Origin of the sequence: Pseudomonas sp. NPDC098747 (assembly GCF_044760045.1) — a bacterium.
Lineage (GTDB): Bacteria > Pseudomonadota > Gammaproteobacteria > Pseudomonadales > Pseudomonadaceae > Aquipseudomonas.
The window spans coordinates 1-54,241 of sequence record NZ_JBIWAL010000038.1; the positions used below are offsets into that span (position 1 = coordinate 1).

Sequence of the window (54,241 nt, forward strand, 5' to 3'; positions counted from 1 at the left end):
GGAGCGACCGCACCTGTCCTTAAAATACAAAACGCCCGACGCGGTGCATCGGGCGTTGGGGTGAAAAAGGTGTAAACCTATTTCAGGACTAGACATGAAACAAAAATATCTGAATGAAACACAAACCCTGTGGGAGCGGGCTTGCCCGCGATGGCGTCGGATCAGTCAACATTGATGTTGAATGTGCCGGCCTCATCGCTGGCAAGCCAGCTCCCACAGGTGTCCAAGTGTCAGTTGGAAATGGTATTCCAGCGTGCCAGGACGGCGGGAAGATCAGTCAGGCTGCGGATTTCAGCATCCGGCAAGCGCTCCGCTTCCCAGACTTTACCCGCCGGGTTGAACCACACCGCGCGCAACCCTGCCTCCTGCGCCCCGGCAATGTCATCGCCCGGATGATCGCCGATATGCACGGCGGTTTCGGCGGTGGCGCCACCGCGCTGCAACGCCTCATGAAACAGTCGCGCATCCGGTTTGGCGATACCGATGTCTTCGGCGCACAGGGCAAACTTGAAGTAATCCGCCAGCCCCAACCGGCGCACATCGGCGTTGCCATTGGTGACCACGCCGAGGGCGTAATGGTTGGCGAGAATTTCCAGTACCGGCTCGACTTCGGGGAATACTTCGATCTGATGCCGCGCATGCAAGAACACTTCAAAACTCTTGTCCGCCAGCTCCGACGCTTCGGCATGGGCGTAACCGGCCTCTTCCAGGGCATGAAACAACACCCGCCGGCGCAACGCGCTAATGCGGTGTTTGAGGCCCGGTTCATTGGCCAGCACCCGCTCGCGGATCGACCACAAATGCTCCACCGGCACTGCGCCCAGATTCGGCGCATGTTCGCTCAGCCATTCGCGCAATATCGCTTCGGCACTGACGATCACCGGGGCGGTGTGCCACAGGGTGTCGTCAAGGTCGAAGGTGATCAACTGGATGCTCATGAATCATCGCCTTTCATGCGTTTGGCCCGTGGATGGGCGCTGTCGTAGACCGCCGCCAGGTGCTGGAAGTCCAGATGGGTGTAGATCTGCGTGGTCTTGATGTCCGAGTGGCCGAGCAGTTCCTGCACCGCGCGCAGGTCCTGCGAGGATTCCAGCAAGTGGCTGGCGAAGGAATGCCTGAGCATGTGCGGGTGCAGGTTCTGCCCCAGTTCGCGCTCTCCGGCCAGTTTGACCCGCACCTGAATTGCTCGCGGGCCGAGGCGGCGGCCTTGCTGGCTGACGAATACGGCGTCGTCTGCCGGGTTGGTCATGGCCCGCAGCGGCAGCCAGTATTCGAGGGCTTCGCGGGCCTTTCTGCCAACTGGCAACAGGCGGGTTTTGCTGCCCTTGCCGAGCACCTGAACCATGCCGTCGGCAAGGTCGAGCTGATCGAGATTAAGCCCGGTCAGCTCCGACAAACGCAGGCCGGAGGAATAGAACAACTCCAGAATCGCCTGATCGCGACGTGCCAGGAAATCATCCTCGACCGCGCCTTCAAGCAATTGCAGTGCGCGGTCGGTGTCGAGGGTTTTCGGCAGGCGGCGTTCACCTTTTGGCGGCGCGAGGCCGGTGGCCGGATCGTGATCGCAGAGGCCTTCGCGATTCAGGTAGTGGTAGAGCCCGCGCACTGCCGAGAGCAAGCGGGCGAGGCTGCGCGAGGACTGGCCCTGGGCATGCAGGCGGGCAATAAGACTGCGCAATCGCTGGATGTCCAGCGCGGCCCAACTGCCGATGTTCTGTTTGACACACCAACCGAGGACTTTATCGAGGTCGCGACGATAGGCCGACAGCGTGTGCGGCGACACCTGTCGCTCACTGCGCAGGTGTTCGCAGTAAGCGTCCAGTTGTCGTTCCATGCTCAGCGTACCGAGCGCAGCGAGCTGTTGACCCGTGGCAGCACGCGGCCCATGACTTCGGCGATGTAGCTGAGGAACAGCGTACCGACCGAGCTCTTGTAGTGCTGCGGATCACGGCTGGCGATTGCCAGAATGCCGTGAATGCCCTGATGACTGATGGCGACCACGGCGGTTGAGCCGATCTGCTGGCGCTGTTCTTCGCCGAACAGAAAGTCCAGTTCATGTTCACGCAGCGTGCCGCTGACGCTTTTGCCTTCGGTTAGCAGGCCGCCGATAGCGACTTGTGCATCGGCGTGGCTGACCCACCGCCCGACTGGCGCCGGGTTGTCGCCGAGCAGGATCAGGCTGACGAAGGGCACCTGGAAATCCTGGCGCAGGCTGTCTTCGACGCTGATGACAACGTCTTCCAGGCTGGTGGCATCCATCAGGGCAAGGATCAGGCGGCGGGTCTTGTCGAATAGGCGATCGTTGTCGCGGGCGACATCCATCAACTGTGAGAGGCGATGACGCATCTCGATGTTGCGTTCGCGCAGAATGGTCATCTGCCGCTCGACCAGCGATATGGTGTCACCCCGCCGGTGGGGGATGCGCATGGCGGGCAGCAGTTCTTCGTTCTCGACGAAAAAGTCCGGATGAGCCTCCAGGTACGCGGCAACCGCTGCCGCCTCCAGGCTCTCGGACGCTGATTCGTCGGACTGTCGGGCGGGTACCTGAGGCTTATCGGTCATGGTTTCTGCTCACTCAAAGACGCACTTGTCCTTCGTATACACGCACTGCCGGACCGGTCATCAGCACCGGTTGGCCAGGGCCTGCCCATTCAATGGACAAACGCCCGCCGGGCAGGTCGATCAATAGCGGCGAATCCATCCACCCCTGACTGATTGCCGCGACGGCCGCCGCACAGGCGCCGGTACCGCAGGCCTGGGTTTCCCCGGCGCCACGTTCCCAGACGCGCAGTTGCGCGCGGTTACGGTCGATGATCTGGATAAAACCGACATTGACCCGCGCCGGGAAGCGCGGGTGGTGTTCGATTTTCGGCCCCAGTTCATGCACCGGTGCGCTGTTGATGTCCTGCACGCGCAGCACGGCGTGTGGGTTGCCCATCGACACGGCGGCCAGTTCGACCATGGTGCCGTCGACTTCCAGCTGATAACTCGTGGCCTGCTCCGGTGCTTCGAACGGAATGTCCGTCGGCACCAGGCGCGGGGGGCCCATGTTCACGCCGATCTGGCCGTCGTTACGCACGTCCAGTTCGATGATGCCGCCCTTGGTCTCGACGCGGATCTGCCGTTTGGCAGTCAGACGCTTGTCGAGCACGAAACGCGCGAAGCAGCGTGCGCCGTTGCCGCACTGCTCAACTTCCGAGCCGTCGGAGTTGAAGATCCGGTAGCGGAAATCGACGTCCGGGTTACTCGGCGCTTCGACGATCAGCAGTTGGTCAAAACCGATTCCCGTGTGTCGATCGCCCCATTGCTTGGCGTGCTTTGGCTGAATATGCGCGTGCTGGCTGACCAGGTCGAGAACCATGAAGTCATTGCCCAGGCCGTGCATTTTGGTAAAACGCAGCAGCATGGGTTACTCCGGCAGCAGGCTTTCGCCGGCAAACAGCTCAGCCACGGTTTCGCGGCGACGCACTTCAAACACTTGATCACCGTCCACCAGCACTTCGGCCGCACGGCCGCGAGTGTTGTAGTTGGAGCTCATGACGAAACCGTAGGCGCCGGCCGAATGCACAGCCAGCAGATCGCCTTCGGCGAGGGCCAGCTCGCGGTCCTTGGCGAGGAAGTCGCCGGTTTCGCAGATCGGGCCGACGACGTCGTACATGCGTGCGGCGGTGTCGCGCGGTTTGACCGCAGTGATGTCCATCCACGCCTGATACAGCGCTGGGCGAATCAGGTCGTTCATCGCCGCATCGACGATGGCGAAATCTTTGTGCTCGGTATGCTTGAGGTACTCGACCTGCGTCAGCAGCACGCCGGCGTTGGCGACGATGTAGCGGCCCGGCTCGAACACCAGCGCCAGATCACGACCGTCCAGACGTTCGCGCACGGCTTTGATGTAGTCGGCAGCCAATGGCGGCTCTTCATCGCGATAACGCACGCCCAAACCACCACCGAGATCGATGTGGCGCAGGTGGATGCCGCAATCGCCGAGACGGTCGACCAGATCCAGCAAGCGATCGAGCGCATCAAGGAACGGTGGCAGCGTGGTCAGTTGCGAACCGATGTGGCAGTCGACACCGACCACTTCCAGGTTTGGCAGATGCGCGGCACGCACATACACGTCTTCGGCGTCGGCGATGGCGATGCCGAACTTGTTTTCCTTGAGACCGGTGGAGATGTACGGGTGGGTGCCAGCATCGACGTCCGGGTTCACACGCAGCGAAACCGGTGCGCGAACACCCAGTTCGGCGGCGACAACTTGCAGGCGTTCCAGCTCGTCGGTGGACTCGACGTTGAAGCAGTGCACGCCGACTTCCAGCGCACGGCGCATGTCGTCACGGGTCTTGCCGACGCCGGAGAACACGATCTTGTCGGCGCTGCCGCCAGCGGCCAGTACGCGTTCCAGCTCGCCACGGGAAACGATGTCGAAACCGGCGCCGAGACGGGCCAGGACATTCAGGACGCCGAGGTTGGAGTTGGCTTTGACGGCATAGCAAACCAGGTGCGGCATGCCGGCCAGCGCATCGGCGTAGGCTAGATACTGGGCTTCGATGTGTGCGCGCGAGTAAACATAGGTTGGTGTGCCGAAACGGTCGGCGATGGCGGACAGCGCCACACCTTCCGCGAACAGCTCCCCGCCACGGTAGTTAAAAGCGTCCATGGCGATCCCTTAGTAAACGTCGTGCTTGTGTGCTTTGGAAGCAGGCTGCTTTTGCGACGACTGGGCTTGCTCGGCTGGGTCCTGAGCGTCATCCGGCAGGTACAACGGGCCTTTTTGACCACAGGCCGAAACGAGGCAGGCAACCGCGACGAGCGCAGCAAGGGAAGAGATCAGGCGCTTCATGGCGAAATCCTTGAAAATACGTTAATTGCGCCGGAGTATACCGGCCACCCGGCAGCTTGCCTATGCGACGGGCCTCCCGTCCGGCGGGGCTCACTGGATACACACAAACACCTGTGGGAGCGGGCTTGCCCGCGATAGCGGTGATTCAGTCGCCATCGATGTTGAATTTGTCGGCCTCATCGCTGGCAAGCCAGCTCCCACAGGGGCGGTGCAGGCAGTTGGTCGTTATCCTTTGCAATCAGCCAGAAGCGTCCGTATCTTGCGGCGCTTGAGCCTGATCAGACATTTTTTGAGGTTGCCACAATGAGTTTGTCCGAAGCCCGTTTCCACGATCTGGTCGATGACACCCAGGAAAAACTGGAAGACATCTTTGACGAAAGCGACCTGGATATCGATCTGGAAAGTTCGGCCGGTGTGCTGACCGTCAAGTTCGAAAACGGCTCGCAGCTGATCTTCAGCCGCCAGGAGCCGTTGCGTCAGCTTTGGCTGGCGGCAGTTTCGGGTGGTTTCCACTTCGACTACGACGAAGAAAGCGAGCGCTGGATGTGCGACAAGAGCGAAGAGCAGTTGGGCGAAATGCTCGAGCGCATCGTCAAGCAGCAGGCTGGCGCCGAATTCGATTTCGAAGGCCTGTGATTCCGTGACTGACACCGCTTCCGCGCGCCCACCCAAGCCGCTCTACAGCAACATCAGCCCGGCGGTGCCTTCACCGTGCAGCGGCGTGTGTCGGCTGGACGAACAAAAGGTCTGCCTCGGCTGTTTCCGGCATGTTGAGGATATTCGTGAGTGGCGCTCGGCCGATGATGAGCGGCGCCGAGTGATCGTCACCCAGGCCGCTGCACGCAAATCCCAAGCCTGACCCGATCCTGTGGTGAGGGGATTTATCCCCGTTCGACTGCGCAGCAGTCTTCAAGATTTTGGGGGCGCTGCGCGACCCAACGGGGATAAATCCCCTCGCCACAAGGGGGGCTCCTTGAAGGTGGGTGGCTTGTATATTTTTTGAGCTGTGATAGTGTCCGAACACGCCTCAACCCACCGAGGCTCGGTGAAAACCCCGTCTTTTTTTGGCGGGGTTTTGCTTTTTTTGCGCAGAAGAAAGGAGTCTGCCCGGATCATGACCGCACCTTCCATCACTCTTACCCGTCTGGACGTTCAACGTCTGGAGCGCCTGATCGACAGCCTGGATGACACGCTGCCGGGCGTGATTGCGTTGCAAACCGAACTGGACCGCGCCGATACGCTGGTCAGCCACGATGACGTGCCTGCCGATGTCGTGACGATGAATTCCCGCGTGCATTGCCGCGAAGAAGGCAGTGGTAAGGATTACCACCTGACGCTGGTCTATCCCAAGGATGCCAATGCCGATGAAGGCAAGATTTCGGTTCTGGCGCCAGTCGGCAGCGCACTGCTGGGTCTGAAAGTCGGGCAGCACATCGACTGGCCGGCACCGGGCGGCAAGACCCTCAAGCTGACCCTGCTGGAAGTCGAATCGCAACCGGCCAACGGTGGCGCGTTCCCCGAGTAAATTCACTCAGACCTGTTCGAGTGCCTCGTTCAGGGCGCGCTCCAGGTCGGCCTTGTACCGCAGATACAGATTGCTTGAACTTTGCCCATCACCGAGCAGGCCGGACAGGTCCAGATCGGTGATGTAGCAACGATAGCGCTCGGTCTCGCGGCGCTGCTCGACGATCTCCCGGGCGACCACGCTGAACAGCTGGTCGCCATGCTCCAACTCGCTGAACTCCCGTTGATTGCAATACAGCGTGACCTGCACTTCCCCCGGTGCGGCCTTGCCGATGATCGCCTGCACGTCGTAGAACGCTTTGTTGGCTGGCGTCTGCGGCATCGGCCGCGCTTCGACACGCCGCGCCCGTCCCGGGCCTGAAGGCAACAGCTGGTAATACAAAATATCGAGGCTGGTCGAGGGGGCAGCCTCCATCGGCAGCAGCGCTTCACGCCGATACTGGATCGATTGCAGGAAACGTTGTAGCGGCACCAGCAGACTTTGCTCGTCGTGATACGGCAAGTGCTGTTGCCACAGCGCATTGAATTCGTCCAGGACGTAGACCTCGGCGTGCTGCTCGATGATCCGGTAGAACACCTGAATGCACTCCGGTTGGCCCATCGGCAGGATCAGCGCAAGGTCGTGATCCTCCAGTGCCATCGGATCAAGGTGTAGCGGGCTGTAGCGCGCCTGCTCTTCGCTGAGGTAATCGAGCAGTGCTGGCAGGGTGGCTAGCGCGACATGGTTGACCTGTCCGGGCACCAGTTCCAGCACGTGATAGTGCTGTTGCACCTGTATCAGGTAGCGGTGATTCAAGGCGCTGAGCAGCAGGTTCTGCGCGGTATCGACGATTTCCTCCACGCGTCGGGCAATGAACTGCGCACGGTTATGACAGAAACAGCGCACCTTCAGCGACGGCTGTAGCGGCCCGCGCGGCAAGTTGTTGAGGTAATCGCGCAGGCAATCAAGCAAGGCGTGGGGCCCGTCGAAGCGGTTGACCAGTACTTCATTCCAGCTATTGAGCGTGACCTGATCGAGGGTCAGAACGAGGTTCTCACGGACGCCGGCATAGCTCAGCGAATCGGTGCGCTCGGTGGTCATCAGGATGTTGAGGTCGCGGTGATGCTTGAGTGGGTCGACACCGACGTTCACCAGAATCAGCACTTCGCTGGGTACGGCGGCGCGCAGCAGCGGTTCTTCGGCGACGGTGGGCAAGGGCAGGGCGATGCACTGTTGCAGGCTGCCGAGCAGGTTGAACAGCTCGAACTCGCTCAGGTCGCTGTTGCCAGGGTGCAGGGCCAGGCGGGTGCTGCTGTCGATCACGCCGTTGCGGTGGCACCAGGTCAGCAGTTCGAGCAATTCGCGGCTGCGTTTGATCGGCGCGAAATGTTCCCACTCATGCGCCGTGAGGCTGCCGTTGTACAGGCCCCACTGGGTTTGCCCCGGTTCCTTCTTGTTGCGCGATTGCACCAGGGTCAGGGTGTCTTCGGCCAGATCCGGGGCGATGCCGGGGTTGATGAACTCGACCTTGTCGGCCTTGCGCTCGAATGCGGCGTAGAGCCTGCGGCCCAGCACGTTGAGATCGCGTTTGTTGATCAGGCTGACGGTCTGCTCGGTGCGGGCGAACTGGGTCAGGAAGCGGTAGCTGTAATTCAGCTCGTTCACCAGTGCGCGACGCTCGGCGCTGACCTGGCGGACTTTCCACTGGCTGCGGCTATCGAGTAAGGCGAGTTGCCGCTGATCCCAATGCCATTCGTTGGCCAGTCGTTCCAGCAGCGAACGTTGCCAGCTCTGCGTGCGGCTATTGCCCGTGAGCTTGCGATTGACCTTGAGGTATAGCGCGCGGCGCACCAACTCCAGACGTTCCGGTTCGTTACGGGCGATGAGGTATTCCTCGATGCGCCGATACACGACCATATACGGGTCCAGTTCATCCAGATCGAGGTGGTTGGCGAACACGGCTTTTTTGAAGCGCAGGCTCAGGCACTGCACTTGCGGGTGTTCGCTGGCATAAACCTCGGTCAGCAGCAGTTTGAGCACCGACTTGTACGGCGACTCGATGCCCTTGAACAATTGCCAAAGCCCGGCGCCGATGAACTCCCCCGGCGGAATCGTCGCCAAATGCCCAAGGTCGACGGTTTCGTCGGCGCGGATGAAGCGTTTGGACAGCAGCGTGTGGGTGTAAATGTCGTAGGCCGTTTCTTCGTAAACCGGCACCAGCCACCAGATCGGCGTGCGACCGGCCAGCCAGATTGCGGTGCGATAGAACTCGTCGAGCAACAGATAGTGCTGAGTGCTGCCGCAGTTTTCGGAACTGAGCTGGGTGTCGCGCTCGCCTTTGACGAAACGCACCGGGTCGATCAGAAAGAAATGCGCCTCTGCGCCCTGACTCGCGGCCCAGGTTTCGAGCAGCCGGCATTTCTTGCCCAGTTCGGCCAGCTCGTTTTCGCTCAGGTCGGGCGAGTGACACACCCACACGTCCATGTCGCTTTGATCGGCCTGGGCCAGGGTGCCGAGACTGCCCATCAGGAACAGACCGTGAATCGGTCGCGACGGGTTGCTGCCGTGGCGCGGCTTGTAAGAGAACGACCGGGTCAGGCGCTGGGCTTCGGCGAGGGTATTGGCGTCCGGCTCGTAATTCGACAGGCCGGCCGGCGTACTGCCCGAGACATAGCCGGGCAGCAGCGGATGATTGACGTGGAAGAACAGCGGCAGCAGCGTCAGCACACTTTGCTGGCGCGTCGACAAACCTTCGAGAGCGCGGCCTAGACGGCCTTCATTGAGTTTGAGAAAACGCGCGCGCAGTTGGCTGAGCACCTTGCGGTCGATTCCTTCGTCCAGGTCGGGGCGGATTTCATGGGTGCGCGTCATGTCAGCTCAAACCGGCTCGCAGGCTCGGACGTAGAGGGTCTCGGATTGAGGGGCAGTTTAGCCTTTGCGCGGCGGGAGTTTTAAGCTGAATTTGTTTTTTTGACGTCAGATTTCAATCGCGAGGCGGCAGTCGACGTCCGGACGGGCCCGCGGAAATCCCGTGACAGGGGTTCCCGTGGGCGAAGTCAGGAAGGGTCAGGCTGTTTCTGGTTCTCTCAGGATCGTCAGGACGGTTTGCACATTTTGCGCGGCATCGCGCCCCAGGCTGGTCAGATATCCGCCATCGGGCTGGTCGGTCAGTTCTTTATCAAAGAGGCGTTGGGCAGCAGCGACGTGCTTCGGGGCAGCGGTTTGATGAATTTTCAAACCTTCCTGGGAACTGTCCAGGGGAAAGAGTGCAAGGACTTCCAGTTCGGCAACCAACTCAGGGGTAAGCGACATAAGGACTCCAGACTTTCTAGGAATTGGAACGCAGCGCCCCTAAGGTGAACCCGCTTTTGCGGCATGTCCAGTGCTCAGATCAGGGATTTTGTCTTGAGGCGGACTCCAGTGTAGTCGGGGTCCGAGAGAAGGTCGGATGGATGGGTGACAAATTGTGTGGGAGCGAGCCTGCTCGCGAATGCGGCGTGTCAGGCGCCGCATAATTCGAATGGTACGGCCTCTTCGCGAGCAGGCTCGCTCCCACAGGGAAAAGTGCGGTTAATGCTTTTCCGGTGGCAACTCAGGTAGCGCGCGCAGTGCTGCTTCGTACCATTCGGTATTGAACGGGCGATCTTCATCAAGCATCGCGTCAATCTCGAATGCCAGCACATGCGCCATCAGATTGAGGATTTCTTCGCGTTCAACGCCCACCAGAGTCAACGTGTTGAGCGTTGCCTTGGCCGCAGGCGGGTTGTCGCTTTCGATCTGGTTCTCGATCGCTTCGATCAGCGTGCTCTCAGTGAACTCTTCTTCGTCGTTATCGATGTCTGTCGGCTCGCTCATGGCAGGCTCCTCAAGGAAAGGCGCCAGTTTACCCGCATTCAGTGGCGTGATGCTGCTGGCGGGAATTCCCCGGGCGATCTATAAACAGGCACTGCCCACCCCGCACGGCCTGGAGGCTATTGATGCTTAAGCTCTACGGATTCTCTGTCAGCAACTACTACAACATGGTCAAACTGGCGCTGCTGGAAAAAGGCCTGCCGTTCGAAGAGGTCACGTTCTATCCCGCGCAGACCGCTGAGTCATTGGCCATCAGCCCGCGCGGCAAAGTGCCGGTGCTGGGCGTTGATGCGGGTTACATCAACGAAACGGCGATCATTCTCGAATACCTTGAACTGACTCAAAAAGGCACGCCGCTGCTGCCGAGCGATCCGTTCGAGCGGGCGCAGGTGTTGGCAATCGCCAAGGAAATCGAGCTGTACATCGAACTGCCGGGGCGTGCCTGCTACGGCGAAGCGTTCTTCGGCATGACCTTACCGGACGCCATCAAGGAAAAGACCAAGACAGAATTGCTGCTGGGTTTTGCCGCCCTTGGCCGGCACGGCAAGTTCGCCCCGTATGTGGCGGGCGACAGTCTGAGCATCGCGGACTTGTACTTTCTCTACAGCGTGCCGCTGGCGTGTGCGGTGGGGCATAAACTGTTCGGGATTGATTTGCTGAAAGAGATGCCGGAGGCAAAGGCGCTGTTGGAGCGGCTGGAGCAGAATCCGCATGTGCAAAAGATTGCTGCGGACAAGGAGGCGGCGATGCCAGCGTTTTTGGCGATGATCGCTGCCAAGAAGTAAGGTTTGTAGCGTTCTGAAGTCAGTAATCGCTGGCAAGCCAGCTCCCACAGGGTTCTGGGTTGAAACACAAATGCGTGTTCGACGCAGAACCTGTGGGAGCTGGCTTGCCAGCGATGCTTTTAGCGGCTGGCGATCAGGGCCTGACCGCGACCCACCGCTGCCTTGACCTGCGCCGGCGCAGTGCCGCCGATATGGTCACGGGCGTTCACCGAGCCTTCCAGGGTCAGCACGGCAAACACGTCCTGCTCGATCTGGTCGCTGAACTGGCGCAGTTCTTCCAGGCTCATCTCGGCCAGGTCCTTGCCAGTGTCGACGCCGTACTTCACTGCGTGGCCGACGATTTCGTGGCAGTCACGGAACGGCAGGCCGCGGCGTACCAGGTAGTCAGCCAGGTCAGTGGCGGTGGAGAAGCCACGCAGGGCCGCTTCACGCATGATCGCGTGTTTCGGCTTGATTGCCGGGATCATGTCGGCAAACGCACGCAGCGAATCGCGCAAGGTGTCGGCGGCGTCGAATAGCGGTTCCTTGTCTTCCTGATTGTCCTTGTTGTAGGCCAGTGGCTGGCCTTTCATCAGGGTCAGCAGGCCCATCAGCGCACCGAACACGCGGCCGGTCTTGCCGCGTACCAACTCCGGCACGTCCGGGTTTTTCTTTTGCGGCATGATTGAGCTGCCAGTGCAGAAGCGATCCGGCAGATCAATGAACTGGAACTGCGCGCTGGTCCACAGCACCAGTTCCTCGGAGAAGCGCGACAAGTGCATCATCGCGATGCTCGCGGCGGAGCAGAATTCGATGGCGAAATCGCGATCGGAAACGTTGTCCAGCGAGTTGCCGCCCACGGCGTCGAAGCCCAGCAGTTGCGCGGTGTATTCGCGGTCGATCGGGTAGGTGGTGCCGGCCAGCGCGGCGCTGCCCAGAGGCATGCGGTTGGTGCGCTTGCGGCAATCGACCAGACGCTCGTAGTCGCGGCTGAGCATTTCGAACCAGGCCAGCATGTGGTGCCCGAAGGTCACTGGCTGCGCGGTTTGCAGGTGAGTGAAACCGGGCATGATGCTGCCGGACTCGCGCTCGGCCTGCTCCAGCAGACCTTTTTGCAGGCGGGTGATTTCGGCGAGGATCAGGTCGATTTCGTCACGCAGCCACAGGCGGATGTCGGTGGCGACCTGGTCGTTGCGGCTACGGCCGGTGTGGAGTTTCTTGCCGGTCACGCCGATGCGGTCGGTCAGGCGCGCTTCGATGTTCATGTGCACGTCTTCGAGGTCGATGCGCCAGTCGAACTGGCCGGCCTCGATTTCGCCCTGAATGGTGTTCAGACCGTCGATGATGCTGTCGCGCTCGGCATCGGTCAGCACGCCGACCTTGGCCAACATGGTGGCGTGGGCGATTGAGCCCATGATGTCGTGGCGATACAGGCGCTGGTCGAAAGTGACGGAGGCGGTGAAGCGGGCGACGAAGGCGTCGACGGGTTCACTGAAGCGGCCGCCCCAGGACTGATTGGTCTTGTCAGTGCTCATGAATTCGCTCGTATCGGCTTGAAGAAAAAAAGGCGTGAAACGCTGGCGCGGATAATAACAGGGTTGCCAATCCTGTCGTTGACACCGGTCGATACGTTTTTTTCGCAACGTGTCATGCATAGTCGGCGTGCTGCGCCGGGAATTTGCGCAACGATATTTTTCGATTGAGCAATATCGGCCCGACGAGCGTCTACAGTAGGACATAAGGGTCGGCGCGACTGCGGATCGTGCAAAGGTCTGGCCGCCGACTATAAGAAGTGGAGGTGGGTGTATTGTCCTTCGGCAAACCCCGTGAGAAACGCAGGAAACAGCGGGCTTCGAGCAGTACGACCCGGACACTGGCAAATTTTGCTGGCCGACGTACGGCACTTTTTGGCGCTCGGGCTAGTCTTAGCGTGGATCGCGGTGACGGACGTCACTTCACCTGTCTACGCTATCCTTGTGCGAGACTCACGCAGGAATCCAGCGCAATATGAATGTCCTGATCGTTGATGACGAACCACTGGCTCGCGAGCGCCTCAGCCGAATGGTGAGCGAGCTCGAGGGTTATACAGTCCTGGAGCCCAACGCCACGAATGGCGAAGAGGCGTTGGCACTGATCGACAGCCACAAGCCGGATATCGTGCTGCTCGATATCCGCATGCCAGGCCTCGATGGCCTGCAGGTTGCTGCCCGTCTGTGCGAACGAGAAACGCCGCCCGCCGTGGTGTTTTTCACCAGTCCCGATGAATTTGCCGTGGAAGCCCTGCAGGCAAGCGCCGTGGGCTATGTGGTGAAACCCGTGCGAACCGAACATCTGCATGACGCCCTGAAACGGGCTGAACGTCCCAATCGGGCGCAACTCTCGGCCCTGACCCGCCCCGCTGCCGAAAGCGGCACTGGCCCGCGCAGTCACATCAGCGCCCGTACCCGCAAAGGCATCGAACTGATCCCGCTGGATCAGGTGGTCTATTTCATTGCTGACCACAAATACGTGACCTTGCGCCATGAAGGCGGCGAGGTGCTGCTGGACGAACCGCTCAAGGCCCTCGAAGACGAATTTGGCGAGCGTTTCGTGCGCATCCACCGCAACGCGCTAGTCGCCCGCGACCGCATCGAACGCTTGCAGCGTACGCCGCTGGGCCATTTTCAGCTGTTCCTCAAAGGCCTCAATGGTGATGCGCTGATTGTCAGCCGCCGACATGTGGCGGGTGTACGCAAAATGATGCAGGGCCTTTAACCCGGCCTTTCCGGGGGGCTCATTTTCTCGTTAGCGGGCATCGCAGGCCAGGGAGGCCGCGCCGTTTCTGATTCAAGTCAAAGTGGATTTGGCTGAGCTGTTATTATCCGCCGTATCTATTCAGTACGGATTGATCCATGTCCTCTCGCGAAATCCGCATCGCCACCCGTAAAAGTGCGCTCGCCCTGTGGCAGGCCGAATACGTCAAAGCCCGTCTGGAAGCGGCCCATCCCGGTTTGCTGGTGACACTGGTGCCCATGGTCAGTCGCGGCGACAAGCTGCTCGATTCGCCGCTGTCGAAAATCGGCGGCAAGGGCCTGTTCGTCAAGGAACTGGAAACCGCGCTGCTGGAAAACGAAGCCGACATCGCTGTCCACTCGATGAAAGACGTGCCGATGGACTTCCCTGAAGGCCTCGGTCTGTTCTGCATCTGCGAGCGCGAAGACCCGCGTGATGCCTTCGTTTCCAATACCTATTCAAGCCTTGAGGCGCTGCCTGCCGGTAGCGTCGTCGGCACGTCGAGCCTGCGCCGTCAGGCACAGCTGCTGACCCGTCGCCCGAACCTTGAAATTCGCTTCTTGCGCGGCAACGTCAACACCCGTCTGGCCAAGCTGGATGCAGGTGAGTACGACGCGATCATCCTCGCGGCGGCGGGTTTGATCCGCCTCGGTTTCGAGGAACGCATCACTTCGGCAATCAGCGTCGATGACAGCCTGCCAGCCGGTGGGCAGGGCGCGGTCGGTATCGAATGCCGTAGCGCCGACAGCGAAATCCATGCCTTGCTGGAACCGCTGCATCATGCCGATACCACTTCCCGCGTCACGGCTGAACGTGCCCTCAACAAACATTTGAATGGTGGCTGCCAGGTGCCGATCGCCTGCTACGCCGTGCTTGAAGGCGAGCAGTTGTGGTTGCGGGGTCTGGTGGGCGAGCCGAGTGGCGGCCGCCTGATCAGCGCCCAAGCCCGGGCCCCTCGCGCCGATGCCGAAGCATTGGGTGTGAAAGTCGCTGAAGATTTGCTCGCCCAAGGCGCCGAAGAGATTCTTAAAGCAGTCTACGGCGAGGCAGGCCACGAGTGACTGGTTGGCGCCTGCTGCTGACGCGCCCTGCGGATGACTGTGCGGCGCTCGCCGAGACGTTGGCCGGGCTGGGGGTTTTCAGCAGTTGCCTGCCGCTTTTGGAAATTGCCCCGCTGCCGGTCTCTGAGAAAATACGTCGAGCCATGGCGCGACTGCCCGGTTGCAGCGCAGTGATTGTGGTGAGCAAACCGGCGGCTCGTATTGCGCTGGAACTGCTCGATGCCCAGGGGCCGCAGTCGTTGACCATGCCTTGGTTCAGCGTCGGTGCGGCGACGGCGAAGATTCTTCAGGATCGCGGCCTCGACGCAAACTTCCCGGTCGATGGCGATGACAGCGAAGCATTGCTGCAATTGCCGCGTCTGCGTGATGCAGTCGCCCAACCGGGTTCGCAGGTGTTGATCCTGCGCGGCGAGGGCGGTCGCGAGCTGCTCGCCGAGCGCCTGCGCGAGCTTGGTGCTAGTGTCGAGTATCTGGAATTGTATCGACGCGAGCTGCCGGCCTACGGGCTTCAAGCATTACCGCAGCGGATCGCAGCGGAACGCTTGAACGGGCTGGTGGTCAGCAGTGGACAGGGTTTTGAGCACCTGCGCCAAATGGCCGGCGATGCTTGGCCGACGATTGCACAGTTGCCGTTGTTTGTTCCAAGCCCAAGAGTCGCCGAGCTGGCAAATGCCGCCGGGGCTCAAACAGTTGTGGATTGCCGCGGCGCGAGTGCCGCGGCTTTGCTGACGGCGTTGCGGGAGCATCCCGTACCCGTTTTCTAATGCAAAGGATGGATACGTGAGCGAAACAGCCTTGCCAAAAGATGACGTCCAACCTGTGATTGATGCACAGGTTGAAACTCCACCGCCGGCCCAAGAGCCGCGCCGAGGCAATGGCCTGGCCATCGTCGCCCTGTTGCTCGGTGCGGCCGGGGTCGCGATGGGTGGTTGGGGAGTCTGGCAGGTGCGACACCTGCAAACCAACACTCAGCAACAGTCGGGTCAGGTGCAGGCGTTGAACGATCAGGCGCAGGGTCTGAAGCTCAACGAGCAGCGTCTGACCGAGCGCCTCGCGCAATTGCCGGGGGCCGAAGAGCTTGCCGAACGCCAGCGTCTGGTGACGCAACTTCAGGGTGATCAACAGCGCCTCAATCAACGTCTGGAAACCGTCCTCGGCGCCAGCCGCAAGGACTGGCGCCTGGCTGAGGCTGAGCACTTGTTGCGTCTGGCCAGCCTGCGCCTTTCCGCGTTGCAGGACATCAGCAGCGCTCAGGCACTGGTGCAGGGTGCCGATGAAATCCTCCGTGAACAGAACGACCCCGGCTCCTTCGCTGCCCGCGAGCAAGTGGCAAAAACCCTGGTTGCGCTGCGCAGCACCGAGCAGCCGGATCGCACCGGATTGTTCCTGCGATTGGGGGCCCTGCGTGATCAGGTCATCGACCTCACAGAGCTGGCGCCGGAATACAAGGATCGGGGCGAATCGCTGCTCGGCCTGACCGCCGACGGTGACGGTGCCAGCCGCTGGGCGCAGTGGTGGGATCAGGTCTCGCACTACATCCGTATCGATTTCGACGCTGACAAGAATGTGAAGCCGCTGTTGGCCGGACAGAGTCTGAGCCAGGTGCGTCTGGCCCTGAGCCTGGCGCTGGAGCAGGCGCAATGGGCGGCCCTCAACGGTCAGGCGGCGGTTTACACTCAAGCACTGGCTGAGGCGCGCGACGTGCTCAAAGGCAACTTCAACCCGGACAATCCGCAAAGCAAAGTGATGCTGGAGCAGGTCGGCGAGTTGAGCAAAGAACCGGTCACGGTCAAGACGCCGGATCTGACCGGTACCCTGAGTGCGGTGCAGGCCTATCTCGAGCGGCGTAACGTCAACGCTGAAGAGTCGGTGAAACCCTTTGCCAAACCTGCCGCCAACACCGCGCAGGAGGCGACGCCATGAAGCGCCTCTATGTGATCGTGTTTCTGGTGATCGCGGCGACGGCGGCGCTGGGCCTGGCGATCGCCGAGCATTCCGGTTACGTGCTGGTCGCCTACAAATCCTTCCGTTACGAGTCGAGCCTGTGGGCAACCTTGGCGCTGATTGCGGTGTTGTGGTTGCTGATCTGGGGCATCAAGGCATTGGTCGAACTGGTCATGGCCTCCAGTGGCGTGGTCAATCCATGGTCGCGGCGCAACCGCAGCCGTCGGGTGCAGGTGGCGATTGAACACGGTCAGCTGGATCTGGCTGAAGGTCGTTGGGCCAGTGCTCAGCGTCATTTGTATCGGGCCGCTGAAGCCGAGCGCCAACCGCTGCTGTACTACCTCGGCGCTGCCCGTGCGGCGAACGAGCAGGGCAATTACGAGGAGTCCGATCGGTTGCTCGAACGTGCGTTGGAGCGCCAGCCTCAGGCAGAGCTGGCAATCGCGTTGAGCCACGCACAGTTGCAGACCGACCGTGGCGACACCGACGGCGCATTGGTGACCCTACAGGCGATGCACGAGCGCCATCCTCATAATGTGCAGACGCTGCGTCAGTTGCAGCGTTTGTATCAGCAACGCGGCGATTGGTCGGCGGTGATTCGTCTGCTGCCGGAGCTGCGCAAGGATAAAGTCCTGCCATCCGCCGAACTGGCTGAGCTTGAGCGTCGCGCCTGGGGTGAAAACCTTTCGCTGGCAGCGCAGCGAGAAGAGGACGGTTTGGTCGGTTTGCAGTCGCTCACTCGCGCCTGGCAACAGCTGACCTCGGCGCAACGTCAGGAGCCGCCACTGGTGCTGGCCTATGCCGAACAGCTGCGTCAGCTGGGCGCTCAGGTCGAGGCGGAAGAGGTGCTGCGCACGGCCCTCAAGCGCAAGTACGACAGCCATTTGGCGCGCCTGTATGGTCTGGTGCGCGGGAGTGATCCAGCGCGTCAGTTGCAAACCGCCGAGGGTTGGCTCAAGGATCATCCGAACGATCCGAGCCTGCTGCTGACCTTGGGTCGTCTGTGCCTGCAATCCAGTCTATGGGGCAAGGCCCGGGATTATCTGGAAAGCAGCCTGCGTGTGCAGCGCAATCCGGAAGCCTGTGCGGAACTGGCGCGCTTGCTCGCACAGCTTGGCGATACCGAACGCAGCAATCAGCTGTTCCAGGAAGGCCTCGGTCTGCTCGATGAGCGCCTGTTGGCCGCGCCACTGCCGGCCTTGTCTCGCGTCTGAAGTTGCGAGGGAGGTTGCTCCCTCGCACACCTTTGGCGAGCGAAAATTAAACTTCAGTGAGCCTTTAGGGCGAAGTCCTACAGCGTGCTACCCCGATTCCTCTTGAAGCTGTCGGGTTTTCCCTACACCTCTGGTGAACTGTCGGCAGGGCCTTGCCTTGAAAGGCTGACACGCTTTCCTCTACCGTAACCATCTGTCTCTACTGTTACGGAAAAGCCATGTCGTTGGCCTGCTCACGCTCCTTGTTCTTCATGGCTTTCACTGCGAGTGCCTTTGCTCTGGGAGCTTCCTATTATCTTGAATACGCGGTCGGCCTGACGCCATGCAGCTTGTGCCTGGTGCAGCGGCTGTTCCTCACGCTGCTGTGCGTGTGCTGTGGGCTGGCGGCGGTGCATGGCCCCACGCGTGTCGGGCTGTGGCTTTACTGGTTGTCTGCGCTGGGCGCGAGTCTGGGCGGCACCACGGCGGCTTGGCGGCAAGTACTGATCCAGAGTGATCCAGTGCTGCAATTGGTCCATTGTGCTTCCAGCTCCGAGGCGCTGTTCAGCGGAATGTCATGGATATGCGCGTTGCAAAAGATGTTTACCGGCGGAATCGACTGCGCGCAAATTTCCTGGACGTTGTTTGACCTGACTATCCCGGAATGGAGCCTGTTGTTCTTTGTTGCGGTATCGATTCTTGCCGTATATCAATTGTTGCGACTGGTCTGGAGTGCTCTGCAGCGACCGCTCAGCGGCGAAGCGTCGCACCTGGAACTGCTGCGGGATTAAACACTTGTATGAACTTTATCTCCTGCGTACCTTGAAGCCATAGGCGTGCGGGCATAATCTGGCCCGCACGTGTCATTGGATTTATGTTGCTCGATGACGCTCTGCCCGGCCGTCCCCCAAGCCAAAACCAAAAGCGGGACGCGGGTGTAGAGCAGCATGACCCACAAGGGAAGAGAGACCGCCATGCTCGAAAGTTGTCAGAATGCTCAGGAACGTTGGGGTGGAGTTCATCTGCTGATCGACCGCTGGCTCCAGGAGCGCAAGGAGCTGATCGATGCCTACGATAATCTCGGCGCGGAGCCTCAGACCCTGTCCGAAAGCCGCAAGCCCTTGCAGGAATTCTGCGGCGTGCTGGTTGATTACGTATCGGCGGGACACTTCGAAATCTACGAACAGCTGACGGGCGAAGCCAAGGCGTTCAATGACGAGCGGGGTCTGAAACTCGCCGAGACGCTCTACCCGCGCATCGACGTCATCACTGAAAAGCTCCTCGCGTTCAACGACCTTTGTGATGAAGGAAAATGCGTTGTCGAGAAATTCAAAGAGCTCGGCGGCCTGCTTCACGAGCGCTTCGAGCTGGAAGACTGCCTGATTGAAGTGCTGCATACGGCGCACAAGGAAGAAGATTCGGTTCAGGCCTGATTGGCTTTGTTCAATAAAAAACGGTGCGCCACAAGCGCACCGTTTTTTTATGCCTGATCAACTCGTCGCGCCGCGCAATTCGACTTCAAATACCAGCGGCGTGAATGGCGCGATCAAGTCCCCGGCACCATCGGCGCCATAAGCCTGATCCGATGGAATCACCAGTCGCCATTTCGCTCCCACCGGCATGTTTTGCAATGCAGTGCGCCAGCCAGCAATGACGCTGTCGAGGTTGAACCATTGCGGCTGACTGTTCTGATCGAACACGGTGCCGTCCGGCAAGCGACCGATATACAGCACCTGCACTTTTCCATCGGGTCCGGCCTTGGTGCCTGTACCAGGTGCAAGCTCGGTGAGCAGGATGCCGTCGGCTAGTTCCTTCACTCCCGGTTTGGCTTTTTCCGCGGTGAGGAAGCGTTGTTCGTTTTCCATCGCGGCATCGCTTGATGGCTGCACATTGTGCTCGGCATTTTGCGATTCGTGATCGGCCAGAATCTGTTCGATCCGCGCTTCGCTCAGGGCCAGCGGCTTGCCTTGATAAGCCTGCTGCAACCCGTCAACCAGTGCTTGAATCTGCAATTGCGGGACTTCTTGGCGCAGCCGTTCACCGAGGCTGGCACCCAGGCTGTAGGCCAGATCATGAGCGTCGTTCGCGGTGTTTTTTTCGTCGGCGTGGGCGCTGGAAAAAATCATGCAGAGGGATAAAAAAAGGTAGCGCGACATAGGCACTCTCCGTCCTGAGATGCGCTGGATTATGCCAGCGCGAACGTCTGCAACGGTGAACTGCTTTTGACTTCGTGCAGAACATTTTCACTTCGGTGCAACGCAACGCAATTGATACTGTCAAGATGACCTAGCGGCGGTAGCAGCAGAGGTCTAGTATGAGCCGCACTCACGTCAGCCAGGAGGTAAACCATGTCGGCCACCAAGAAGCCTGTAAATACTCCGTTGCACTTACTCCAACAACTCTCGGGCAGCTTGCTCGAGCATCTGGAAAACGCTTGCTCGCAAGCCTTGGCTGATGCTGAAAAACTGCTCGCCAAACTTGAAAAGCAACGCGGCAAGGCGCAAGAAAAACTGCACAAATCCCGCACCAAATTGCAGGATGCAGCTGCCGCCGGTAAAGCCAAGGCGCAGACCAAAGCCAAAGGCGCAGTGAAAGAACTGGAAGACCTGCTCGATGCCTTGAAGGATCGTCAGTCCGATACTCGCAGCTACATTCTGCAACTCAAGCGCGATGCCCAGGAAAGCCTGAAACTGGCCCAGGGTGTTGGCCGTGTGCAAGAAGCGGTGGGCAAAGTGTTGACCTCCCGTGCCGCTAAACCTGCTTCGGCAGCCGCGAAGAAAACCGCAGCCAAACCTGCTGTGGCCAAAGCACCGGCGAAAACCGCTGCTGCCAAACCCGCTGCGAAGGTTGCCGCTAAACCGGCTGCCAAAGCACCAGTGAAAGCCGCAGCAAAAACTGCTGCAAAACCTGCAGCGAAAAAACCGGCTGCGGCGAGCGCTGCGAAACCGGCCGCTAAAACCACCGCTGCGAAACCCGCTGCACGCAGAACTGCTGCTGCAAAACCAGCCGCAACCAAAGCTGCTCCAGCGAAAACCGCAGCAGCAAAACCGGCTGCCAAGCCAGCAGTAAAACCTGCTGCTAAAACTGCCGCTGCAAAACCTGCGGCTAAAGTTGCCGCCAAGCCAGCTGCGAAACCAGCCGCCAAACCGGCAGCCAAGCCAACCGCGAAATCAGCTGTCGCGGCAAAACCGGCAACTGCCGCTGCCAAACCTGTTGCCGCTAAACCTGCTGCCAAGCCAGCCGCAAAACCTGCTGTCAAAAAACCAGTGGCCACCAAGCCAGTTGCTAAACCGGCGACCGCTCCAGCTGCCAAGCCAGCCACACCGGCTTCGCCAGCTGCACTTGCCGCCGCCTCTACCTCGACCACTTCGGCTGCGCCATCGCCAGCCGCTGCGTCGAGCATCAGCAACAACCCGAGCAGCGCTTCCTAAGTGCTGATCGCCGCGACGCGCAGCACTTGCAGCGCGTCGCGGTTCAGGTTGGCCGCCGAGCCAGCCAGTGCCTCCAGCCAGCCGATTGATCCCGCTTCGTTTCGCCCCCACACTTGAGCAACACCCTCCAGCCGCGACAGCAATGCGCGCTCGGCTTCCAGTTCCAGTGCTTTGACTTGTTCGCGCATGCCCTTCAACACCGCATCATTCAAAGCCCGTGCCTTCCATTGCATGCGCAGGGTTCGCAGCGGTTGCACAACCTCGATATCCCAAGGTCCGGTCAGCGCTTGAAGCTGCCCCGCACGCTGTTCATCACAGGTAGCACCGCGTTGCTCCAGCCACAAACCGCACAACAACAGGCACACGTTGACCCCCGCCGTTTGCAGTTGCAGGCAGGCATCTTCCACCCCCGGGCGGGCGTAGGTTGCAAGGGCAAAGCTCCACAGGTCAGAGGACATCGTGCTACTCGCGCTAGTTGTGAGCGAAGCTGGTAGACTCCGCCGCCATTATGATCCGACTTCAGAACCTGACTTTACAGCGTGGCCCGCAACGTCTGCTAGAAGACGCCGAGCTGACCCTGCACGCCGGCCACAAAGCTGGCCTCATCGGTGCCAACGGCGCCGGCAAATCCAGCCTGTTTGCCTTGCTGCGCGGCGAATTGCACCCGGACTCGGGCGATTGCCTGCTGCCGGCCGATTGGCGGATCGCACACATGCGCCAGGAGGTCGACACTCTCGAACGCCTGGCGGTCGACTATGTGCTCGATGGCGACCTGCGTCTACGCGAGGTGCAGCGTGACCTCGCCGTGGCCGAGGAAGCGCATGACGGTGTTGCTCTGGCGCGCCTGCACGTCGAACTCGACAGCGCCGACGGTTACACCGCCGACGCCCGTGCCCGCAAGTTGCTGGCCGGTCTGGGATTCACCAACGAACAGATGGATCGTCAGGTCGCAGATTTCTCCGGTGGCTGGCGGATGCGTCTGAACCTTGCGCAGGCATTGATGTGCCCGTCGGACCTGTTGTTGCTCGACGAACCGACCAACCACTTGGACCTCGACGCCATCATTTGGCTTGAGGACTGGCTGAAAAGTTACGGCGGTACTTTGCTGCTGATTTCCCACGACCGCGATTTCCTCGACGAAGTCGTCGATCACGTGGCCCATGTCGATCAGCGCAAAATCACCCTGTATCGCGGCGGCTACACCGCGTTCGAACGTGCCCGTGCCGAGCGTCTGGCCCAGCAGCAACAGGCCTACGAGAAGCAGCAGGCGCAGCGTGCGCACATGGAAAGCTACATCGCCCGCTTCAAGGCGCAAGCGACCAAGGCTCGTCAGGCACAGAGCCGAATCAAGGCACTGGAACGCATGGAAGAGCTGTCGGCGGCTCACGTTGATTCGCCGTTCGACTTTGTGTTCCGCGAGTCGACCAAGATATCCAGCACGCTGATCGATCTGTCCGATGCGAACCTGGGCTATGGCGACCGAACCGTGCTGGAGAAGGTCAAGCTGCAACTGACCCCCGGCGCGCGGATCGGTCTGCTCGGCCCTAACGGTGCGGGTAAATCGACCCTGATCAAGAACCTCGCCGGCGAGCTCGAACCGCTGTCCGGGCGCTTGACCCGCGGCGAGAACACCGTGGTCGGCTACTTCGCCCAGCATCAACTCGACTCGCTGGACGCCAAGGCCAGCCCATTGCTGCACTTGCAGCGTCTGGCGCCCACCGAGCGTGAACAAGCATTGCGCGACTTCCTCGGCGGTTTCGACTTCCGTGGTGCGCGGCTCGATGAGCCTGTGCTGAATTTCTCCGGTGGCGAGAAGGCGCGTCTGGCCTTGGCGTTGATCGCCTGGGAGCGGCCGAACCTGTTGCTGCTCGACGAACCGACCAACCACCTCGACCTGGAAATGCGCCTGGCGCTGACCATGGCGTTGCAGGAGTTCAGCGGCGCGGTGCTGGTGGTGTCTCACGATCGTCACTTGCTCAAGAGCACCACCGACAACTTCTACCTGGTTGCCGATGGCAAGGTTGAAGAGTTCGATGGCGACCTCGAAGACTACGCGCGTTGGCTGGTGGAATACCGTCAGCGCAATGCGCCGGTCAGTAACACCCCGGTCAACCCGGACAAAACCGACAAGAAGGCTCAGCGTCAGGCTGCTGCTGCGTTGCGTCAGCAACTGGCGCCGCACAAGCGCGAGGCCGACAAGCTCGAAGCCGAGCTGGGCAAGCTCCACGAGAAGCTGGCCAAGGTTGACGCCAGCCTCGGCGACAGCGACATCTACGAGCCTGCGCGCAAGAACGAATTGCGTGATTTGCTGGCGGAACAAGCCAAGCTGAAAGTGCGCGAAGGCGAACTTGAGGAAGCGTGGATGGAAGCGCTGGAGACGCTGGAAAGCATGCAAGCGGAGCTGGAGGCGCTGTCCTGATGGATGCGTTCAAGCTGCCGCTGCCGGCGATGTGGGTCGAGCCGATCTGGCTCGGCGTGCAGATTCTGCTGATCCTGCTCGCCGGTTACATCGCCCAGCGCTTTGTCGCCAGATGCCTGACCCGCCTGGGTGAACGCTATCCGTTTCCGCCGCAACTGTTGATGCCTCTGCGTGGTGTGCTGCGCTGGCTGATCATGGGCAGCGCGGTGATCTTTGTGCTGCAGCGCCTGGGCGTGTCTGCCACCGTGTTGTGGACGGCGCTGTCGGGTTTCGTCGCAGTGGCGGCGGTGGCGTTCTTCGCGATGTGGAGCGTGCTGTCGAATCTGCTCTGCGCGATTCTGATTTTCACCGTCGGCCCGTTTCGATTGGGCGATGTGGTCGAACTGGTCGACACCACTGACAAGCCTGGCGTCAAAGGCCGGGTGGTGGCGATCAACCTGCTCTACACCACGTTGATCGAGGCTGAGGATTTGGGCACGGGGAGCGCGATGGTGCAGGTGCCGAACAGCTTGTTCTTCCAGCGTTCGGTGCGGCGTTGGCGGGGGAGTGATGTGCTCCCGTTGAGCGGGTTCGAGAAGTAGGCTTAAAGATCTTTTGCTTCCGGTATTGAGTAGTCGCCTTTTCCCACAAAAAATCGATAGTCACTGGCGCCAAGTCGCATTAGCTTAGACGTCTGTCACGAGTCAGAGTCGAGGTGTGCGATGGAGCTTGAAACATGGCTGGCATTCTTTGCTGCTTGCTGGTTGATCAGCCTTACGCCAGGCGCGGGGGCTATCGCGTCGATGTCCAGTGGTCTGCAATACGGTTTCTGGCGTGGTTACTGGAACGCGCTGGGGCTGCAATTGGGTCTGGCCCTGCAAATCGCGATTGTCGGCGCCGGCGTTGGCGCGATCCTCGCGGCTTCCGCTACCGCCTTCTATGCCATCAAATGGTTCGGCGTCGCCTATCTCGTCTACCTCGGGATCAAGCAATGGCGCGCACTGCCCAGCGACATGAGCGATGACTCGGCTATTCGCCCGATTGGCAAGCCGTCAGTCCTGATCTTCCGTGGTTTTCTGGTCAACATGAGCAACCCCAAGGCGCTGGTGTTCATGCTGGCGGTGCTGCCGCAGTTCATCAATCCCCATGCGCCGCTGCTGATCCAGTATCTGGTGATCGGCGCGACTATGGTGTTTGTCGACCTGATCGTCATGGCCGGTTACACCGGTCTGGCGTCCAAGGTCCTGCGCCTGCTGCGCACCCCCAAGCAGCAAAAACGCATGAACCGCACCTTTGCCGGGTTGTTCATCGGCGCCGCAGCGTTCATGGCGACGCTGCGTAAAGCGGCGGTCTAAAACCGCCAGACACAAAAAAGGCGACCCCATGAGGTCGCCTTTTTTTGTGCCTGGCACTAACCTGTGGCGAGGGGATTTATCCCCGTCGGGTCGCGAAGCGGCCCCGCTTTTTAACTAAAAAAGCAGGGGCCTGCTGCGCAGTCCAACGGGGATAAATCCCCTCGCCACAGGTCATCCCAAGGATCAGTTCAAAATCACCGGCGCCGTATCGCGCGGCAAATTGTTGCGCTGCTGCGGCTCGCGCGGCTGCTCGTAACCGCCACCGCCGAGCTGTTGGCTCAGTTGCCCGGCGACGTCTTCGCCCAGCGCCTTCGACACCTCGCGCACCACCCGTGGGCGATTTAGCGAGATCTTGATGTCGCGGCCGTTCACCAGTTTGGTGTCCTGCGCTTCACCCATCGCCGTGAAGGCCGAAGTGATTTCGAAGGTCTTGGTGTTGATCAGGCTGAAATCCGCCACCAGCGTTAGGCCCAGTACTGCCGAATAGCTGTCGGTGTGCGCCAGCTCGTTCATGTCCTGGGTGAAGTCGATGTCCGACACGGTGCCGAACAGCACGTAGTCTGCACCCTTGAAGTTGCCGGCCTTGATCCGCTTGATCACGTCGTAGATGTCACCCTTGGACAACGCGGTGTAAGGCGTGCCCTGCACCAGCTGGAACATGCCGGTACGCAGGATTTCACCCTTGATGTCGCCGGTGAATTTGCGCAGCTCGGTCTGCTCGATGTAGCTGGTGGTGGCTTCGATCTCGTTATAGCTCGAAGAACCACTGGAACTGTAGTAACCCTCACGATAATTGCTCTGCGCCGAAACGATGTGGATGTATTGCTCCACACGTTCCTGATACGCCAGATCCGTCACCGCGACTTTCGGGGCCGCTTGCGCGCCAAACGCGCAAGCCAGGGCCATGATGCCAATCCATGTGCGCATTGATTAACGCTCCGTGGTTTTACGGATCTCTTTTTCGTCCATCCACTCGGCCAGACCGCTTTCAACGTCGATCAATTGCAGGCTGAATTTGTAGAAGACGTCCTTGTAGTCGCTGCTGCGCTTGACGATGGAGCTGATCGAGCCTTCGATGCGGTACTTGGCAGCGACCATGTTGCCGGTCTTGGCCACGGTGCTCTTCTTGTACAGACCGCTTTGGTTTTGCAGCTTGAGCTGGTCAACCTGGCTTTGCATCGCATTGTTGTCGCTGGCGAAGCGGGCAACGCCAGTTTTCATCAGCTGAGTCTTGATGCTGGTGGTGATTTCGCGGGTATCGATGTACTCGCTGGTCTTGTTCTTCACGTCGTAGACCTGAACCACCGGACGGCCCTGCAGAATGCCGGACTGAGCCAGCGAGCGGGTCATCGATTCGGCGATCATTTGCAGGTCGGTCGAACCAAATTCGTTGGTGACGGTTTCAACAGCCTTGGTGTCGCCGTAGCTGATGTTCTTGCTGCCCAGGGTTGGCGAGGTGTTGGCGCAACCGGAGGCCAGCAGGGCGATAACGGCGATGCAGGAGAAGCGTACAAACATGGCAATGTTCTCTAAAACAGGAATAGGGTGGCGGGCTTAAGGCGTCTTGATTTCCAGACGGAAGTCCACGGCTTTTGGCGTCGGAGCGATCGCCTGAATGAAGCTGGTCTGGGCGCCGTACATCATCTGGCTTTTCCAGACTTCTTCTTCGGCGACCGGGAAACCTTCCGCGCCGAGCCAGGCGAAGCGGTAATAGAAGATCTTGTTGCTGTTGAGGGTGTTGCTCAACTGCACGTTGACGGTCATGAAGCCGTTTTCGCGGGCGACGCGCATGGCGCCGACCACGATGTGTTTCTGCGGGCCCATGGCCACGACTTTGCTCGCGGCGCTGCCCGGCTCAGGTGGTGGCGGGGTGGCGCAGCCGCTGGCCAGCAAGGCGAGGGCGGCGACGGCGATGAGTTTGAAGCGCATGCAAAGACTCCGTTCTTAAGGTTGTTTGAGGCTGGCGACGTTGGTCGCTCTGACGCTCGGGATCACGTGGGCGGCGAGACCGCCAGCGAACACCTGATTGCCCACGGCGCGCAGGCTGATCACCTGATAACGCTGATCGACGGTGACCTTGACCACCGACCCGCCCACGGCGCTCGGCAGAGTGACTTGGTGTTCACCTTTCTTCAAGCGCAGACGCACCACTTGGGTGTTGTCCGGCAGGGTGCGCCACGTACGAGTATCGGCACCTTCGAGCACCGCTGAAGAAATACCTACCGCCAGACCGGCCAGTGGGTTGGTTTCGTTGATCTGCTTCTGCGCTACACCTTTGCTGATCGCGCGCACGGTTGTGCGCAGGATGATGCCTGGCATGTCATCACGCAGGGCGCGGCGGGACATGGCGGTGGTGCTGTTGAGGGCGGTCAGGTTGACTTGCTGGCCGTCGACACCGATCTGCGCGAACGGCGCGGTGGAGGTGTCCGCCTTGATGATCGGGAACGACAGCGGCGTGATCACCACGTTGTTGGAGATCGGCAATGGCAATGGCACGCGGATCGAATCGCGTGCCGGCGCCAGACCGCTTTGCACCACGATCAGGATGTCGCTGTCATCGCTCTTGGTCGGCTTATCGAGGTTGACCAGCGCCTGTTCCAGCAGCGGCGTGTTCGGCCGCAGTTCGACAGCCTTGCGATATCCCGGTGCAGCCAGATCTTTCTCACCCAGGGCTTCGTAGACGAAACCGGCCAGATAATGGCTGAACGCGCTCTGGTAGCTGTTTTTCAGGCTGACCACTTCCGGCGCATCGAGGCTGGCGACCGGGTAGCCTTGCAGATCCTTGTACTGAGTCTTGACGCCTTCTTTCTCGGCCTCTTCCTCGCTCTTGAGGTATTCCTTGTCACGCAGGTCGGCGATCACCGCTTCACGTTCGTGAGTTCTCTTGATCGCGGTGCGCGCGCCGTCGAAGTCGTTGACCGCGAGCAGGTTCAGGGCCATCTGCGTGGTCAGCATGACTTTTTCATAGTCGTAGCCTTCGTAGCGGCGGACCTTGTCGTTGACCACGAAGCTGCCGAACTGGGCGAGGTATTTACCGGTATCGAGCTTGACCGAATCTTCCCATTGGCCGACCACCTTGTCGGCGCTGGTCCAAGCATTCTGGCTGCCGGACAGATCGCCCTTGGCACGCAGCAACTCACCTTTCTCGAAGTAATAGAGCAGGTCTTTGTCGGGGCTGGTGTTGTTTTTTTCCAGCAGGGTCAGCGCGGCGTCGACATTGCCGGAAGCCAGTTGCTGGTTGGTCTGTGCCAGTTCGGAATCGTAGTTGCGAAATGCCGAACAGCCGGACAGCAGCGTGACGGCGCTGAGCGCGAGCAGAGTAGGAGCGCGGAATGCCATGGGGGTACTTCTTCCATGAGTAACGACAGCCCCGTGTGCGGGTCGGGCTGGTGGGACCGATCGACAGTGGCAATGGCCTCCTGCCAATTCCTCATAACCAGAGGAGCTTTTATGCCGCGTTGCGATAACGCGGGCGCGGCATTATAAGCGTGCGGTAGTGGCTATGTAATAGCTTTTTAATTGCACTGGTTATTTGTGTGCCATTACTTGGTTGGCACATAAGCGTTACCGACAAGGTTGGCCGTGACGCTCAAAACCCGCAGGTAAACCAACTGGTGATCGCGATCGATACGCCAAGTGGCCGGCGCCGCACCCGGGACATTCGGGGCGCTGAACAGATGATCGCCCTTTTTCAGACGTACTCGTGCGACCAGTGTCTTGTCTGGCAGGGTGCGCCAGGTTCGGGTGTCGGCTTCTTCGAAAGGGTCGTGCTGGGTGACCACCAGCGAGGCTTTGGCCGGATTGCGCTCGTTTTCCTGAGCCTGGGAGATAGCGGCCATGTTCGCGCGAAACATCGCCCGGGAAATGATCGCCGGCATGTCATCGCGTAACGTACGAAAAGCCATGTCGGTGACGCTGTTGATAACGGTCAGCGGCCGTTTACGGCCATCTACCACGATGTGGTCGAACGCTGGTGTGACGGTGTCCGGCACCATGACCGGGAGCGAGATCGGCGCGACAATCACCAGGTTTTCATTCAGCCGTACGGGGATCGGCACACTCACCGAACTCCGTGCCGGTGCCAGACCACTCTGAACGACGATCAGGACATCACTTTCATCCGCTTTGGCCGGGGACTTGTCGAGATTGCGCAGCGCCTGTTGGAGAAAAGCCAGGTCCGGGCGCAGTTCGATCGCCTGGCGGTAGCCCGGCGCGGCCAAGTTCCTTTCGCCCAGCGCCTCATACGCGAAACCGGCCAGATAATGGCTGAACGCGCTCTGGTAGCCGTTTTTCAATTCGATTACCGCCGGGGCATCCAGCGTGGCAACCGGATAGCCTTGCAAATCCTTGTATTGCACCGTGATGCCTTGAGCGCCGGCCTGCGCTTCAAGTTCTTCGTACTGGCGCTCTCGCTGGCGGGCAATCAGCGCTTCACGTTCGTGGGTTTTCTTGATGTCGGCCCGGGCGCCGTCGAAATCACTCTCGGCCAATTGGTTGAGGGCCATCTGCGTGGTCAGCATGACTTTTTCGTAGTCGTAGCCTTCGTATCGACTCAGTTTGTCGTTGACCAGCATGGTGCCCATTTCATAGGCGAACCGGTTGAGCAGCTTGCTGGCACCGGATGGCACGGCCTCTTCGCGCTGAAAGACCATCTGGTCGGCGCTGCGCCAAGCCTGCTGGCTCTGCGGCAGCGCGTTGGCGAAGCTCAGGATTGCGCCTTTTTCGAAGTAATAGAGCAGATCCTTGTCTTCCCACGGGTTGTTCCAATTCAGCAGGTCCAGCGCGCCCTGAAAGTTACCGCGCATCAATTGGTCATTGGTCTGCTGCATTTCCTGATCGTAATTGCGGTAAGCGGCGCATCCACTCAGTTGCAGGACGGCAACTATTAGCACTGAAGACAGCAGATATCGAAGCATGGGCAGCGGTTCTTCCTTGAGTTCAAAGGGCGTAGCGCGCCGGCATTATAGGGATGAGTGATAGCGTTGAGCAGAGGTCAGCGGCGCGCAAATCTGCGAGAAAGCTTGAGTGAATCGTCTTCGAAGTGAACAATATGTAACTTCGTATTTCCATTTGAGAATCCTTCATGACTGCCTCGTCCCGATTCCTGGCCTGGCTGGTGTTCCCGTTGTTTGCCCTGAGCAGCTTCAACCTGCTGGCCGACACCGTGGAAGGCGCGCCACAAGCGCTGCACCTGCTTGATTACATCAGCGCCGACTATCCGCCAACGGTAGCGGCGGGCAAAGTCATGGATGACTCCGAATACCGCGAACAACTGGAATTCACCCAAGCGCTGCAAGGCTTGATCGCCAACTTGCCGGCCAAGCCAGAGAAAGCCGCGCTGGAGCAGGGCGTCGCTGCGTTGCACGTAGCCATCAGTGCCAAGCAGGACGGCGCGGAAGTCGCCCGTCAGGCGCGGCAACTGGGCGCGAAACTGGCGGTGGCGTATGAAGTCAGCCAAGCGCCGATCATCACCCCCGACCCAACCCGTGGTGCGCCGCTCTATGCGCAGAATTGCTCGGTGTGCCACGGCGACACCGGCGCCGGTGATGGCCCGGCAGGCGTGGGACTGACGCCGGCGCCCGCCAACCTGCGTGATGCTGTGCGGATGGATCATCTGAGTCTGTACGCGATCTACAGCACGCTCGGCCAAGGCGTCGAAGGCACCGACATGCCGGCGTTCGCCGAGCAACTCGATGATCGTCAGCGTTGGGATGTGGCTACTTACATCGCTGGCTTCAGCGCCGATGCAGCAGCGGCCAAATCCGATAAGAGCTACAACATCGCCGATCTGGCGCGTCAGACACCGAACGAAGTGCAGGCCGCCGAAGGCCCGCAAGCCGCCGCGACCTTCCGCGCCCAGCGTGCGCAGCCGCCGCAGGTCAAGCGTGGCCCGGCGCAGTTGCTCGACTACACCGCTGCGACGCTGGACAAGAGTCTCGCCGCGTACCGCGCCGGTGAGCATGATCAGGCCTACGACCTGTCGGTGGCGGCGTACCTGGAAGGTTTCGAACTGGTCGAGAGTTCGCTGGATAACGTCGACGCCAACGTACGTAAGGACACCGAGAAATCCCTGATGGCCTATCGGCAGTCGTTGCAGGATGGCTTGCCGGTCGCGCAGGCCGAGCAGCGCTTGGACGCGGCCAAGGCGAAACTGAAAGAATCTGCCGGGTTGCTCGGCAGCGATGGTTTGAGCTGGTCGCTGAGCTACATCTCCGGCCTGCTGATTCTGTTGCGCGAAGGTCTGGAAGCAATTCTGGTGCTGGCGGCGATACTCGCGTTCCTGCGTAACACCGGTCAGCAATCGGCCGTGCGCAGCGTCAACGTTGGTTGGGGCCTGGCGTTGCTGGCTGGCCTCGGCACCTGGGCGCTGGCCGCTTATGTGATCGACGTCAGCGGCTCGCAGCGCGAGTTGCTCGAAGGCGCCACGGCGCTGTTTGCCAGTGTGATGGTGTTGTGGCTCGGCGTGTGGATGCACGACCGCCGGCACGCGGCGGCCTGGCAGGACTACATCAAGAGCGGTCTGGTTGGTGGTGGCGGGCGTTTCGGCTTTGCGATCCTTGCGTTCTTCTCGGTGTATCGCGAGTTGTTCGAAGTGATCCTGTTCTACGAAACCCTCTGGTTGCAGGCCGGTCCCGCCGGGCATAACGCGGTGCTGGCGGGCGGCGCGACGGCGCTGGTGCTGTTGGTCGGGCTGGCGTGGGTGATCTTGCGCGGTTCGGCAAAACTGCCGCTGACGTTGTTCTTCAGTATCAACGCAGCGCTGCTGTGTGCGCTGTCGGTGGTGTTTGCCGGGCATGGCGTCAAGGCGCTGCAAGAGGCCGGGATCTTCGGTACGCGGCCGGTGGCATTCTTTGAATTCGACTGGCTGGGGATTCATGCCGATGCGTATTCGCTGACCGCGCAGGCCGTGGCGATTCTGGCGATTGTTGTGCTGTATGGGCGCAGTTGGGTGGCCGAGAAGCGGCGGGTCGCCGCATAAGAGCATTCGCTGCGCTCACATTCGCGGGCAAGCCCGCTCCCACAGGTTTAGCGTTAACCTTGTGGGAGCGTGGCTTGCCCGCGATGCTTTTTGGGATGAGGAAAACATGATGCGTGTATGGATTGATGCCGACGCCTGTCCGCGGGCGGCGAAGGATCTGGTGGTGAAGTTTGCCCTCAAGCGCCAGTACGAAGTGGTGCTGGTAGCCGGGCAGCCGCAGATCAAGCCGGGGCTGGCCATCGTCAAGTTGATTGTGGTGCCGAGTGGCCCGGATGCGGCGGACGACTATCTGGTCGAGCACGCGGTGCCCGGTGAGCTGGTGATTTGCAGCGATATTCCGCTGGCTGATCGGCTGGTGAAGAAGGGCGTGGCAGCGCTGGATCCGCGTGGCAAGGAGTTCGACGAGAAGAATATGGGGGACCGGTTGGCTGTACGCAACCTGTTCACCGATCTGCGCGAACAGGGCCAGATGAGCGGCGGCCCTGCGCCATTCGGTGATCGCGAGAAGCAGGCGTTTGCCAATTCGCTGGATCGCATTTTGACCCGACTCACCCGCAAACCCTGATACAGCTCGGATTCTGTGGTGAGGGGATTTATCCCCGTTCGGCTGCGAAGCAGTCGCAGAAGGTCTCGGGGCCGCTTCGCAGCCCAACGGGGATAAATCCCCTCGCCACAAAAGCTTGTCAGCAAGATCGGGTCAGGCGTCGTTTTCGTGGGTCAGTTCAAGGACGCGGTCGACGAGCTTGTTTATCCCCGAAGCCGCTTCACTGATGTTCTGCGCCAGCATATAAGCCGGGGTCGTCACCAGTTTGCGTGCCTTGTCTTCAACGATTTCGGTAACGGCGCAGTCTTCGTGGGTCGCGCCCATCTTGTTCATCGCCGTGGCGGTGTCGGCGTCGTTGCCGATGGTGCAAGTCACGCCCGGGCCGTAGATTTTCGCCGCGAGTGCCGGCGAGATGCAGATCAGCCCTACCGGTTTGCCCGCTTCGGCAAACGCCTCGGCCAGGGCCAGCACGTCTGGCTGCACGGTGCAGCCTGCGCCTTCGATGGCGAAGTTCGAGAGGTTCTTCGCCGCGCCAAAACCGCCGGGCACGATCAGCGCATCGAAGTCTTCGACGTCGGCCTCGCGGATGTCCTTGATGTTGCCGCGAGCAATGCGCGCCGATTCCACCAGCACGTTGCGCGATTCGGGCATTTCTTCGCCGGTCAGGTGATTGATCACATGCAATTGCGCAATGTTCGGGGCGAAACACTGCACTTGCGCGCCGCGTTGATCGAGGCGCAGCAGGGTAATGACGCTTTCATGGATCTCGGCGCCGTCGTAAACGCCACTGCCGGACAGGATCACTGCAACTTTTTTGCTCATGGTTTTCTCTCCAGATTCATAGCGCTAAATGTCCACTAATTTGTCGCGTGTGGCCATAGGGTTTATGGGTGGCGACCCCTAGGGTCAGTCTCAAGATTCACGCCGTCCATTCATCGGACACAGCATGCCCAGAGCGCTCTCTACATGGATCGCAACGACGGCGCGGTGTTCATTATTTGGGATCGACTGTTCGGCTCGCCCCAAGAAGAGGACGAGGATGAACTGGTGATTTTCGGGGGAACCACACTGCTGTGCGCAATGTGGGATGGCGAGCGCCACCCGCCAGCGAGTTACTCGGCTGGCGTCTTGGGTTCGGCGGGATTGGCCAGTTCGACCTGCTGCAACTGCGCGGCTTTCGCGGCTTGCTCGTCGGCGTAGATTTTCTTCGCCAGACGCGCGTTCTTGAAGCGGCGACGCAGCCACAGGCCAACGCCCAGTACCAGCAAGGCGCCGAGGACCCACAGTTCATATTTCTTGATGCTGCCGAGCATGCCTTCCAGTACTGCGCCGAAGTGGTAAGCGGCAGCCGCCAGTGCGGTGGCCCAGATCGCTGCGCCGATACCGTTCAGCAGCAGATAACGTCCCGGCGGATACCCCGACAGGCCGATCGCCACCGGCATCACCGTACGCAAGCCGTACACGAAGCGGAAACTCAGGACCCAGATGTCAGGATGCCTACGAATGTGCTCCAGCGCCCGGTCGCCCATCAATTGCCAGCGCGGTTTGCGCGCGAGCAATTTGCGCCCGTGCTTGCGCCCCAGGAAGTACCACAGCTGATCACCGGCGTAGCTGCCGCAGAACGCCACGACCACCACCATATTGATGTCCATGTAGCCACGGAACGCGAGGAAGCCCGCGAGTACCAGAATGGTTTCGCCTTCGAAGAACGTCCCGAGAAACAGGGCGAAGTAGCCAAAGTCATGCAGAAATTGTTGGAGCATTGTCTGGGTGCTGGCGAAATGAACGCGCAGCCTAACCCTTCGGACACATTCATGAAAGTGTCCAAATGTGTCTCGACGTGAACAATTCCTACACAGACAATGGAATGCGGCTACATGTCACGGGGCACGCATAACTGTCATCTGTTCGTCATAATGGCCGTCTATAACTGTCACGCTCGCCCGTTTGCGCGGGCTCAGGAGTCTGCCGTGAGCTTTACCCCTGCCAATCGTCTGTTCCCTGCAACCCGCCTGCGTCGCAACCGTCGTGACGATTTTTCGCGTCGGCTGGTGCGGGAAAATGTGCTGACGGTCGATGATCTGATCCTGCCGGTTTTCGTGCTCGACGGTGAAAACCGCCGCGAAGCCGTGGCGTCGATGCCGGGGGTAGAACGGCTGACGATTGATCTGCTGCTTGAAGAAGCTGCGAAATGGGTCGAGCTGGGGATTCCGGCATTGGCCCTGTTCCCGGTGACGCCACCAGAACTCAAATCCCTCGACGCTGCGCAAGCCTGGAACCCTGAAGGCATTGCCCAGCGTGCGACCCGCGCACTGCGCGCTCGCTTCCCGGAGCTGGGTGTAATCACCGACGTCGCACTCGATCCATTCACCACTCATGGTCAGGATGGCATCCTCGACGAAGATGGCTATGTGCAGAACGACATCACTGTCGATGCGCTGGTCAGGCAAGCACTGTCCCATGCCGAAGCCGGCGCGCAGGTTGTCGCGCCGTCGGACATGATGGACGGGCGCATCCAGGCGATCCGTGAAGCGCTGGAAATTGCCGGTCACGTCAACGTGCGCATCATGGCCTACTCGGCCAAGTACGCCAGCGCCTATTACGGCCCGTTCCGCGATGCCGTGGGTTCGGCCTCGAACCTTGGCAAGGCGAACAAGGCCTCATATCAGATGGACCCGGCCAACAGTGACGAAGCGCTGCACGAAGTCGGTGCGGACTTGTCTGAAGGCGCGGACATGGTCATGGTCAAACCGGGCATGCCGTACCTGGACATTCTTTTCCGGGTAAAAGATGCCTTCAAAGTGCCGACGTTCGTCTATCAAGTCAGTGGCGAATACGCCATGCACATGGCGGCGATCCAGAATGGCTGGTTGAGCGAAGCGGTGATTCTCGAATCACTGACCGCCTTTAAACGTGCCGGCGCTGATGGCATCCTGACTTACTTTGCTGTCCGTGCCGCTCAATTGTTACGAGAGCAGAAATAACTCTCCCAGGAACATTCCATGAATACCGAAGGACTCACTGAAGTTGCAGTAAAAGAAGCTCAGCCGGTGGTGGAACAAATCACCGAAACCCCGCCGGAACTGGAGCCAGCGCCACCCGCGCCGGTCACCGAAACCGCTGCGGCGGTGCCGGCGATCGCCATTCCCGGCCTGGATGACAGCAGCCTGTACATCCACCGCGAGCTCTCGCAATTGCAGTTCAACATCCGCGTGCTGGAACAGGCGCTGGACGAGTCCTATCCGCTACTCGAGCGGCTGAAGTTCCTGCTGATCTTCTCCAGCAACCTCGACGAATTCTTCGAAATTCGCGTCGCCGGCCTCAAGAAGCAAATCACCTTTGCCCGCGAACAGGCCGGTGCCGATGGCTTGCAGCCGCATCAAGCCCTGGCCCGTATCAGCGAGCTGGTGCACGGCCATGTTGATCGCCAATACGCGATCCTCAACGACATTCTGCTGCCGGAGCTGGAAAAGCATCAGGTCCGCTTCATCCGTCGCCGCAACTGGACGACCAAGATCAAGACCTGGGTGCGCCGTTACTTCCGCGACGAGATCGCACCGATCATCACCCCGATTGGCCTCGACCCGACGCACCCGTTCCCGTTGCTGGTCAACAAGAGCCTGAACTTCATCGTCGAGCTGGAAGGTATCGACGCCTTCGGTCGCGATTCCGGTCTGGCGATCATCCCGGCGCCGCGTCTGCTGCCTCGCATCATCAAGGTCCCGGAAGAAGTTGGCGGCGCTGGCGACAACTATGTGTTCCTGTCGTCGATGATCCACGCTCACGCCGATGACTTGTTCCAAGGCATGAAGGTCAAGGGCTGCTACCAGTTCCGTCTGACCCGAAACGCTGACCTGGCGCTCGACTCCGAAGATGTTGAAGACTTGGCTCGCGCGCTGCGTGGCGAACTGTTCTCCCGTCGTTACGGTGATGCGGTGCGCCTTGAGGTTGCCGACACCTGCCCGAAACTGCTTTCGGATTACCTGCTCAAGCAGTTCAACCTGAGCGAGACCGAGCTGTATCAGGTCAACGGCCCGGTCAACCTGACGCGTCTGTTCAGCATCACCGGTCTGGACAGCCACCCAGAGCTGCAATACACGCCGTTTACCCCGCAGATCCCGAAGCTGCTGCAGAACAGCGAGAACATTTTCAGTGTGGTCAGCAAACAGGACATCCTCCTGCTGCACCCATTCGAATCGTTTACCCCAGTGGTCGACCTGTTGCGCCAAGCGGCGAAAGACCCGCACGTTCTGGCCGTGCGCCAGACCCTGTACCGCTCGGGCGCCAACTCGGAAATCGTCGATGCGCTGGTAGATGCCGCGCGTAACGGCAAGGAAGTGACCGCGGTCATCGAGCTGCGTGCGCGCTTCGACGAAGAGTCCAACCTGCAACTCGCCAGCCGTCTGCAAGCGGCCGGTGCCGTGGTGATCTACGGCGTGGTCGGCTTCAAGACCCACGCCAAGATGATGCTGATTCTGCGCCGCGAGGCCGGCGAGATTGTGCGTTACGCGCACCTCGGCACCGGTAACTACCACGCTGGCAACGCCAAGCTCTACACCGACTACAGCTTGCTGACCTCTGACGACGCCTTGTGCGAAGACGTCGGCAAATTGTTCAGCCAGCTGATCGGCATGGGCAAGACGCTGCGCATGAAGAAGCTGCTGCACGCGCCGTTCACCCTGAAAAAGGGCATGCTCGACATGATTGCCCGCGAAACCCAGTTCGCCGTTGAAGGCAAACCGGCGCACATCATTGCCAAGTTCAACTCGCTGACTGATCCGAAGATCATCCGCGCGCTGTACAAGGCCAGCCAGTCAGGTGTGCGCATCGATCTGGTGGTGCGTGGCATGTGCTGCCTGCGTCCGGGTATCGCCGGGGTTTCGCACAATATTCACGTGCGCTCGATTATCGGTCGCTTCCTTGAGCACACTCGAGTGTTCTACTTCCTCAATGGCGGCGAGGAGCAGATGTTCCTCTCCAGCGCCGACTGGATGGAACGCAACCTCGACAAGCGCGTCGAGACTTGCTTCCCGGTGGAAGGCAAGAAGCTGCTGACCCGGGTCAAGAAAGAGCTGGAGCTGTATCTGACCGACAACACCCACAGCTGGGGCCTGCAGTCGGACGGCCGCTACATCCGTAACACGCCAACCGGCAACCAGAACCCGCGCAGCGCGCAGGCGACGTTGCTTGAGCGTTTGGGTAGCCCGATTTTGCCGGTGAGCAGCTGAGGCCTTGAAAGTCAAAAGCCCCTCACCCTAACCCTCTCCCGGAGGGAGAGGGGACTGACCGCGTTGAATTTTCGAGCTACGCCGACCTGAACTATCGAGCCGGACTCAGGTTTGAATAACACGCAGATCGGCTCCCTCTCCCTCGGGAGAGGGCTGGGGTGAGGGGACGGTTCACCTCTGTCCTCAAGTCGAACCCAATAAAAAAGGCGATCCAGAAGGATCGCCTTTTTTATGCCCAACCGAGACTCAGTGAACCGTGAGCACAATCCCCACCCGCGTCAGCCAATCAGCCTCAAGCCCAAAGTCCGCCTGAGTCAGCTGATTCTCATCAAGCCAGTCCTGCGGAAACTCCACATCTAGGTTGTTGCCATTGGCATGCAGCACCACCTGCGGCATCGCCTGCGTACCACGGATGTGGTGGAACAGGATCGCAAAGCGCAGCAGCACGCAGAGGCGGATCAGCTTGTCGCCTTCCTCTCCAAAATCGGCAAACTTGTCCTTGGGGATGTTGCGGCGATGGCCGCGCACCAGCAGGGCGAGCATTTGCTGGTCTTCGCGAGAGAACCCGGCCAGATCAGAGTGTTCGATCAGATAGGCGCCGTGCTTGTGGTATTGGTAGTGGGCGATGTCGAGGCCGACTTCGTGCACTTTCGCCGCCCATCCAAGAAGTTCGCGCCAGATGCCGTCATCCAGTTGCCAATCAACAGCGACCTGGTCGAAGGCGTGTAGGGCTTTGCGTTCAACCCGTGCGGCTTGCTCCAGATCGACGTGGTAACGCTCCATCAACGAAGTCAGGGTACGTTCGCGCACGTCTTCGTGATGATGACGGCCGAGCAAATCGTAAAGCACGCCTTCACGCAGCGCGCCGTCGCAGTGATCCATGCGCTGCAATTCGAGGGCGTCGAAGATCGCTTCGAGAATCGCCAGACCGGCCGGGAAAATCGCCCGACGATCAGGTTTGATGCCGTCGAAATCGATCTTGTCGACATCGCCGAGCTTGAACAGCCGGCGTTTGAGCCAAGCCAGGCCTTCGGCGTTCACTTCGCCGGTGCCGTGCCCGCCGGCTTTCAGCGCCAGGCCGATGGCGCGGATGGTGCCCGAGGAGCCGATGGCTTCATCCCAGGTCAGGCGGTGCAGGGCGTGTTCAATGCTCATGATCTCCAACCGCGCCGCGGTGTACGCCTGAGCGTAACGGGCCGGGGTGATCTTGCCGTCCTTGAAATAGCGCTGGGTGAAGCTGACGCAGCCCATTTGCAGGCTTTCACGCAGCAACGGCTCGAAGCGCTGACCAATAATGAATTCGGTACTGCCGCCGCCAATGTCGGCGACCAGACGCTTGCCCGGGGTGTCGGCGAGGGTGTGCGACACACCCAGATAAATCAGACGCGCTTCTTCACGACCGGAAATGACTTCCACCGGGTGACCGAGAATTTCTTCGGCGCGGTGGATAAATTCTAGGCGGTTGCGCGCTTCACGCAGGGCGTTGGTGCCGACGATGCGCACGGCGCCCAGCGGCATACCGTTGATCAGTTGGGCAAACCTCTTGAGGCAGTCGAGGCCACGTTGCATCGATTCTTCACTGAGCTTGCGCTCGTCGTCGATGCCAGCGGCCAGCTGCACCTTTTCTCCGAGGCGCTCGAGAATGCGGATTTCGCCGTTCTGGGCCTTGGCCACGACCATGTGAAAGCTGTTCGAGCCCAGGTCGATTGCGGCGATCAGGGACAGATTCTTGGCTTGGGATTGCGACATGGTCAGGGGGTCTCGGTCGATAACCCCGACATCGTGCCACGATCAACGGCTGACGCCAACGCGCACGGTTCAAACCCTTGATTCAGCGCAGAAAGTCTGTGACCGCAGCGCGGCCGTTCGCGAGCAAGCTCGCTCCCACAGGGATCCAGGCTGGAACAGGATTTTGTGATTGACGCAAAACCCTGTGGGAGCGAGCTTGCTCGCGAAGGCGTCCGTCCAGACGCCTAGGCTCGTTCAGGCTATCGCTTCAACCGTACCAATGAAATTCGCCAGCTCCGCCGTCTGCGGATTGGCAAACAACACCTTTGGATCCCCCACCTCATGCACCTTGCCATGGTGCATGAACACCAGTTTGTCGCCGACCTCGCGGGCGAAGCGCATTTCGTGGGTGACCATGATCAGCGTCATGCCCTCTTTGGCCAGTTGTCGCACCACGGCGAGCACTTCGTTGACCAGTTCCGGGTCCAGTGCCGAAGTGATCTCGTCACACAGCAGCACCTTCGGCGACATCGCCAACGCCCGGGCAATCGCCACGCGTTGCTGCTGCCCGCCGGAAAGGCGATCCGGGAAAGCATCAAACTTTTCGCCCAGGCCGACGCGCTCGAGCATCGCGCGCGCCAGCTCGGCAGCCTTGGCCTTCGGTACTTTCTGCACCACTTGCGGGGCGAGCATGACGTTTTCGCCAACGGTCAGGTGCGGGAACAGGTTGAACTGTTGGAACACCATGCCGACCTTCTGCCGCAAGCTGCGCAGGTCGGCCCGGGCGGCGTCGAGGTATTCGCCGTCGACTTCGATCACGCCGTCATTGATCGATTCCAGACCATTAAGCGTGCGCAGCAGGGTGGATTTGCCCGAGCCGCTGCGGCCGATGATCGCCACCACCTGGCCTTCCTCGACGCTGAGGTCGATGCCTTTGAGTACATGGTGATCGCCGTAGTATTTATGCAGGGCGGAAATTCTAAGCAGAGGCATGCAGTCTCCTTTCCAGGTAGCGCGCACTGAGGGACAAGGGGTAGCAGAGCAGGAAATAGCCGAGGGCGACGAGGCCATAGACCATGAACGGTTCGAAGGTGGCATTGGCGAGCATGCCGCCGGTCTTGGTCAGTTCGGTGAAACCGATGATCGAGGTCACCGCGGTGCCTTTGACCACTTGCACCGAGAAACCCACGGTCGGCGCCACGGCAATGCGCAGCGCTTGCGGCAGAATCACGTAGCGCAATTGTTCCAGCGGATTCAGCGCCAGGCTTGATGAAGCTTCCCATTGGCCGTTAGGGATCGCCTCGACGCAGCCGCGCCAGATCTCCGCCAGATAAGCGCTGGTGAATAAGGTCAGAGCCACTGCCGCCGCCATCCACGGCGAAATCTCGATCCCGGCCAGCGCCACGCCGAAGAACACCAGAAACAGCTGCATCAACAGCGGCGTGCCCTGAAACAGCTCAATCCAGGTGCGAGCGAAACTGCTCGAAAAAGTATTTTTCGAGATGCGCATGATCAGGATTAGCAGCCCGACGATACCGCCGCCGATAAACGCTACCAGCGACAACGCCAGCGTCCATTGCAGACCGATGAGCAGGTTGCGCAGGATGTCCCAGAACGTGAAGTCGCTCATTGGCTGCTCCTGGAAATGTAGCGACGGCCGAGCCAATTGAGCAATTGGCGGATCAGCAGCGCCATGCACAGATAGATCAGCGTGGTCAGCGCGTAGGTTTCAAACGCGCGGAAGTTGCGCGACTGAATGAAGTTGGCGGCGAAGCTCAGCTCTTCGGTGGCGATCTGCGAACACACCGCCGAACCGAGCATGACGATAATGATTTGGCTGCTCAGGGCCGGCCATACCTTGCCCAGCGCCGGCAGTAGCACAATGTGGCGGAACGCCTCGAAGCGCGTCATCGCCAGCGCCGCTGCGGCTTCCAGTTGCCCGCGCGGGATCGCCTGAATCCCGGCGCGGATGATCTCGGTCGAATACGCACCGAGGTTGATCACCATTGCCAGCACCGCCGCCTGCCACTCGGAAATCTGCACGCCGAGGGACGGCAGGCCGAAGAAGATGAAGAACAATTGCACCAGGAACGGCGTGTTGCGGATCAACTCGACGTAGACGCCGAAAATCGCCGAGAACGGGCGAATGTTCCACGCCCGCACCAGCGCCCCGACGATGCCCACACTCACCCCGAGCAGTGCGCCGATGGCCGTTAGCTCAAGGGTAAACAGCGCCCCGCGCAGCAGCAGGTCGGTGTTTTCCACCACCGGCATGAAATCGAACTGATAAGCCATGAGGTTCTCCCGCGCAGTCGATCAGAGATCGGCCGGCAGCGGCTCTTTCAGCCAGGTCTGCGAATTCTTTTCCAGCGCGCCGTCGGTCTTGGCGGTGTTGAGGATGTCGTTGACCTTGGCCAGCAGCGCCGCTTCATTCTTGTTCACGCCAACGTAGACCGGCGAATCCTTGAGTTTCACTTTCAGCGCCGGCACGCGTTTCGGGTTCTTCTCGCTGATCGCGACCATCACCACGTTGCCGCTGGCGATCAGGTCGACCTGGCCGGCGAGGTACGCGGCAATCGTCGAGTTGTTGTCTTCGAAGCGCTTGATGGTCACGCCTTCGGGGGCGACTTTGCTCAATTCGATGTCTTCGATGGCGCCACGGGTGACGCTGATGGTTTTGCCCTTGAGGTCATCGAGGCTGGTGATCGCCGCGTCTGGTGGGCCGAACACGGCGAGGTAGAACGGTGCGTAGGCGCGGGAGAAGTCGATGACTTTCTCGCGTTCCGGGTTCTTGCCGAGGCTGGAAATCACCAGATCAACCTTGCCAGTGGTCAGGAACGGGATGCGGTTGGTGCTGTTGACCGGGGTCAGTTCGAGTTTGACCTTGAGCTGATCGGCCAGCAGTTTCGCCGTGTCGATGTCCAGGCCACGGGGTTTCATGTCCGGGCCGACCGAGCCGAACGGCGGGAAGTCTTGCGGCACGGCGACTTTCAGTGTGCCGCGTTTGACCACGTCGTCGAGACCGTCGGCGTGGGCGGGCGCCTGGCACAACAACAGGCCGGCAAACAGGGAAGCGAGGAGGGCGCTGTAACGCAGGGTCATGGACAATCTCCGGATCGGCGGGAAGTGTTTTCTGCGTTCGGACAGAGCACGGCCCGTGCCAATACGCGGCTTTCGTCCCGGCACGCCGCAGTTTCAGCGGGTTTGTTCGGTCTTACTGGTCTGAACAGTCAGGTTGTTTTTCGCACTGCGATAGCGCATCGGTTACGTTGGCCGAACCCCGCTGGGGCACGACTTGCCGGACTCGGCGAATAGCTTTACAACTAGCCGCACATTGGCTTGGCACGTCTGAAAAACCATGAATTCGATCTCCCGCGCCGTACCCGAAGTGGCGCTACAAGCGATCCGCAAACTGATCACCGAACAGGGTTTCGGCCCGGGCGATGCCTTGCCGTCGCAACGCGATCTGGCGCTGCAACTGGGCGTCAGCCGGGCGTCGTTGCGTGAGGCGTTGTCATCGCTGAGTGCGCTGGGTGTGGTCAGCATTCAGCCGGGCAAGGGTGTGTTTGTGCAATCGCCGGTGGACTTGTCGCGGGGCGAGCATGCTCCGGGCTGGCCGTTCGCGGCGCAGGCCTCACCGCTGGATATCTTTCAGTTGCGCTATGCGCTGGAAGGCTTTGCGGCGGGGCTGGCGGCGGTGACGTTGAGTACATTCGATCTGGATGCGCTGGAAGACAATGTCGCGGCAATGCGCGAGCAATTGCGTGGTGGCGACTTCGACGCGGCGGCGAAGCTGGACTTCGAATTTCACCGGCGAATCCTGCTGGCCAGCGGTAATCAGGCGATGCTGAGCATTCTCACCGCCAGCGCCGAGATCTTTCTGGAGAGCCAGAAGTTACCGTTCATCCGGGCCGAACGCGCCATGGAAACCTGGCAGGAGCACCGCAAGATCCTTCGCGCACTGGCCCGCCGTGCCTCGGGTGCCGCGCAAAAAGCCATGCAGGAGCATGTGCGCAACGCAGCCTTGCGCACCGGAATCGCCTTCATTGCTCCCGCCAGCGCGTGACTTGAGCTATACCCACACTCATGGGGCGCCATAGCAAGACTCAATCATCTGCGGCTTCCTGAACCGGAGCGGGGCGGATATGATGGGCCACGTTTTTTTGCTTACAACCTGGAGAATTCCATGAGCAGCGATCTTATCAAACACGTTAGCGACGCTAGCTTCGAAGCCGACGTACTCAAGGCCGAAGGCGCTGTACTGGTCGACTACTGGGCTGAATGGTGCGGCCCTTGCAAAATGATCGCTCCGGTTCTGGACGAGATTGCCGAGACTTACAAAGGCAAGCTGACCGTTGCCAAACTGAACATCGACGAGAACCAGGAAACCCCGGCCAAGCACGGCGTGCGTGGTATCCCGACGCTGATGCTGTTCAAGAACGGCAACGTTGAAGCGACCAAAGTCGGCGCCCTGTCGAAGTCGCAACTGGCTGCTTTCCTCGACGCCAACATCTAAGCGTCGCAGCAAAGTGCCTGAAAAAAAGCCCCGCAATTAGCGGGGCTTTTTGCGTATTCAGGGCTAGACGCTCCGAAATTCAGGTGGTACATTCGGCCCCGCACTGGTTTCTCCATTGCCCCCTGCTAGCCGTCGCCGACGCACTCCTTTTCGAATTAGTTCGCGATCCTGTCGCCTTCTCCGCGGCGCGGCCTCATTAAGCCAAAAGCTTAATTTCCCCCCCTCCATAAATGATTACGTCATTCCTATATGAATCTGACTGAACTCAAGCAAAAGCCGATTACCGACCTGCTCCAACTGGCCGAAGAAATGGGCATAGAAAATATGGCCCGATCGCGCAAGCAGGACGTGATTTTCTCCCTGCTCAAAAAGCACGCTAAAAGCGGCGAGGAAATCTCCGGTGATGGCGTGCTGGAGATTCTCCAGGACGGCTTCGGCTTCCTGCGCTCCGCTGACGCTTCCTACCTGGCCGGCCCGGACGATATCTACGTCTCGCCAAGCCAGATCCGCCGCTTCAACTTGCGCACCGGTGACACCATCGTTGGCAAGATTCGCCCTCCGAAGGAAGGCGAGCGGTATTTCGCTCTGCTCAAGGTCGACACGATCAACTTCGATCGTCCAGAGAACGCGAAAAACAAGATTCTCTTCGAGAACCTGACCCCGCTGTTCCCGACCGTGCGCATGAAGATGGAAGCCGGCAACGGTTCCACCGAAGACTTGACCGGTCGTGTGATCGACCTGTGCGCCCCGATCGGCAAAGGCCAGCGTGGTCTGATCGTTGCACCGCCGAAAGCCGGTAAAACGATCATGTTGCAAAACATCGCAGCGAACATCGCCCGTAACAACCCAGAAGTTCACCTGATCGTATTGCTGATCGACGAACGTCCGGAAGAAGTAACCGAAATGCAGCGCACCGTGCGCGGCGAAGTGGTTGCCTCGACCTTCGACGAGCCGCCGACCCGTCACGTCCAGGTTGCCGAAATGGTGATCGAGAAGGCCAAGCGCCTGGTCGAGCACAAGAAAGATGTGGTGATCCTGCTTGACTCCATCACCCGTCTGGCCCGTGCCTACAACACCGTGATCCCGAGCTCCGGCAAGGTATTGACCGGTGGTGTCGATGCTCACGCCCTGGAGAAACCAAAGCGTTTCTTCGGTGCTGCGCGCAACATCGAAGAAGGCGGCTCGCTGACCATTATCGCCACCGCGCTGGTTGAAACCGGCTCGAAGATGGACGAAGTGATCTACGAAGAGTTCAAGGGTACCGGCAACATGGAACTGCCTCTGGATCGCAAGATCGCCGAGAAGCGTGTGTTCCCGGCCATCAACATCAACCGTTCCGGCACCCGCCGCGAAGAGTTGCTGACCGCCGACGACGAACTGCAGCGTATGTGGATTCTGCGTAAGTTGTTGCACCCGATGGACGAAGTTGCAGCCATCGAGTTCTTGATCGACAAGCTGAAAACGACCAAGACCAACGACGAGTTCTTCTTGTCGATGAAGCGCAAGTAACACGAGCGCTGTTCAAAAAAACGCCCCGAAAGGGGCGTTTTTTTTTGCTCTGAATTAATTGTGTCTGGATTGAAATGTAGGCTGCTGATAACTTTCGCGCCTTCAGGGACTCTGTATCCAAAAGAAGAAAGGTTTTTCATGCACACGTTTGGCAATCGCCGTGATATCGATGGATTACGGGCTCTGGCGGTTATTCCCGTCGTTCTGTTTCATTTCGGATTCAATACATTCAGTGGCGGCTTTGTCGGGGTCGACGTCTTTTTCGTCATTTCCGGCTTCCTGATCACCACCATCCTGTTCCGTGAAATCAGTGCACAGCGTTTCAGCTTCATTGATTTTTGGGGGCGCCGAGCCCGTCGCATCCTTCCTGCGTTGACCGTAGTCGTGGCGGCGACACTGGCATTGGGCTGGCTGTTGCTGACGGCCAAGGACCTTTCCGAACTGGGGCGCACGATTCGTTATCAGTCGTTGTTCATCTCCAACATCCTGTTCATGCGCGAAGACGGCTACTTCGCGCCGGCGTCGGAGCTCAAGCCACTGCTGCATACCTGGTCGCTGGCGGTGGAAGAGCAGTACTACATCTTCTTCCCGCTGATGATGGTGTTGCTGATGCGCTATGTCCGGCATTGGCGCTGGATGCTGTTCGCCGTGCTGCTGGTGTCGTTCGGCCTGAACATCGTCTATATCGAGCGCAGGCCCGAATTCGCGTTTTTCTCGTTGCCTACCCGCGCCTGGGAGCTCCTGTGCGGGGCAATGCTTGCGGTAATACCCGCGCCGAAGCAGCCCGTACGACCATGGCTTCGTCAGTCGGTCGGGCTGGCCGGATTGGCCGCGGTGCTGGTGGCGATCTTCACGTTTGACAAGTCCACAGTGTTCCCGGGCTGGGCAGCATTGCTACCGGTTTTGGGCACGACGGCAATGATCTGGTCGGGCGCGCAGGGCGCGACGTGGACCAGCCGGCTTTTGAGTGTGCAAGCCTTGGTGTGGATCGGCCTTCTTTCCTATTCCCTCTACCTGTGGCATTGGCCGGTCTACGTGTATGCCAACGCGATCTCCATCGACGGCATCCAGCCTCTGGAGGCGCTTGGCTGGATGGCCTTGGCGCTGGGCCTGGCGTGGTTGAGCCTGCGCTATATCGAACTGCCGTTCCGTGAAAAACGTGTATTTGCCAGCCGTAACTCGGTGTTGATCGGCGGTCTGGTGTCGATCACCGTTCTGGCGATCACCGGCTCGGCGATTCGCTCGGCAGACGGCGTCCCACAGCGTCTGAGCGGCAAGGCGCTGGAGTATGCGCAGTCCCGGGAGTGGAACGCCGGGCAGTCGAAATGCATGCACTTGAGCACAGACAAGGCACTGACCAAGTCCTGTCTGGTGGGTGGCGATCCGGAGACTGGGGCGACAAAGTTGTTCTGGGGTGACAGCCACGCCGCGGCGTTGTTGCCGGCGATCGAAGGCAATACCGGGAGCAATGTCCAGCCGGCGTGGCTGTACAGCTTGACGGGTTGCCCGCCGATTATCGACGACAGGCTGCGCCAGCAGTGCAAAGACTTCAACAAGCGCAACATGGAACGGGTCATCAGTCTGGGCATCAAGGACGTAGTGCTGGCAGCGAACTGGAGTCTGTACGTTTACGGTCGAGAGGATGGCGACGGCGACAGACAGTTCCTGCTTGATCGCAAAGACAACCCACGCCAGGCAGAGCAGCGCATGGCCGCCGCCATCAAGGCGCAAGTCTCCGAGTTGCGCGCAGCGGGAGTGCAAGTCTGGCTGTTCAAGGAAGTACCGTTGCAACACAAGAGCTTCATTGACCGTCTGACCAGTCTGGCGCGAATCGGTCGCTCGGCGGAAGGCCTTGGTCGCCCGCTTCAGGAACACTTGGCTCGTCAGCAGTTTTTCACGTCGCTGTTCAGCTCGATGAGTGCCGCCGATTCCGGTGTGCATGTCATCGACCCGACGCCGCTGATGTGCAAGGACGGGTTGTGCGCCATCGATGTCGATGGCCACTCGCAGTACAAGGATGCGGATCATCTTTCGGACGTCGGCAGTGCCAGACTGAGCCCGTTGTTTGCGCCGCTGCTGCTGGGTACAAGCCACAATTGAGCGATGCCGGGCGCTGACGGGCTGCTGTTTGCCCGTCAGAGCAGGTAGGATGTACGCCTATTTTGAGGGTGCCATCGTCAATGAAATTCAAGGATCTTCGGGATTTCGTGCAGCAGCTTGAGCAGCGCGGAGAGTTGAAACGCATCCAGATTCCCGTCTCGCCGGTGCTGGAGATGACTGAGGTTTGCGACCGTACGCTGCGGGCCAAAGGCCCGGCGCTGCTGTTCGAGAAGCCGACTGGCTACGACATTCCGGTGCTCGGCAACCTGTTCGGCACCCCCGAGCGGGTCGCCATGGGCATGGGCGCCGAGTCGGTCAGTGAACTGCGCGAAATCGGCAAGCTGCTGGCCTTCCTCAAGGAGCCAGAGCCGCCGAAGGGCTTGAAAGACGCGTGGTCGAAACTGCCGATTTTCCGCAAGATCATTGCCATGGCACCGAAAGTCGTCAAAGACGCGGTGTGCCAGGAAGTGGTCATCGAAGGCGATGATGTCGATCTGGCGATGCTGCCGGTACAGACCTGCTGGCCCGGTGACGTCGGCCCGCTGATCACTTGGGGCCTGACTGTCACCAAAGGCCCGAACAAGGACCGCCAGAACCTCGGCATCTACCGTCAGCAAGTGATCGGCCGCAATAAGGTCATCATGCGCTGGCTCAGCCACCGTGGCGGCGCCCTCGACTTCCGCGAGTGGTGCGAGAAGCATCCAGGCCAACCGTTCCCCGTATCGGTGGCCCTCGGCGCGGACCCGGCGACCATCCTCGGCGCGGTCACGCCAGTGCCGGACAGTCTCTCCGAATACGCATTCGCCGGTCTCTTGCGCGGCAACCGCACCGAACTGGTCAAGTGCCGTGGCAACGACCTGCAAGTGCCGGCCACTGCCGAAATCATCCTTGAAGGCGTGATTCATCCGGGCGAAATGGCTGATGAAGGCCCCTACGGCGACCACACCGGGTATTACAACGAAGTCGACAGCTTCCCGGTGTTCACCGTCGAGCGCATCACCCACCGGATCAAACCGATCTACCACAGCACCTACACCGGCCGTCCGCCGGATGAGCCGGCGATTCTCGGCGTGGCGCTGAACGAAGTGTTCGTGCCGATCCTGCAAAAGCAATTCCCGGAAATCACCGACTTCTACCTGCCACCGGAAGGCTGCTCGTATCGCATGGCCATCGTGACCATGAAGAAGTCGTATCCGGGGCACGCCAAGCGCGTGATGCTGGGTGTTTGGTCGTTTTTGCGACAGTTCATGTACACCAAATTCGTTATCGTCACTGACGACGATATCAACGCCCGCGACTGGAACGACGTGATCTGGGCCATCACCACGCGCATGGACCCCAAGCGCGACACGGTGATGATCGATAACACGCCGATCGACTACCTCGATTTCGCCTCGCCGATCTCCGGCCTGGGTTCGAAAATGGGCCTCGATGCCACCCACAAGTGGCCGGGCGAAACCACTCGCGAGTGGGGTCGCGTCATCGTCAAGGACGACGCCGTCACCCAGCGGATCGATGCCATCTGGAATCAGTTAGGAATAGATTGATGCGTGTAACCCTGCAGCCCTCCGGAGCGGTACTTGAGATACGGCCCGGTGAGCGGATTCTCGATGGTGCGCGGCGCCTGGGCTTCGACTGCCCGCAAAGCTGCCGCAATGGCAATTGCCATGTGTGTGCGGCGCTGCTGGTAGAAGGCCGGGTTGAACAGGACGGCAAGGTGCGCGACCACGGTGAGTTCTACACTTGCATAGCCGAGCCGCTGGAAGACTGCATCGTGCTGTGGGATGGCGTGCTCGCGCTGGGAGAACTGCCGGTGCGCAGCCTGTCGTGTCAGGTCATCGAATGCCGGGACGTTGGCGGCGACACCTGGCGTGTGCGTCTGCGTGCGCCGGCCGGCAAGCCACCGCGCTATCACGCTGGGCAATATTTGATGATCGAGCGCGAGAGCGGCGAGAAGTCGGCGTTCTCCATGGCCTCGGCGCCGCACGGTGGGCGCGATCTGGAAATCCATGTGCTGGCGCGCGAAGCCAGTGCGTTGAGCCTGATCGAACAGCTGCAACGCAACGCGATGGTGCGCGTCGAACTGCCATTTGGTGACACGCACCTCGCCGAGTTGCCGGACGGGCCTCTGGTGCTGGTCGCCGCAGGCACTGGTATGGGCCAGATTCACAGCCTGATCGAACATTGCCGCGCCAATGGCTTCAAGCACCCGGTTCATCTGTACTGGGGCGTGCGCCGGCCGGAAGATTTCTACGAGATTGAACATTGGGACGAATGGCTCAAGCTGCCCAATCTGTTCTTGCACAAAGTCGTCAGCGACCAATGTGGCTGGGAAGGCCGCTGTGGGATGCTGCACGAGGCAGTTTGTGAGGATTTCCCTGATCTGAAGCCTTTGCACGTTTACGCCAGCGGCTCCCCGGCCATGGTTTACGGCACGTTGGATGCACTGGTCGAAGCGGGGATGGATGCCCATCAAATGCGCGCCGATGTATTCGCTTACGCACCGCGCTCTTGAACCGTGCGGTTGATTCGTTATAACTCTCTATATAGCCGATCGGTATTTATCGAATTGATTAAATGCCGCTAGGTTATATATCACTCAGGCAATCAATTAAGAATTGTGCCATGGCACTCAAATTGCCTTAAAACATATGTGCCTTATTGTTACAGCGGTGCGTTCTATTAAGTAATTCTTCACCCGCGGGGAGCTGAACGCTATTCGCCATGAGTGTTATTGAAAACGCTTTTCTGAACCTGGCTTACCCTCCGCGGCTCGATCTTGGGCCGCAGCTGACGCACGAACAACTTCTCGCTTCCATGCAATCGACCATGGCGCGCCACAAGGGCGGGCCGGTGTGGCTGTTTGCCTACGGTTCGCTGATCTGGCGGCCGGAATGCAATTCGGCGCAGCGCTTGCGCGGTCGCGTGCATGGCTACCATCGTGGGTTATACCTGTGGTCACACGAACATCGCGGCACGCCGGAAATGCCGGGGCTGGTATTCGGTCTGGATCGTGGCGGTTCGTGCAGTGGCTTCGCTTATCGCTTGCCCGAAGACGATCTGGACAGTGCGCTGTATGCACTGTGGAAACGCGAGATGCCGGTGCCGTCCTATCGCCCACACTGGCTCAACTGCCGGCTCGAAGATGGCAGTCAGGTTCAGGCGTTGGGATTTGTATTGGAGCGACACCTGCCCAGCTATGCCGGCAACTTGCCGGATCACGTGCTGAGCCAGGTGTTCGCAAGCGCTTGCGGGCGTTACGGTACCACTCGCGATTATGTCGAGCAGACCGCCCACGCCCTGCGCAGCCACGCCATGCCAGACCGAAATCTGGAGGCGCGGCTCAAACGCTGTAAATCACAGGTCGATCAAGCGACGACTTCGCGGCTTTGACTGGCGACTTGCTTGTGCCATAGCGTCGGGGCCAGGAAGGCCATCGCCAGCAGGCACGCGCTCACCAGCAAGACAAAACCGCCGTCCCAGCCGAAGTGGTCGACGGTGTAGCCCATCGCCGCACTGGCCGCGACCGAACCACCCAGATAACCGAACAGTCCGGTGAAACCCGCAGCGGTCCCCGCGGCTTTCTTCGGCGCAAGCTCCAGCGCCTGCAAGCCGATCAGCATCACCGGACCGTAGATCAGGAAGCCGATGGAGACCAGCGCGATCATGTCCACGGTCGGGTTACCGGCCGGGTTCAGCCAGTAAACCAGCGTTGCCACGGTCACCAATGCCATGAACACCATGCCGGTCAGGCCACGGTTGCCACGGAAGATCTTGTCCGACATCCAGCCGCACAGGAGCGTGCCAGGGATCCCCGCCCATTCGTAGAAGAAGTAGGCCCACGAGGTTTTATCCACGGTAAAGCCCTTGGCTTCCTTGAGGTACGTCGGCGCCCAGTCCAGTACGCCGTAGCGCAGCAGGTAGACGAAGACGTTGGCCATGGCGATGTACCAGAGCATTTTGTTGCGCAGCACGTATTTGACGAAGATTTCCTTGGCGCTGAATTCGTCTTCGTGGCTGGCGTCGTAGCCTTCCGGGTAGTCGTTCTTGTATTGCTCGATGGGCGGCAGGCCGACCGATTGCGGGGTGTCGCGCATGGTGATGAAAGCAAACACCGCCACGCCTAGCGCTACTGCCGCTGGCACGTAGAACGCCGCGTGCCAGTCATTGAACAGGCCCATGCCGAGCAGGAACAGCGGGCCTATCAAGCCGCCGCCGACGTTATGTGCCACGTTCCACACCGAGACCACACCGCCGCGCTCCTTCTGCGACCACCAGTGCACCATGGTCCGTCCGCTCGGCGGCCAGCCCATGCCCTGAGCCCAGCCGTTGATGAACAACAGAATGAACATCATGGTCACGCTGGACGTCGCCCATGGCGCGAAACCGAACACGAACATCACCCCCGCGGACACCAGCAGTCCGAAGGGCAGGAAGAAGCGTGGATTGGAACGGTCGGACACCAGGCCCATGAGAAATTTGGACAGGCCGTAGGAAATGGCGATGGCCGACATCGCCAGACCCAGATCGCCACGGCTGTAGCCCTCGTCGATCAGGTACGGCATGGCCAGGGAGAAGTTTTTGCGTAGCAGGTAATAACCCGCGTAGCCAATGAAAATGCCAGCGAATATCTGCCAACGCAGGCGTCGGTAGGTGCTGTCTATTTGTTCTTCAGGCAATGGAGCCTGATGTGCGGCAGGACGAAAGAAAGCAAACATTCAAGAGCTCCAGATTTCTTGTTTTGACTGCGGATGCGAATGTTACAGTTTCGTTACCGAAAATAGCACCGGTTCGCATCCAGCAAAAAGGGGAAATGTTGGAAATCGCGCGTTCCTTTACGAACCTGTCGCTCAGCTGTAAGAACAAGGCGTTTTTGTCGCGATTGGAGGCTTGTGTCTTAGACTCGGCTCAGTAATCCCGCCTGATTCAGCAGAGATAGACGATGGCTCCGAAGTTTCGCAGGTTATTGCCGAGGTTGTTGATGGTGGCCGTCGTCGCGGCTTCGGTATTGGCGTTGTGTTTTGTCCAGAGCTCTGCGGCTCCGGGCTTGCGCAATGTCACGGTGTTGATCGTTCGTCATGCGGAAAAACCCGATGTCGGCAGGGAGCTCAATGCCCGTGGCGAACAGCGCGCCGCTGCGTATGCCGACTATTTCGATCCGCTGAAACTGGATGGTCAGGCCCTCACGCCGCAGCGGCTGATCGCTGCCGCGGACAGCGCCGAAAGCGTCCGCCCTCGTCAAACATTGATCCCGCTGTCCCAGCGCCTGCAATTGCCGATTGAACAACCCTTTGCCAATAGTAAGGTCGAACAACTGGTGAGTCTGCTGCGCGAGAAAAATCAGGCGAAAACGCTGCTGATCGCCTGGCACCACGGCCATATCAACAAACTGATCGCAGCGTTCGGCGGCGATGGCCCGGCCCTGATCGGCCAGCCGAAGTGGTCAGTGGATGTTTACGACTGGCTGATCGTTTTGCGTTTTGACGACAACGGCAAACTCATCGAGTCGCGCAGCCAGAAGATTCAGGAGCACCTGTTGCCGGGCGATGTTGCGGGGTAGCCCGGCAGTTAAAGGTTCTTGCTGATTTCAGCGAACCTGCACCACAACCTTGCCCACAGCCTTGCGCTGGCCAAGATCATTGATCGCTTGCGCCGCATTGCTCAGTGGATACACCTGCGACACCAGCGGTTTCAACTTGCCCTCGGCAAACCAGCCGAACAGTTGCTGGAAGTTCGCCGCGTTGTCCTGAGGCTGGCGCTGGGCGAAGGAGCCCCAGAACACGCCGAGTACCGCTGCGCCTTTGAGCAGGGCGAGGTTGACCGGCAGTTCGGGAATGCGTCCGCTGGCAAAGCCGACCACCAGCAAGCGTCCGTTCCAGGCGATGGCGCGGATGGCCTGGTCGAAGAGGTCGCCGCCGACCGGGTCGTAGATCACGTCGGCACCCTGGCCGTCGGTGAGGCGTTTGATTTCTTCCTTGAGGTTGGTTTCGCTGTAATTGATCAGTTCATCGGCGCCGGCAGCCTTGGCCACAGCCAGTTTTTCTGCGCTGCTGGCAGCGGCGATGACCCGCGCGCCCATGGCTTTGCCGATTTCCACGGCCGCCAGTCCGACACCGCCGGAAGCGCCCAGCACCAGCAGGGTTTCGCCGGGCTGAAGGTTGGCGCGCTGCTTGAGCGCGTGCATCGAGGTGCCATAGGTCATGCTGAATGCAGCGGCGATGTTGAAGTCCATCGACGGCGGAATCGGCAGCACGTTATAACCCGGCACCGCGACCTGCTCGGCGAAGCTGCCCCAGCCCGTCAGGGCCATGACCCGGTCGCCGACTTTCAGATGGCTGACCTTTTCGCCGACGACGCTGACCACGCCGGCCGCTTCACCGCCCGGCGAAAACGGGAAGGGCGGCTTGAATTGGTATTTGCCCTCGATGATCAGCGTGTCCGGGAAGTTGACCCCGGCGGCGTGTACGTCCAGCAGGATTTCGTTCTTCTTGGCGACAGGACTGGCGACGTCTTCCAGCACCAG

The 54,241-nt window shown here is 60.1% G+C and carries 53 protein-coding genes and 2 pseudogenes; 29 read left to right on the forward strand and 26 right to left on the reverse strand.

What is annotated here, in order from left to right:
* Positions 1 to 230 precede the first annotated feature (230 nt).
* Genes ACIQVE_RS20610 through ACIQVE_RS20635 form a run of 6 tightly spaced genes read right to left on the reverse strand, consistent with a single transcriptional unit; the run spans position 231 to position 4,840 of the window.
* Complete coding sequence (locus tag ACIQVE_RS20610) at positions 231 to 938, reverse strand: HAD family hydrolase (protein ID WP_402811442.1); 708 nt, start codon at positions 936 to 938, stop codon at positions 231 to 233.
* A complete protein-coding gene (gene xerC / locus ACIQVE_RS20615; RefSeq protein WP_402811443.1) occupies positions 935 to 1,834 on the reverse strand; it encodes a tyrosine recombinase XerC in 900 nt (299 codons plus the stop codon). Before xerC ends, ACIQVE_RS20610 begins: the two co-directional genes overlap by 4 nt.
* Positions 1,835 to 1,836: 2 nt before the next feature.
* Complete coding sequence (locus ACIQVE_RS20620; protein ID WP_402811446.1) at positions 1,837 to 2,562, reverse strand: DUF484 family protein; 726 nt, start codon at positions 2,560 to 2,562, stop codon at positions 1,837 to 1,839.
* Between the two features lie 13 nt (positions 2,563 to 2,575).
* Positions 2,576 to 3,406: a diaminopimelate epimerase gene (dapF, locus tag ACIQVE_RS20625; protein ID WP_402811450.1), complete on the reverse strand. Its 831-nt coding sequence runs from the start codon at positions 3,404 to 3,406 to the stop codon at positions 2,576 to 2,578.
* A gap of 3 nt (positions 3,407 to 3,409) precedes the next feature.
* Positions 3,410 to 4,657, reverse strand: coding sequence for a diaminopimelate decarboxylase (lysA, locus tag ACIQVE_RS20630; protein WP_402811453.1), 1,248 nt, complete (start codon positions 4,655 to 4,657; stop codon positions 3,410 to 3,412).
* A 9-nt stretch (positions 4,658 to 4,666) separates the two neighbouring features.
* A complete protein-coding gene (locus tag ACIQVE_RS20635) occupies positions 4,667 to 4,840 on the reverse strand; it encodes a lipoprotein (protein WP_402811455.1) in 174 nt (57 codons plus the stop codon).
* A gap of 303 nt (positions 4,841 to 5,143) precedes the next feature.
* On the opposite strand from ACIQVE_RS20635, the gene cyaY reads away from it, so the two are divergent.
* The 3 genes from cyaY (at position 5,144) to rnk (ending at position 6,365) form a co-directional block, all read left to right on the forward strand.
* A complete protein-coding gene (gene cyaY, locus ACIQVE_RS20640; RefSeq protein WP_042561714.1) occupies positions 5,144 to 5,476 on the forward strand; it encodes an iron donor protein CyaY in 333 nt (110 codons plus the stop codon).
* A gap of 4 nt (positions 5,477 to 5,480) precedes the next feature.
* Positions 5,481 to 5,699 carry a DUF1289 domain-containing protein gene (locus ACIQVE_RS20645; RefSeq protein WP_402811459.1) on the forward strand — a complete coding sequence of 73 codons (219 nt, stop codon included), beginning with the start codon at positions 5,481 to 5,483 and terminating at the stop codon, positions 5,697 to 5,699.
* A gap of 255 nt (positions 5,700 to 5,954) precedes the next feature.
* Positions 5,955 to 6,365, forward strand: coding sequence for a nucleoside diphosphate kinase regulator (gene rnk, locus ACIQVE_RS20650; RefSeq protein WP_402811462.1), 411 nt, complete (start codon positions 5,955 to 5,957; stop codon positions 6,363 to 6,365).
* Between the two features lie 6 nt (positions 6,366 to 6,371).
* Here the strand turns inward: rnk and ACIQVE_RS20655 are convergent, their stop codons facing one another.
* The 3 genes from ACIQVE_RS20655 to ACIQVE_RS20665 all read right to left on the reverse strand — a co-directional run bounded on the left by ACIQVE_RS20655 (position 6,372) and on the right by ACIQVE_RS20665 (position 10,199).
* Positions 6,372 to 9,215 carry a class I adenylate cyclase gene (locus ACIQVE_RS20655; protein ID WP_402811464.1) on the reverse strand — a complete coding sequence of 948 codons (2,844 nt, stop codon included), beginning with the start codon at positions 9,213 to 9,215 and terminating at the stop codon, positions 6,372 to 6,374.
* 195 nt (positions 9,216 to 9,410) lie between these two features.
* A complete protein-coding gene (locus tag ACIQVE_RS20660) occupies positions 9,411 to 9,656 on the reverse strand; it encodes a TIGR02647 family protein (protein ID WP_402811466.1) in 246 nt (81 codons plus the stop codon).
* Between the two features lie 258 nt (positions 9,657 to 9,914).
* Positions 9,915 to 10,199, reverse strand: coding sequence for a hypothetical protein (locus ACIQVE_RS20665; protein WP_402811468.1), 285 nt, complete (start codon positions 10,197 to 10,199; stop codon positions 9,915 to 9,917).
* A 122-nt stretch (positions 10,200 to 10,321) separates the two neighbouring features.
* On the opposite strand from ACIQVE_RS20665, the gene ACIQVE_RS20670 reads away from it, so the two are divergent.
* Positions 10,322 to 10,981: a glutathione S-transferase family protein gene (locus tag ACIQVE_RS20670; protein WP_402811470.1), complete on the forward strand. Its 660-nt coding sequence runs from the start codon at positions 10,322 to 10,324 to the stop codon at positions 10,979 to 10,981.
* A gap of 119 nt (positions 10,982 to 11,100) precedes the next feature.
* Here ACIQVE_RS20670 and argH read toward each other — a convergent pair whose 3' ends face one another.
* Positions 11,101 to 12,495, reverse strand: coding sequence for an argininosuccinate lyase (gene argH, locus ACIQVE_RS20675; protein WP_402811472.1), 1,395 nt, complete (start codon positions 12,493 to 12,495; stop codon positions 11,101 to 11,103).
* Positions 12,496 to 12,851: 356 nt separating this feature from the next.
* Between argH and ACIQVE_RS20680 the strand changes: the two are divergent.
* From ACIQVE_RS20680 to rsd, 8 genes and pseudogenes are all read left to right on the forward strand, one after another.
* Positions 12,852 to 12,971: pseudogene (locus ACIQVE_RS20680) on the forward strand (sensor histidine kinase); the annotation flags it as partial.
* Complete coding sequence (locus ACIQVE_RS20685) at positions 12,968 to 13,714, forward strand: LytR/AlgR family response regulator transcription factor (protein WP_402811475.1); 747 nt, start codon at positions 12,968 to 12,970, stop codon at positions 13,712 to 13,714. The pseudogene ACIQVE_RS20680 and the gene ACIQVE_RS20685, both read left to right, overlap by 4 nt.
* Positions 13,715 to 13,851: 137 nt before the next feature.
* Entirely contained in the window at positions 13,852 to 14,793 is a 942-nt protein-coding gene (hemC, locus tag ACIQVE_RS20690; RefSeq protein ID WP_402811478.1) for a hydroxymethylbilane synthase, read from the forward strand.
* Positions 14,790 to 15,557, forward strand: a complete 768-nt coding sequence (locus ACIQVE_RS20695) for a uroporphyrinogen-III synthase (protein WP_402811480.1) — start codon at positions 14,790 to 14,792, stop codon at positions 15,555 to 15,557. The genes hemC and ACIQVE_RS20695 overlap by 4 nt, the downstream gene beginning before the upstream one ends.
* A 16-nt stretch (positions 15,558 to 15,573) precedes the next feature.
* Positions 15,574 to 16,716 (forward strand): uroporphyrinogen-III C-methyltransferase, encoded by a 1,143-nt coding sequence (locus tag ACIQVE_RS20700; RefSeq protein WP_402811482.1) that lies wholly within the window; start codon positions 15,574 to 15,576, stop codon positions 16,714 to 16,716.
* Positions 16,713 to 17,951 carry a heme biosynthesis protein HemY gene (locus tag ACIQVE_RS20705; protein ID WP_402811485.1) on the forward strand — a complete coding sequence of 413 codons (1,239 nt, stop codon included), beginning with the start codon at positions 16,713 to 16,715 and terminating at the stop codon, positions 17,949 to 17,951. The genes ACIQVE_RS20700 and ACIQVE_RS20705 overlap by 4 nt, the downstream gene beginning before the upstream one ends.
* Before the next feature lie 218 nt (positions 17,952 to 18,169).
* Positions 18,170 to 18,721 carry a disulfide bond formation protein B gene (locus ACIQVE_RS20710; RefSeq protein WP_402811487.1) on the forward strand — a complete coding sequence of 184 codons (552 nt, stop codon included), beginning with the start codon at positions 18,170 to 18,172 and terminating at the stop codon, positions 18,719 to 18,721.
* A gap of 183 nt (positions 18,722 to 18,904) precedes the next feature.
* Complete coding sequence (rsd, locus tag ACIQVE_RS20715) at positions 18,905 to 19,363, forward strand: sigma D regulator (RefSeq protein ID WP_402811566.1); 459 nt, start codon at positions 18,905 to 18,907, stop codon at positions 19,361 to 19,363.
* 57 nt (positions 19,364 to 19,420) lie between these two features.
* Here rsd and ACIQVE_RS20720 read toward each other — a convergent pair whose 3' ends face one another.
* Positions 19,421 to 20,086, reverse strand: coding sequence for an FKBP-type peptidyl-prolyl cis-trans isomerase (locus ACIQVE_RS20720; RefSeq protein ID WP_402811489.1), 666 nt, complete (start codon positions 20,084 to 20,086; stop codon positions 19,421 to 19,423).
* Positions 20,087 to 20,278: 192 nt separating this feature from the next.
* On the opposite strand from ACIQVE_RS20720, the gene ACIQVE_RS20725 reads away from it, so the two are divergent.
* Complete coding sequence (locus tag ACIQVE_RS20725; protein WP_402811492.1) at positions 20,279 to 21,361, forward strand: AlgP family protein; 1,083 nt, start codon at positions 20,279 to 20,281, stop codon at positions 21,359 to 21,361.
* On the opposite strand, the gene ACIQVE_RS20730 is transcribed toward ACIQVE_RS20725, so the two are convergent.
* Positions 21,358 to 21,819 (reverse strand): TIGR02444 family protein, encoded by a 462-nt coding sequence (locus tag ACIQVE_RS20730; protein WP_402811495.1) that lies wholly within the window; start codon positions 21,817 to 21,819, stop codon positions 21,358 to 21,360. The two genes, ACIQVE_RS20725 and ACIQVE_RS20730, sit on opposite strands and share 4 nt — an antisense overlap.
* Before the next feature lie 50 nt (positions 21,820 to 21,869).
* Here ACIQVE_RS20730 and ACIQVE_RS20735 point away from each other — a divergent pair, with 50 nt between their 5' ends.
* The 3 genes from ACIQVE_RS20735 (at position 21,870) to rhtB (ending at position 25,114) form a co-directional block, all read left to right on the forward strand.
* Positions 21,870 to 23,780, forward strand: a complete 1,911-nt coding sequence (locus ACIQVE_RS20735) for an ATP-binding cassette domain-containing protein (RefSeq protein ID WP_402811498.1) — start codon at positions 21,870 to 21,872, stop codon at positions 23,778 to 23,780.
* A complete protein-coding gene (locus ACIQVE_RS20740) occupies positions 23,780 to 24,361 on the forward strand; it encodes a mechanosensitive ion channel domain-containing protein (RefSeq protein ID WP_402811501.1) in 582 nt (193 codons plus the stop codon). Before ACIQVE_RS20735 ends, ACIQVE_RS20740 begins: the two co-directional genes overlap by 1 nt.
* Before the next feature lie 120 nt (positions 24,362 to 24,481).
* Positions 24,482 to 25,114 (forward strand): homoserine/homoserine lactone efflux protein, encoded by a 633-nt coding sequence (gene rhtB, locus ACIQVE_RS20745; RefSeq protein WP_402811504.1) that lies wholly within the window; start codon positions 24,482 to 24,484, stop codon positions 25,112 to 25,114.
* A 183-nt stretch (positions 25,115 to 25,297) separates the two neighbouring features.
* Here the strand turns inward: rhtB and ACIQVE_RS20750 are convergent, their stop codons facing one another.
* From ACIQVE_RS20750 to ACIQVE_RS20770, 5 genes are all read right to left on the reverse strand, one after another.
* On the reverse strand, positions 25,298 to 26,041 hold the full coding sequence (locus ACIQVE_RS20750; RefSeq protein ID WP_402811507.1) for a penicillin-binding protein activator LpoB: 744 nt from the start codon (positions 26,039 to 26,041) through the stop codon (positions 25,298 to 25,300).
* Between the two features lie 3 nt (positions 26,042 to 26,044).
* Positions 26,045 to 26,632, reverse strand: coding sequence for a penicillin-binding protein activator LpoB (gene lpoB, locus ACIQVE_RS20755; protein WP_007911129.1), 588 nt, complete (start codon positions 26,630 to 26,632; stop codon positions 26,045 to 26,047).
* Positions 26,633 to 26,668: 36 nt separating this feature from the next.
* On the reverse strand, positions 26,669 to 27,043 hold the full coding sequence (locus ACIQVE_RS20760; protein WP_042561692.1) for a YcfL family protein: 375 nt from the start codon (positions 27,041 to 27,043) through the stop codon (positions 26,669 to 26,671).
* Between the two features lie 15 nt (positions 27,044 to 27,058).
* Positions 27,059 to 28,453, reverse strand: a complete 1,395-nt coding sequence (locus ACIQVE_RS20765; RefSeq protein WP_402811511.1) for a COG3014 family protein — start codon at positions 28,451 to 28,453, stop codon at positions 27,059 to 27,061.
* Between the two features lie 203 nt (positions 28,454 to 28,656).
* Positions 28,657 to 30,030 (reverse strand): COG3014 family protein, encoded by a 1,374-nt coding sequence (locus ACIQVE_RS20770; protein WP_402811514.1) that lies wholly within the window; start codon positions 30,028 to 30,030, stop codon positions 28,657 to 28,659.
* 167 nt (positions 30,031 to 30,197) lie between these two features.
* Between ACIQVE_RS20770 and ACIQVE_RS20775 the strand changes: the two genes are divergently transcribed.
* Positions 30,198 to 32,093 (forward strand): FTR1 family protein, encoded by a 1,896-nt coding sequence (locus tag ACIQVE_RS20775; protein WP_402811517.1) that lies wholly within the window; start codon positions 30,198 to 30,200, stop codon positions 32,091 to 32,093.
* Positions 32,094 to 32,202: 109 nt separating this feature from the next.
* Positions 32,203 to 32,658 (forward strand): YaiI/YqxD family protein, encoded by a 456-nt coding sequence (locus tag ACIQVE_RS20780; protein WP_402811520.1) that lies wholly within the window; start codon positions 32,203 to 32,205, stop codon positions 32,656 to 32,658.
* Positions 32,659 to 32,790: 132 nt separating this feature from the next.
* On the opposite strand, the gene elbB is transcribed toward ACIQVE_RS20780, so the two are convergent.
* Positions 32,791 to 33,459: an isoprenoid biosynthesis glyoxalase ElbB gene (elbB, locus tag ACIQVE_RS20785; RefSeq protein WP_402811523.1), complete on the reverse strand. Its 669-nt coding sequence runs from the start codon at positions 33,457 to 33,459 to the stop codon at positions 32,791 to 32,793.
* Positions 33,460 to 33,558: 99 nt separating this feature from the next.
* On the opposite strand from elbB, the pseudogene ACIQVE_RS20790 reads away from it, so the two are divergent.
* Positions 33,559 to 33,726: pseudogene (locus tag ACIQVE_RS20790) on the forward strand (sterol desaturase family protein); the annotation flags it as partial.
* 23 nt (positions 33,727 to 33,749) lie between these two features.
* Here the strand turns inward: ACIQVE_RS20790 and ACIQVE_RS20795 are convergent.
* Complete coding sequence (locus ACIQVE_RS20795) at positions 33,750 to 34,400, reverse strand: DedA family protein (protein WP_402811526.1); 651 nt, start codon at positions 34,398 to 34,400, stop codon at positions 33,750 to 33,752.
* 207 nt (positions 34,401 to 34,607) lie between these two features.
* Between ACIQVE_RS20795 and hemB the strand changes: the two genes are divergently transcribed.
* Positions 34,608 to 35,621, forward strand: a complete 1,014-nt coding sequence (hemB, locus tag ACIQVE_RS20800) for a porphobilinogen synthase (RefSeq protein ID WP_402811529.1) — start codon at positions 34,608 to 34,610, stop codon at positions 35,619 to 35,621.
* A gap of 18 nt (positions 35,622 to 35,639) precedes the next feature.
* On the forward strand, positions 35,640 to 37,865 hold the full coding sequence (ppk1, locus tag ACIQVE_RS20805) for a polyphosphate kinase 1 (RefSeq protein WP_402811531.1): 2,226 nt from the start codon (positions 35,640 to 35,642) through the stop codon (positions 37,863 to 37,865).
* Positions 37,866 to 38,111: 246 nt separating this feature from the next.
* Here ppk1 and ppx read toward each other — a convergent pair whose 3' ends face one another.
* The 5 genes from ppx to ACIQVE_RS20830 form a co-directional block, all read right to left on the reverse strand.
* The gene (gene ppx, locus ACIQVE_RS20810; RefSeq protein ID WP_402811534.1) at positions 38,112 to 39,614 is read right to left on the reverse strand and encodes an exopolyphosphatase; all 1,503 of its coding nucleotides are present in this window, start codon (positions 39,612 to 39,614) and stop codon (positions 38,112 to 38,114) included.
* Positions 39,615 to 39,848: 234 nt separating this feature from the next.
* Positions 39,849 to 40,586 carry an amino acid ABC transporter ATP-binding protein gene (locus ACIQVE_RS20815; protein WP_402811536.1) on the reverse strand — a complete coding sequence of 246 codons (738 nt, stop codon included), beginning with the start codon at positions 40,584 to 40,586 and terminating at the stop codon, positions 39,849 to 39,851.
* Entirely contained in the window at positions 40,573 to 41,223 is a 651-nt protein-coding gene (locus ACIQVE_RS20820; protein ID WP_402811539.1) for an amino acid ABC transporter permease, read from the reverse strand. Before ACIQVE_RS20820 ends, ACIQVE_RS20815 begins: the two co-directional genes overlap by 14 nt.
* A complete protein-coding gene (locus tag ACIQVE_RS20825; protein ID WP_402811542.1) occupies positions 41,220 to 41,888 on the reverse strand; it encodes an amino acid ABC transporter permease in 669 nt (222 codons plus the stop codon). Before ACIQVE_RS20825 ends, ACIQVE_RS20820 begins: the two co-directional genes overlap by 4 nt.
* A 21-nt stretch (positions 41,889 to 41,909) precedes the next feature.
* Positions 41,910 to 42,695, reverse strand: a complete 786-nt coding sequence (locus ACIQVE_RS20830; RefSeq protein ID WP_150616818.1) for a transporter substrate-binding domain-containing protein — start codon at positions 42,693 to 42,695, stop codon at positions 41,910 to 41,912.
* 256 nt (positions 42,696 to 42,951) lie between these two features.
* Between ACIQVE_RS20830 and ACIQVE_RS20835 the strand changes: the two genes are divergently transcribed.
* From ACIQVE_RS20835 to ACIQVE_RS20865, 7 genes are all read left to right on the forward strand, one after another.
* Positions 42,952 to 43,659, forward strand: a complete 708-nt coding sequence (locus ACIQVE_RS20835) for a FadR/GntR family transcriptional regulator (protein WP_402811546.1) — start codon at positions 42,952 to 42,954, stop codon at positions 43,657 to 43,659.
* A 120-nt stretch (positions 43,660 to 43,779) separates the two neighbouring features.
* The gene (gene trxA / locus ACIQVE_RS20840) at positions 43,780 to 44,109 is read left to right on the forward strand and encodes a thioredoxin TrxA (RefSeq protein WP_003206727.1); all 330 of its coding nucleotides are present in this window, start codon (positions 43,780 to 43,782) and stop codon (positions 44,107 to 44,109) included.
* A 249-nt stretch (positions 44,110 to 44,358) separates the two neighbouring features.
* Positions 44,359 to 45,618: a transcription termination factor Rho gene (gene rho, locus ACIQVE_RS20845; protein ID WP_150604770.1), complete on the forward strand. Its 1,260-nt coding sequence runs from the start codon at positions 44,359 to 44,361 to the stop codon at positions 45,616 to 45,618.
* A 138-nt stretch (positions 45,619 to 45,756) separates the two neighbouring features.
* A complete protein-coding gene (locus ACIQVE_RS20850) occupies positions 45,757 to 47,718 on the forward strand; it encodes an acyltransferase family protein (RefSeq protein WP_402811550.1) in 1,962 nt (653 codons plus the stop codon).
* An 80-nt stretch (positions 47,719 to 47,798) separates the two neighbouring features.
* Positions 47,799 to 49,265, forward strand: coding sequence for a 4-hydroxy-3-polyprenylbenzoate decarboxylase (ubiD, locus tag ACIQVE_RS20855; RefSeq protein ID WP_401212797.1), 1,467 nt, complete (start codon positions 47,799 to 47,801; stop codon positions 49,263 to 49,265).
* The gene (locus ACIQVE_RS20860) at positions 49,265 to 50,233 is read left to right on the forward strand and encodes a CDP-6-deoxy-delta-3,4-glucoseen reductase (RefSeq protein ID WP_402811553.1); all 969 of its coding nucleotides are present in this window, start codon (positions 49,265 to 49,267) and stop codon (positions 50,231 to 50,233) included. Before ubiD ends, ACIQVE_RS20860 begins: the two co-directional genes overlap by 1 nt.
* A gap of 209 nt (positions 50,234 to 50,442) precedes the next feature.
* Complete coding sequence (locus tag ACIQVE_RS20865) at positions 50,443 to 51,111, forward strand: gamma-glutamylcyclotransferase (protein WP_402811556.1); 669 nt, start codon at positions 50,443 to 50,445, stop codon at positions 51,109 to 51,111.
* On the opposite strand, the gene glpT is transcribed toward ACIQVE_RS20865, so the two are convergent.
* Positions 51,087 to 52,436 carry a glycerol-3-phosphate transporter gene (gene glpT / locus ACIQVE_RS20870; RefSeq protein ID WP_402811559.1) on the reverse strand — a complete coding sequence of 450 codons (1,350 nt, stop codon included), beginning with the start codon at positions 52,434 to 52,436 and terminating at the stop codon, positions 51,087 to 51,089. The genes ACIQVE_RS20865 and glpT overlap by 25 nt on opposite strands.
* Before the next feature lie 224 nt (positions 52,437 to 52,660).
* On the opposite strand from glpT, the gene ACIQVE_RS20875 reads away from it, so the two are divergent.
* Entirely contained in the window at positions 52,661 to 53,278 is a 618-nt protein-coding gene (locus ACIQVE_RS20875; RefSeq protein WP_402811561.1) for a flagellar basal body-associated protein FliL, read from the forward strand.
* Positions 53,279 to 53,305: 27 nt separating this feature from the next.
* On the opposite strand, the gene ACIQVE_RS20880 is transcribed toward ACIQVE_RS20875, so the two are convergent.
* The coding region (locus ACIQVE_RS20880; RefSeq protein ID WP_402811563.1) for an NADPH:quinone oxidoreductase family protein at positions 53,306 to 54,241 on the reverse strand (936 nt) is incomplete at its 5' end.

Excerpts from the sequence above, each read along its gene's own strand:
- ACIQVE_RS20610 (WP_402811442.1), bottom strand. The coding sequence starts at position 938 with ATGAGCATCCAGTTGATCACCTTCGACCTTGACGACACCCTGTGGCAC.
- xerC (WP_402811443.1), bottom strand. The coding sequence starts at position 1,834 with ATGGAACGACAACTGGACGCTTACTGCGAACACCTGCGCAGTGAGCGA.
- ACIQVE_RS20620 (WP_402811446.1), bottom strand. The coding sequence starts at position 2,562 with ATGACCGATAAGCCTCAGGTACCCGCCCGACAGTCCGACGAATCAGCG.
- dapF (WP_402811450.1), bottom strand. The coding sequence starts at position 3,406 with ATGCTGCTGCGTTTTACCAAAATGCACGGCCTGGGCAATGACTTCATG.
- lysA (WP_402811453.1), bottom strand. The coding sequence starts at position 4,657 with ATGGACGCTTTTAACTACCGTGGCGGGGAGCTGTTCGCGGAAGGTGTG.
- ACIQVE_RS20635 (WP_402811455.1), bottom strand. The coding sequence starts at position 4,840 with ATGAAGCGCCTGATCTCTTCCCTTGCTGCGCTCGTCGCGGTTGCCTGC.
- cyaY (WP_042561714.1), top strand. The coding sequence starts at position 5,144 with ATGAGTTTGTCCGAAGCCCGTTTCCACGATCTGGTCGATGACACCCAG.
- rnk (WP_402811462.1), top strand. The coding sequence starts at position 5,955 with ATGACCGCACCTTCCATCACTCTTACCCGTCTGGACGTTCAACGTCTG.
- ACIQVE_RS20655 (WP_402811464.1), bottom strand. The coding sequence starts at position 9,215 with ATGACGCGCACCCATGAAATCCGCCCCGACCTGGACGAAGGAATCGAC.
- ACIQVE_RS20660 (WP_402811466.1), bottom strand. The coding sequence starts at position 9,656 with ATGTCGCTTACCCCTGAGTTGGTTGCCGAACTGGAAGTCCTTGCACTC.
- ACIQVE_RS20665 (WP_402811468.1), bottom strand. The coding sequence starts at position 10,199 with ATGAGCGAGCCGACAGACATCGATAACGACGAAGAAGAGTTCACTGAG.
- ACIQVE_RS20670 (WP_402811470.1), top strand. The coding sequence starts at position 10,322 with ATGCTTAAGCTCTACGGATTCTCTGTCAGCAACTACTACAACATGGTC.
- argH (WP_402811472.1), bottom strand. The coding sequence starts at position 12,495 with ATGAGCACTGACAAGACCAATCAGTCCTGGGGCGGCCGCTTCAGTGAA.
- ACIQVE_RS20685 (WP_402811475.1), top strand. The coding sequence starts at position 12,968 with ATGAATGTCCTGATCGTTGATGACGAACCACTGGCTCGCGAGCGCCTC.
- hemC (WP_402811478.1), top strand. The coding sequence starts at position 13,852 with ATGTCCTCTCGCGAAATCCGCATCGCCACCCGTAAAAGTGCGCTCGCC.
- ACIQVE_RS20705 (WP_402811485.1), top strand. The coding sequence starts at position 16,713 with ATGAAGCGCCTCTATGTGATCGTGTTTCTGGTGATCGCGGCGACGGCG.
- ACIQVE_RS20710 (WP_402811487.1), top strand. The coding sequence starts at position 18,170 with ATGTCGTTGGCCTGCTCACGCTCCTTGTTCTTCATGGCTTTCACTGCG.
- rsd (WP_402811566.1), top strand. The coding sequence starts at position 18,905 with ATGCTCGAAAGTTGTCAGAATGCTCAGGAACGTTGGGGTGGAGTTCAT.
- ACIQVE_RS20720 (WP_402811489.1), bottom strand. The coding sequence starts at position 20,086 with ATGTCGCGCTACCTTTTTTTATCCCTCTGCATGATTTTTTCCAGCGCC.
- ACIQVE_RS20725 (WP_402811492.1), top strand. The coding sequence starts at position 20,279 with ATGTCGGCCACCAAGAAGCCTGTAAATACTCCGTTGCACTTACTCCAA.
- ACIQVE_RS20730 (WP_402811495.1), bottom strand. The coding sequence starts at position 21,819 with ATGTCCTCTGACCTGTGGAGCTTTGCCCTTGCAACCTACGCCCGCCCG.
- ACIQVE_RS20735 (WP_402811498.1), top strand. The coding sequence starts at position 21,870 with ATGATCCGACTTCAGAACCTGACTTTACAGCGTGGCCCGCAACGTCTG.
- ACIQVE_RS20740 (WP_402811501.1), top strand. The coding sequence starts at position 23,780 with ATGGATGCGTTCAAGCTGCCGCTGCCGGCGATGTGGGTCGAGCCGATC.
- rhtB (WP_402811504.1), top strand. The coding sequence starts at position 24,482 with ATGGAGCTTGAAACATGGCTGGCATTCTTTGCTGCTTGCTGGTTGATC.
- ACIQVE_RS20750 (WP_402811507.1), bottom strand. The coding sequence starts at position 26,041 with ATGCGCACATGGATTGGCATCATGGCCCTGGCTTGCGCGTTTGGCGCG.
- lpoB (WP_007911129.1), bottom strand. The coding sequence starts at position 26,632 with ATGTTTGTACGCTTCTCCTGCATCGCCGTTATCGCCCTGCTGGCCTCC.
- ACIQVE_RS20760 (WP_042561692.1), bottom strand. The coding sequence starts at position 27,043 with ATGCGCTTCAAACTCATCGCCGTCGCCGCCCTCGCCTTGCTGGCCAGC.
- ACIQVE_RS20765 (WP_402811511.1), bottom strand. The coding sequence starts at position 28,453 with ATGGCATTCCGCGCTCCTACTCTGCTCGCGCTCAGCGCCGTCACGCTG.
- ACIQVE_RS20770 (WP_402811514.1), bottom strand. The coding sequence starts at position 30,030 with ATGCTTCGATATCTGCTGTCTTCAGTGCTAATAGTTGCCGTCCTGCAA.
- ACIQVE_RS20775 (WP_402811517.1), top strand. The coding sequence starts at position 30,198 with ATGACTGCCTCGTCCCGATTCCTGGCCTGGCTGGTGTTCCCGTTGTTT.
- ACIQVE_RS20780 (WP_402811520.1), top strand. The coding sequence starts at position 32,203 with ATGCGTGTATGGATTGATGCCGACGCCTGTCCGCGGGCGGCGAAGGAT.
- elbB (WP_402811523.1), bottom strand. The coding sequence starts at position 33,459 with ATGAGCAAAAAAGTTGCAGTGATCCTGTCCGGCAGTGGCGTTTACGAC.
- ACIQVE_RS20795 (WP_402811526.1), bottom strand. The coding sequence starts at position 34,400 with ATGCTCCAACAATTTCTGCATGACTTTGGCTACTTCGCCCTGTTTCTC.
- ppk1 (WP_402811531.1), top strand. The coding sequence starts at position 35,640 with ATGAATACCGAAGGACTCACTGAAGTTGCAGTAAAAGAAGCTCAGCCG.
- ppx (WP_402811534.1), bottom strand. The coding sequence starts at position 39,614 with ATGTCGCAATCCCAAGCCAAGAATCTGTCCCTGATCGCCGCAATCGAC.
- ACIQVE_RS20815 (WP_402811536.1), bottom strand. The coding sequence starts at position 40,586 with ATGCCTCTGCTTAGAATTTCCGCCCTGCATAAATACTACGGCGATCAC.
- ACIQVE_RS20820 (WP_402811539.1), bottom strand. The coding sequence starts at position 41,223 with ATGAGCGACTTCACGTTCTGGGACATCCTGCGCAACCTGCTCATCGGT.
- ACIQVE_RS20825 (WP_402811542.1), bottom strand. The coding sequence starts at position 41,888 with ATGGCTTATCAGTTCGATTTCATGCCGGTGGTGGAAAACACCGACCTG.
- ACIQVE_RS20830 (WP_150616818.1), bottom strand. The coding sequence starts at position 42,695 with ATGACCCTGCGTTACAGCGCCCTCCTCGCTTCCCTGTTTGCCGGCCTG.
- ACIQVE_RS20835 (WP_402811546.1), top strand. The coding sequence starts at position 42,952 with ATGAATTCGATCTCCCGCGCCGTACCCGAAGTGGCGCTACAAGCGATC.
- trxA (WP_003206727.1), top strand. The coding sequence starts at position 43,780 with ATGAGCAGCGATCTTATCAAACACGTTAGCGACGCTAGCTTCGAAGCC.
- rho (WP_150604770.1), top strand. The coding sequence starts at position 44,359 with ATGAATCTGACTGAACTCAAGCAAAAGCCGATTACCGACCTGCTCCAA.
- ACIQVE_RS20850 (WP_402811550.1), top strand. The coding sequence starts at position 45,757 with ATGCACACGTTTGGCAATCGCCGTGATATCGATGGATTACGGGCTCTG.
- ubiD (WP_401212797.1), top strand. The coding sequence starts at position 47,799 with ATGAAATTCAAGGATCTTCGGGATTTCGTGCAGCAGCTTGAGCAGCGC.
- ACIQVE_RS20860 (WP_402811553.1), top strand. The coding sequence starts at position 49,265 with ATGCGTGTAACCCTGCAGCCCTCCGGAGCGGTACTTGAGATACGGCCC.
- ACIQVE_RS20865 (WP_402811556.1), top strand. The coding sequence starts at position 50,443 with ATGAGTGTTATTGAAAACGCTTTTCTGAACCTGGCTTACCCTCCGCGG.
- glpT (WP_402811559.1), bottom strand. The coding sequence starts at position 52,436 with ATGTTTGCTTTCTTTCGTCCTGCCGCACATCAGGCTCCATTGCCTGAA.
- ACIQVE_RS20875 (WP_402811561.1), top strand. The coding sequence starts at position 52,661 with ATGGCTCCGAAGTTTCGCAGGTTATTGCCGAGGTTGTTGATGGTGGCC.